The organism is Methylobacterium sp. 174MFSha1.1 (assembly GCF_900116815.1).
Lineage (GTDB): Bacteria > Pseudomonadota > Alphaproteobacteria > Rhizobiales > Beijerinckiaceae > Methylobacterium.
Genome location: NZ_FPCB01000008.1, coordinates 1 through 57,671 on the forward strand (window position 1 = coordinate 1; position 57,671 = coordinate 57,671).

Consider the following 57,671-nt stretch of genomic DNA (forward strand, 5'->3'; position numbering starts at 1 on the left):
CATCGCGCGGCCACGATCCCCTCCCGGGCCAGTTGCCGCCAGATCTTGCGTACACCGTAGACGCAGAAGTTCGCCTCGAACACGAGCTGGATCTCGATCATCAACGCGGCGTCGCTGCGAACACGAACCGGTTGCTTCTCAGGATCGGCACGCCGGGCGGCATGCGCGTAGTAGGTCGACGGGGCAATCGGCAGCACCCTGCAGATCGGCTCGACCCCGTAGACTGCCCGATGATCGTCGATGAAGCTGATCATGGCCGCGACCGGCGGTCGAGCTCCGCCATGGCGAAATACGCCGACGCCTTGCGCAGAATCTCGTTGGCCTGGCGCAGCTCGCGAACCTATCGCTCGAGCGCCTTGATCCGCTCGCGCTCGTCCGTCGTCTGGCCGGGTCGCATACCTTGATCCCATTCAGACTGGCGCACCCAGTTCCGTAGCGTCTCGACCGAGCAGCCGATCTTGGCGGCTATCGACTGGATCGCCGACCACTGCGAGCCGTGCTCGCCCTCATGGTCGCGCACCATCCGCACCGCGCGCTCGCGCACCTCGGACGAAAAAGGGGCTGTTCGTTTCGTCATGGCTCCATCCTCTCAGAAGTTGGAGCCTCCGGGAAACCCGGGGCGGTTCAGATCGGTCTCCGGGACCAAGCTGGCTCTCACCCGTCCTGCCCGTCCTCCAGCAGGATCTCGCGCTTGCCGGCGTGGTTGGCGGAGCCGACGATGCCCTCGCGCTCCATCCGCTCCATCAGCGAGGCCGCCCGGTTGTAGCCGATCTGCAGCCGACGCTGGATGTAGCTGGTCGAGGCCTTCTTGTCGCGCAACACCACCGCCACCGCCTGGTCGTAGAGGTCGGCCGACGGGTCGCCGAAGCCGCCCTGGTCCATGACGGGCGCGTCCGCTTCCTCCTCGCCCTCCTCGGCGGTGACCGCCTCGAGGTAGGAGGGGCGGCCCTGGCGCTTGAGATGGGCCACCACCTGCTCGACCTCGTCGTCCGAGCAGAACGGCCCGTGCACCCGGGTCGTCCGCCCGCCGCCCGCCATGAACAGCATGTCGCCCTGGCCCAGCAGCTGCTCGGCGCCCATCTCGCCCAGGATCGTGCGCGAATCGATCTTCGATGTCACCTGGAACGAGATCCGGGTCGGGAAATTCGCCTTGATCGTTCCGGTGATCACGTCCACCGACGGGCGCTGCGTCGCCATGATCAGGTGCAGCCCGGCGGCCCGCGCCATCTGGGCGAGACGCTGGATCGCCCCCTCGATGTCCTTGCCCGCCACCATCATCAGGTCGGCCATCTCATCGACCACGATCACGATGTAGGGCAGGGGCGCGAGGTCCATCACCTCGTCCTCGTAGATCGCCTCGCCGGTCTCGCGGTCGAAGCCGGTCTGGACCGTGCGGGTGATCACCTCGCCCCGCGCGCGGGCCTCCGCCACCCGGGCGTTGAAGCCGTCGATGTTGCGGACCCCGAGCTTCGACATCTTCTTGTAGCGCTCCTCCATCTCGCGCACCGCCCATTTGAGGGCGACGACCGCCTTCTTCGGGTCGGTGACGACGGGGGAGAGCAGGTGCGGGATGCCGTCATAGACGGAGAGTTCCAGCATCTTGGGATCGACCATGATCAGGCGGCACTCTTCCGGGGTCATCCGGTAGAGCAGCGACAGGATCATGGTGTTGATGGCGACCGACTTGCCCGAGCCGGTGGTACCGGCGACGAGCAGGTGGGGCATGCGGGCGAGGTCGGCGATGATCGCCTCGCCGCCGATGTTCTTGCCGAGGCAGAGCGCGAGCTTCTGCTTGGTCTCGGCGAAGGCCGGCGAGGCCAGCAATTCGCGAAGGTAGACCGTCTCGCGCTTGGCGTTCGGCAACTCGATGCCGATGGCGTTGCGGCCCTGGACGACGGCGACGCGGGCGGAGATGGCGGACATCGAGCGGGCGATGTCGTCGGCGAGCGAGATGACGCGGCTCGACTTCGTGCCGGGCGCCGGCTCCAGCTCGTAGAGCGTCACCACCGGGCCCGGCCGCACCGCCAGGATCTCGCCGCGCACCCCGAAGTCCTCCAGCGTCGATTCGAGCAGGGTGGCGTTCTGCTCCAGGGCGTCGGTCGAGACCGCGGCGCTCGGGGCCGGGTGGCGCGGCTCGGCGAGCAGCGTCAGCGCGGGCATCTCGTAGGAGTCGGGCGCGGCCGGCGCGGGCGCGGGCGCGCGGCGGGTCTGGATCGGCGGGGGAGGGGGCGCGACGCGGCCGCGCGGGGCCTCCGCTTCGTCCTCGTCCGCGGAGTCGTCCTCGAACACCGGCTCGGCCCGGCGCGAACCCGCCTCGGCCCGGCGCGGCGGAGCCTCCGCGAAGACCGGCTCGCGGCGGCCGGCCTTCGCCGGACGCTCGGCGGCCCGCTCGGCCGCGGGCTCGTCCCAGGCCTCGTCCTCGCCGGGTTCGGCGAAGGCGCGGCGGGCGGCAAGCGCCGGCGAGTTGCCCGCATAGGGGTCGGCGGCGCCGTGACGCCAGGAGCCGTCGCGGATCGCGTCGATCTTCTGCGCCACGGCGCTCTTCGCGCTGATCGCCAGGTGGGCGAGTGCCCCGAGGGAGGCGAGGCCGAGCCCGGGCGATTCGTCGTCATGGGCCGGGCCCGCGCCGCGGCGGGGCTGCCGGTCGTCGTAGCGGCTCACCACGGGGGCGTAGGATTCGGCCTCGTCGTCGCCCTCCTCGTCCTCGATCAGGCCGAAGCCGCAGGCGCCGGTCAGGCTGACCACCGCGACCGCCGCGTAGAGGAAGCCCGCGAAGGCGCCGGCCGGGCCGGCGATCGCCTTGGCGGCGCCGAGCAGCGCATCGCCCGCGACCCCGCCGAGGCCGGTCGGCAGCGGCCAGCGCGCGGTCGGCGGCAGCGCGCTCGCCATGCCGCTCGCCGCGCCGAAGCCGATGATCCAGAGCACCAGCCGCAATTGCAGCCGCGCCAGCCGGTGGGTGCGCAACAGCCGCATGCCCCACACCGCCGGCGGCAGCGCGAAGGCGAGCGCGCCCAGGCCGAGGAGCTGCATGCCGAGATCCGACACCACCGCCCCGCCGAAGCCGAGCAGGTTGCGGGCGGAGCGCGAGGTGGCGTGGTTGAGGCTCGGGTCGTCGATCGACCAGGTCGCCAGGGCCACGGTGAAGCACGCCGCCCCGACGAGCAGGGCGAGGCCGGTGACTTCTGTCGCCCGCCGCGTCAGGAACGCGCGGAACGTGTCGATGAGGCCATCGTAGGGCGAGGCCGAGCGACGAAGCGAACGCATGCGGGGCTGGACCGGGTACGCGGAACTGGACCGTGAGGATGGGGCGATGCGGTTAATGGTGGTTTAAGGCTAACCGCGTCTTGCGGCATTGCGGGAGAGCGGCGGGACGGCGCTGGATCTGCTAAGGATTTTTGGTGGATGGCGGGTTCGGCCCGCCTGCTATGCGCGAGGCATGGATGTCCTCTCCCGTCCTACACCGTCCTGACTTATCCGGTCCCGACTTGCCGGATTCCGAGACCGTGCATGCGGCCCGGACCTTCCTGCGCCACATCGCTGGGCGCTATCCGGTGAAGGAGACCGTGCTGTTCGGAAGCCGCGCCCGCGGGACGCACGACGCCGATAGCGATGTCGACTTGGCGGTGATCCTGAACGGTCCGGCTGGCTGGCGCTATCCGATCGCGGGCGAGATGGCGGAGATCGCCTTCACGGTGATGCTGGAGACGGGGATTCTGGTTCAGGCGGTGCCGCTGTGGGAGGACGAGTTCGACCGGCCGGAGACGTTCAGTAATCCGGGATTGATCGCGGCGATCAAGCGGGACGGGGTTCGCCTGTGAGCAGATCTGCTACACCTGAACGGTATCTGGAGAAAGCCGAACAGGCGGCGCGTTCAGCCAGGATGCTCTTAATTGCAGGGGATCTGGATGGCGCTTGCAATCGTGCGTACTACGCGATGTTTGATGCTGCGCAGGCAGCTTTGATAGCGTGGAGCCAGTCTTCTGCCGGATCGGCCAGCAAAACACATCGCAGTCTGATTGCCGCTTTTGGGAGGGATCTTGTTCAGACTGGGCGTATCGATGCTGACTCCGGGCGCGCACTCAACCGCGTTCATGAGATAAGGCTGCTCGCGGACTACACTGATGAGCCTCCTGGTTTGGTCGAGGCAGAGTGGGCTGTCGCTCAAGCGGAGTTGTTGCTGACAGTACTGCGGATAAAGATAAGAATTTAGCGATAGCGAAAATTCTGACAATATGATCGAGCGGCCTATCCATCAAAAAGCCCCGGCGCAACCGCACCGGGGCTCTTCCACACGCTCTCCGATGAGAACCGGGACGTTTCCGCCCCGGCCCCAAAGTCTCAGTAGTTGTAAGCCCGCTCGCCGTGATCGGCGAGATCGAGGCCCTCGCGCTCCTCGTCCTGCGTCACGCGCAGGCCGACCACCACGTCGACGATCTTGTAGAGGATCGCCGAGCCGACGCCCGACCACAGGATGGTGAAGCCGACCGCCTTGGCCTGGGACAGGAAGGCCGGGCCGAACTCGTAGGCCGCGGCGACCAACTCGCCGGGCTTCGTCGCGTAGTCGGGGGCGCCGACGCCGCCCAAAGCCGGGTTGACCAGGATGCCGGTGGCGAGCGCGCCCAGGATGCCGCCGACGCAGTGCACGCCGAAGACGTCGAGCGAGTCGTCGTAGCCGAGCGCGTTCTTGACGGTCGAGCACATCACGAAGCAGACGGCGCCGGCGACGAGGCCGAGCACGATCGAGCCCATCGGGCCGGCGAAGCCGCAGGCCGGGGTGACGGCGACGAGGCCGGCGACCGCGCCAGACAGCATGCCGAGCAGCGAGGGCTTGCCCTTGGCGGCCCACTCGACGAGGAGCCAGGACAGGCCGGCCGCCGCCGTGGCCACGAAGGTGTTGATCATCGCGAGCGCCGCCGAGCCGTTGGCCTCGAGGTTGGAGCCGGCGTTGAAGCCGAACCAGCCGACCCAGAGCAGCGAGGCGCCGATCATCGTCATGGTGAGCGAGTGCGGGGCGAGCAGGTCGCGGCCGTAGCCGATGCGCTTGCCGATCATCAGGCAGCCGACGATGCCGGCGATGCCCGCGTTGATGTGCACCACGGTGCCGCCGGCGAAGTCGAGGGCGCCCCACTTGAACAGCAGGCCGGCATCGGCGTTGACGGCGTCGAGCGCGTCCTGGGCCGCCTTCTTCGAGGCCTCGTCGGTGGCCGCGGCCAACGCCTTGGCGGCGTTGCCGACCGCGTCGGGGCCGCCCCAGTACCAGACCATGTGCGCCATCGGGAAGTAGATGAAGATCAGCCACAGCAGGCAGAACAGCATCAGGGCCGAGAACTTCATGCGCTCGGCGAAGGCGCCGACGATCAGCGCCGGGGTGATCATCGCGAACGTCATCTGGAAGCAGATGTAGACGTATTCGGGGATGACGACGCCGTTCGAGAAGGTCGCCACGACCGAGTTGGCGTCGACGCCGCGCAGGAACGCCTTCGAGAAGCCGCCGACGAAGTCGTTGAGGCCGCCACCGTTGGTGAAGGCGAGGCTGTAGCCGAAGAACACCCAGACGATGCAGGCGAGGCTGACGATGGCGAAGACCTGGGTCAGCAGCGACAGCATGTTCTTGGTGCGGACCAGGCCGCCGTAGAACAGCGCCAGCCCGGGGATCGACATCATCAGCACCAGCGCCGACGAGATCAGCATCCAGGCGGTGTCGCCCTTGTTGGGCACCGGCGCCGCCGCCGCGGCCGGGGCGGCCTCGACGGTCGGCGTCTGCGCCAGGGACGGCTCCACCAGGACCAGCGCCAGCGCGGCGCCTCCCAGGCCGAGAGCCAGGACGTTGCGAAGCTTCATGGAAGAGGAACTCCCGATGGAATAAGGCAATGACGGGAATGAAGGGCGGCGGGGCACTGAATGAGGCCCCGCGCGGGTGGCGCCGTCAGAGGGCGTCGACGTCGGTCTCGCCGGTGCGGATGCGCACGGCCTTCTCGAGCGGCATCACGAAGATCTTGCCGTCGCCGATCTGGCCGGTGCGGGCGGCGGCCGCGATGGTGTCGACGACGTTCGAGACGAGGTCGACCGCCACCGCCACCTCGATCTTGAGCTTGGGCAGGAAGCTGACGGCGTACTCGGCCCCGCGATAGATCTCGGTATGCCCCTTCTGCCGGCCGTAGCCCTTCACTTCGGTCACGGTCAGGCCGTGCACGCCGATGCTGGTGAGGGCGTCGCGGACCTCCTCCAGCTTGAACGGCTTGATGATGGCCATGACGATCTTCATGGGACGAGCCCCCTTTCGATTTCGGCGACCCCGTGCCGGCTCTGAGCCGGGGCGAGGCGTGATCCGGCGCCGCGGCGAACCCATGGGCCCCGATGCCGGTCTCGAAAGGACATCAATCAAGGAACGTGCCAGAGCGCGGCAGCGGACCTACGGACAAGCTGCCCGGTTCCTGGGCCGATTGCGGATAATGAAGCCGCTCATGGCGGCAATGACGGTGAAAAAACCGCCATATGCCCAATCGGTAGGCGGGGAGGGCTCAGGCCTCAGGCTCCGGCGCCACCCGCTTCTCGCGGATCATGCCCTCCTGGGCGACCGAGGCCACGAGGGTGCCGTCCCGGGTGAAGATCAGCCCGCGGGAGACGCCGCAGCCGCCGGACGCGCTCGGGCTGTCCTGGGCGTAGAGCAGCCACTCGTCGGCCCGGAACGGCCGGTGGAACCACAGGGCGTGGTCGAGGCTCGCCGGCTGGATCTCGCTCTCGAACACCGTGCGGCCGTGCGGGATGAGCGAGGTGTCGAGCAGCGTCATGTCGGAGGCGTAGGCCAGCACCGCCTGGTGGATCGCCGGATCGTCCGGCAGGGGCGAGGTCGCCCGGATCCAGACGTGGAAGCGCGGCGGCCCGGGCGTGCGGGAGGCGTAGCGCTCGATCTCGACCGGGCGCAGCTCGATCGGCCGCTCGCTCTGGAAATAGGCCCGGACCGGCTCGGGCATCCGCGGCAGCATGGCGGCCTTGAGCGTGCCCTCGCCGGGCAGGTCCTCCGGCATCGGCACCGCCGGCATCTCGGCCTGATGGTCGAAGCCCGGCTCCTCGGCATGGTAGGAGGCCGACATCGAGAAGATCGGCCGGCCGTGCTGGATCGCCACCACCCGGCGGGTGGTGAAGCTGCGGCCGTCGCGGATGCGGTCGACCTCGTAGACGATCGGCACCTTCGGGTCGCCGCCGAGCAGGAAATAGGCGTGGAGCGAGTGCGGCCGGCGCTCCGGCGGCACGGTGCGGGTCGCCGCGACCAGGGCCTGGCCGATCACCTGGCCGCCATAGACCCGCTGCCAGCGGTCCTTGGGCGAGCGGCCCCGGAAGAGGTTCTCCTCCAGCTTTTCCAGGTCGAGGATGTCGAGGAGGTCGGCGACCGCGCGCACGGGACGGATTCCGGATCGAGGGAGGGGCGCGTAGCTGACGCAGGCCGAGGCGCGCCGTCAAGCGACGCCAACGGCCCGTACTCATGCTATGAGCCGTGCCGTTCGGACGAGCAGCGGGCGATGGTGGCATGGCGCAGGGTGGCGGCGTGAGCGGACGACGGGGGGCGGCGCGGGAGATCGTCGTCGCGGGCGGCGGGCTGCCGGGGCTGGCGCTGGCACTCGCCCTGCGGCAGGCGTTGGGCGAGAGCGTGCAGGTCACGGTCTGCGACCCGGCCTTCGGCCGGCCGGACGCCCCGCGGGACCTGCGCGCCTACGCGGTCGCGGCCGCGGCCCGGCGGATGCTGGAGCGCCTCGGCGTGTGGGACGCGGTGAGCCCGGGTGCCCAGCCGATCCGCGAGATGGTCGTCACCGACAGCCGCCTCGCCGACCCGGTGCGGCCGACCTTCCTGACCTTCGAGGGCGAGGTGGCCGAAGGCGAGCCCTTCGCCCACATGATCGAGGGCGGCGGCCTGCTCACGGCGTTGCGCGATGCCGCCGCGGCGGCGGGCGTGGTGCTGGAGGCGAGCCCCGTCCTCACCGCCGTGCCGGAGACCGACAGGATCACCGCGCGCCTGCCGGACGGACGCCGGATCCGCGCCGACCTCGTCGTGGCGGCGGACGGCGCCCGCTCGCGCCTGCGCGAGGCCGCCGGCATCGGCTGGGTCGGCTGGTCCTATCCCCAGTCGGGCATCGTCGCGACCGTGGCGCACGAGCGCGACCACGAGGGCCGGGCGATCGAGCACTTCCTGCCGTCCGGCCCCTTCGCGGTGCTGCCGCTGCCCCCCGGCGGGTCGCTCGGCCACCGCTCCTCGATCGTCTGGACCGAGCGGCAAGCCGAGGTGCCGGCCCTTCTCGGCGGCGGGCCCGAGGAGGCCCTGATCGAGGTCGAGCGCCGCTTCGGTCTCACCCTCGGCCGCATCGCGCTGGAATCACCCCTCAAGGCCTATCCGCTCTCCTTCGGCATCGCCCGGCGCTTCGGCGCGAAGCGGCTGATGCTGCTGGGGGATGCCGCCCACGTCATCCACCCGATCGCCGGCCAGGGCCTGAACCTGGGGCTGCGCAGCGCCGCCGCCCTGGCCGAGGCGCTGGCCGACACGATGCGCCTCGGCCTCGATCCGGGCGGGCCGGAGGCGCTGGAGACCTACGAGCGCAGCCGGCGCTTCGACACGCTGGCGATGGGAGCGGCCACCGACGGCCTCAACCGCCTGTTCTCGAACGACGCCCTGCCGGTCCGCCTCGCCCGCGACCTCGGCCTCGGCCTCGTCGACCGGCTGCCCGGCTTGAAGCGGCTGTTCATCCGCGAGGCGGCGGGGTTGCGGGGGCGCCAGCCGCGGTTGATGCGCGGCGAGGCGCTGTAGGCGGGACCGGCTGTCCCCCCTCGCCTCACGTGGCGACCATCGCGGGTTCCGCTTCGCGGGCTCGCGATCACGGGGCGCGTCAAGCCATGTTGCCCCACGTGCCGCCCGCGTTCGTCTTGAGCAGCGGCGACGCGCTTCCGATGAGCGCGAGTTCGTTCGCCATTCTCAGCAGGCTGGGGCCGACGCCGAGCATGCGCTCCTCCGTGAAGCGGGAGGACGGACCGGCGACGATCAGGGCGCCGGCCGCGGGCTCGCCCTTGCGCCGGACGACCGCGGCCATCGAGCTCATTCCGGGAGCGTACACGTCCCTGATCATGCTGAAGCCCCGCTTCCGGTGCTCGTGCAGCATCGCCAGGAGAGCGTCCACGGTGGTGGGCGCGTTCGGCCCGTAGCTCGCGGGATCGCCCAGGCCCTGATGCACCACGGCCTCGGTCGCCTGCTGGTCGCTCAGGGTCGCCAGCCAGGCATGGCCCGCCGCGCTGCAGGAGAGCGTCAGGTCGATGCCCATGTCGGGATCGTAGAGCAGCCCGACCTTCGACCCCACCGCCTTCGCGACGAGGGTCAGCCTGTTCCCGTCGAGGATGGCAAGACGGACGAGCTCCTCCGTCTCCCTCGCCAATCGGTTCATGACCGGCTGCGCGATGTCGATGATGCCGGACTTGCTCAGGAAGCTCATTCCCATCGAGGAGAGCTTCGTGGTCAGCGCGTACTCGCCGCGCTGCACGAGCCGCACGTAACCGTACTTCATCAGCTCGTTCAGCGTGCGATGGCACCCGCTCCGGATCTGGTTGAGGTCGGTCGCGATCGACACGAGCGGTGCGCCGTGCGGGCGGGCCGCCAGGTATTCCAGGATGGCGAGCGCCTTCTCCATCGATCCACTCATCCCGGCATCCCGTTTTTCACGCAGTCTTTCAAAATTTGAAAGATAGTCAAAAAACGTTGCGGCGTCGATCCGTGGCGATACGACAGGAGTGCTCAGATCGCGGGCAGCGACGGCTCGATACGGGAGGAGGACGACGATGGGGACCACCCTCATTCGGCGCAGGCAGGCGCTGGCCATGATCGCGGCCGTACCGCTGGTCACCGCACCCTTCGTCCGCCGCGCCGCCGCGGCCGAGTTCAGCCTCAAGATCGCGCATCCGCTGGCCGCGGCGCATCCGACGAACATCCGTCTCCTGGAGGCCGCCGACACGATCCAGAAGGACACCGACGGACGGGTCGAGCTGCGCATCTTTCCGAACGGCCAGCTCGGCGGCGAGGCGGACACGCTCAGCCAGCTCCGGTCGGGCGCCGTCGAGGGCTACGTCATCGGCGGCCTCGTCGTCTCGACGGTCGTGCCCGCGGCGGCCCTGGACGGAACCGGCTTCGCCTTCTCCGACGCCTCGAAGGTCTGGCCGGCCATGGACGGCAAGCTCGGCGCCTACATCCGGGACGCTTTCGCGAAGAGCAACCTGTATGCCGCCCGCACGTCGTGGGATCTCGGCTTCCGGGAGATCACCACATCGGTGAAGCCGATCAGGACGGTGGCCGATCTGAGCGGGCTGAAGATCCGCGTTCCCAGCGCGGCGGCCTATACCAGCCTGTTCCGGGCGCTGGACGCGGCGCCGACCAGCGTGCAGTTCACCGACGTCTACCCCGCCTTGCAGACCCGGATCGTCGATGCCCAGGAAAACCCTCTCAGCCTGATTGTGACCTCGCGCTTCCACGAGGTTCAGAAATTCTGCTCGTTGAGCAATCACATCTGGCAGGGCAACTGGGTCCTGTTCAACGGCCGGGTCTGGAAGAGCATCCCGGAGAAACTGCAGGACATCGTCGAAGATCGGTTGAACCAGGCGGGGCGGGCTCAGCGCGCCGATCTCGCCGGCCTGGAGCAGAGCTATCGCGACACGATGATGAAAAGCGGAATCGCGTTCAACGATGTCGATGCCGACTCGTTCAGGGCGAAGCTGAGATCGTCCGGCTACTACACGGAGGTGCGTCGCAAGTTCGGCGACCAGGCCTTTCAGATCCTGGAGGAGGCAGCGGGTGCGTCCTTCGGGTGAGCCGTGATCCTGGCGGTGCCGTGATCTGGCGGCTCGGCGACCGCGTGCCGCGCTGCCATCCGATATCCCGCGAAGATGAGAGGCAAGCATGTCTTTACTGGGCCGAGCCGCCGTCGCGATGTGGTGGAGCATCAAGTCGGAGAGGCGCGCCGAGTTCGGCGACTGGCACTCTCACGAGCACTTCCCGGAGCGGCTGAGCATTCCCGGCTTCCTGCGCGGGTCGCGCTGGACGAGCACGCTCGAGGCAGACGATTTCTTCGTGCTCTACGAACTCGACGCGTACGAGACGCTCACCTCGACGGGATACCTGGACCGGCTCAACGCGCCCACACCCTGGTCGACGACGATGATGCCCCATCATCTCGGCATGGTGCGCAGCCAGTGCCGCGTCGAGGCGAGCTTCGGCGGCGGCGTGGCCACCTCGCTCGCCACGGTGCGGCTGTCGCCCGGTCGCGAGGACCGGTCGGCGTTGCGGGACCGGATCGTCGGCACCCTCGCGGAGCTGGCTGCCGAGCCGGGCCTGACCGGCGCGCATCTGCTGGTGACGGACACGCCCCGGACCAGCGCGCCGACGCGGGAGCAGGAAATCCGCGGTTCCGACGGCACGGCCGACTGGGTCGTGATCCTCTCGGGCTACGATCCGGAGATCGTGCAGGCCCGCGTGCGACAGCACCTTTCGGCGGATGCCCTTCCGGGCCTGCACGAGGACGGCGCGATCGTCATCGGGCACCACAGGTTGTCGTTTTGCATGACGCCCGCGGATCTCGGCAAGCCATAGATCGCGGTGCGCGCCCGAGCGGGCTTCCCCGCCCCCGTCGCGAAGCACCGGTGAGGATCAGGCTTCGCACGGCGGCGATCGTCTCACCGCAGATCCGCCACGTGCCGCACGGCGAAATGCGTCAGCTCCGTCAAGGTCGCCACCCCGAGCCGCTGCCGCAGGGCCGCGCAGGCATTCGTCACCGTCTTGTAGCTGACCGACAGGTCCTCGGCGATCGCCGCGTAGCCCCGGCCCTCCGCCAGCAGGGCCAGGATGCGGCGCTCGCGCGGGCTCAAGGTCCCGAGCAGGGAGCGGCGCGGATCGGCCTGGAGCAGGGCGACCTCGGTAGCGAGGCGCCCGTCGAGATAGGGCCGCCCGGCCCGGACCTGCTCGTAGGCCCGCACCAGGTCGCCGGCCGGCGCGTCCTTGAGGACGTAGCCGACGGCGCCGGCGGCCAGCGCCCGGGCGACGATCGCCGGGTCGGCGTGCATGCTGAACACCAGCACCCGGGTGGCGGGCGCGCGCCTGCGCACCCGGCCGATCAGCGCGAGGCCGGCCAGATCCCGGCCCGGCAAGTCCCGGCCGGGAAAGGCGAGGTCGATCACCGCCACCTCGGGCCGGTGGCGCAGGATGGCGCGGTAGCCCTCCGGCAGGCCGGCGGCGCCGCGCACCTCGGCGCCCGCATCCTCCAGCAGGCGCCGGGCGCCCTGGAGCACGATCGGGTGATCGTCGACGACGACGACGCGGGTCACGGGGCCTCCTCCTCTGGCGTCCCGGTCGGGAGCACGATCCGCAGCGACGTGCCCGGCTCGCGCGGCACCAGGGCGAGCCGGCCGCCCAGGCCCTCGACCCGCTCGCGCATCCCGGCTAACCCCCGTCCCTCGCCCCGGTCACCGGTCAGGCCGGTCCCGTCGTCGTCGACGGCGAGGTGCAGGCTGCCCTCCCGCTCGGCGACCTCCACCATCACCCGCGATGCGCCGGCATGGCGGAGCGCGTTGGTCAGCCCCTCCTGCACGCAGCGATAGACGGTGAGGTCGACGAGGTCGCCGTAGCCGGCTCTCAGGCCCGCGACGTGCCCCTCGACCGCGGTCTCGGGATGGTGCCGGGCCGCTTCGCGCACCAGGAGTTCGAGGCAGCGGCTCAGGGGCACCTGGCCGAGGCCGGCCGGGCGCAGGCGGTTGAGCAGGGCCCGGTTGATCGTCTGCACCCGCGTGACGATCGCCGCGATGTCGTCGGTGCGCTGGGTCAGGCGGGTGCGGGCGGGCTCGTCGAGGGTCGCGGCGATGCGGGCGATCGAGGAGGAATTGGCCTCCAGCCCGAACAGGCACGGGCCGAACTCGTCGTGGAGCTCGAGCGCCGTGCGCCGGCGCTCGTCCTCCTCGGCGGTGAGAAGGCGGCGGGTGAGCCGCAGGTTGGCGGCGCGCGCGCTGCCCAGCGCCTCGGCGAGGCGGTTGAACCGGGTCGCGATCACCGCGAGCTCGCGGGTGTCGGGCCGGTCCACGCGCGCGTCGTAATCCTGCTGCTCCAGCCGGGTCAGCCCGGCGGCGAGCTGGGCGAGCGGGCTCAGGATCCGCCCGAAGGCGAGGAACAGGATCGCCAGCATGGCGAGGCTTAAGGAAAGGCCGGTGAGGCCGAGCGCCAGGGCGTAGCCCCAGACCTCGTCGATCTCGTCCGAGGGTTCGGCGGTGACGAGCGCCGTGCCGATGCGCTCACCCCGCAGCACCAGCGGCACCTCGTGGCGATGCGCCGGCGGCGCGATCACCTGAGCGAACCAGCGGGGCGCCCGCCGCGTGCCCTCCCGCGGCGTCCCTCCCTCGGTCGGCCGGCTGGCGGCGTCGATGAGCGTCACCCGGACGTGGCGCAGGCCCTGGAAGCGGAGGGCGAGGGTGCGGAACAGGCCGGACAGGGGTGCGTCCTGCAGCGCCTGCAGGGTCTCGGCCACCAGCGGCTCGACCACCGCCATCGAGGCCGCGGTCTCGACCTCGGTAGCGGTGCGCGCCTTATGGATGATGACCGCGCCCGAGATCGCCGCCGCCACGAGGTTGATGAGGACGACGACCACCATCAGCCGCGCCCGCATCGGGCGGCCGGACCAGAGCGCGGGCAGGAGGCGGGGCGGGGGGGCGGGGGACGGTGGAGGGGTCGGGCGCAACGGGGTCTCGGGGGAATTCCGCGATGGGCAGGCTGCGCGGTAAGGAGAAGGCGCGTCTCCCCTCTCCCGTGTGGGAGAGGGGCCGGGGGTGAGGGTGGCTCGGCTGCCGGATATGTCGCTACGCGTCGAGCTGCGCAGCTCGACGGGTCAGGATCATTGCGGAAGCCGAGCCACCCTGCGCGATCTTCGATCGCCCCTACCCCTCTCCCAAACGGGAGAGGGGATCCCGAGCTCTTCCGATCACGTCGATGATCCGGACAGCCGCCTCATGACACGAGCCCCGCGGCAGCCCCTGTGTCAATCAAGCTGCCTACCACGTCATCCGCACGCCGCCATAGACCGAGAGCGGCTGCACCAGGGTGGTGGTGCGGGGATCGTTCAGCACGTAGCGGCCGGCGAAGTTGTCGTCGCGCTCCAGGAAGGTGCCGAAATTGGCGTAGCGGTTGTTGAACAGGTTGGTCACCAGGCCGAAGATCTGCACGGTCGGCGTCAGCTGGAAACTGGTGTTGAGGTTGGCGGTGAAGTAGGCCGGCAGCTTGCGGTTGAGGTTCGACTCGTCGCCGCGGAAATAGGACGACGAGAACGCCTGCATGTTCATGCCGAAGCGCCATTGCGGGGTGATGGCGTAGTCGAAGCCGGCCTTGATCTGGTGGTCGGGGACCAGCGGCACCTTGTTGCCCGGGCGCACGCTGATGAGCCCGTCATCGGCGAGCGGGTTGTTGGGCGAGGACAGGTCGCCGCGGAACTGGAAGGTGGCGTCGATCAGCGCGTAGTTGGCGTAGAGGCTCAGGCGCCCGGTCGTGTACGCGGCCGCGACCTCGATGCCCTGGCGCTGCGTCGCCGGCACGTTGATGAAGTAGCCGCGCGCGGCGTTGCCCGGCACCGCGACCTGGAGGATGTCGTTGGTGAGGTCGGTGCGGAAGGCGCCGAGCTTGTAGGTGAGGAGGCCGCCCTCGTAGAAGTTCGGCACCGAACCGCGGATGCCGACCTCGTAGGTGCGGGCCTCGACCTGGCGCAGCGGCGGATCGGCGACCAGCGAGTTCGGCAGCAGGCAGGGCCGGTCCGGGTTGGCGCAGGCGAGTTCGAGCGGCGTCGGCGCCCGGTTCGACTCGGAATAGCCGCCATAGACGCTCAGCCAGTCGGTGACCCGGTAGGTCAGGCCGGCGACCGGGTTGATCCGGCTGAAGTAATGCGTGCCGGTGACGTCGGGCGAGAAGCCGGTGAGGTCCTGGGTACTGATCCGGGCGAAGTTCAGCCGCGCCCCGGCGGTGAGCGAGAGCCGGTCGGTGACGTCGAAGGTATCGAGGGCGTAGAGGCCCATATAGAGGTTCGAGCCCGTGACCTGGCTCGGTGCGATGCCGAGTGCCGCCGCCGTGCGGATCGGTCCGGTGCCGAGGCCCGGGATGTTGCCGTGGGTCGGGTTGAGCGGATCCGTCGTGACGCTCAGGTCGGGGTTGATCACGCCGAGCGTGCTCGACGACTTGAAGCCGTAATTCGCGACGTCGATGCTGCCGCCGACGATGAAGGTGTTCGGCCGGTCGAAGATCCGGTCGCGGTTGGTGGCCTGGAGCGTGCCGCCGTAGCCGGTCGCCTCGGTCCGCACGGTGTCGATCGTGCCGTAGGGCACGCCGGCCCGGAACGGGATCTGCTGGTTCTGGGGCCCCAGGATCAGGAACTGGTTGCGGAACTGCGCCTGGGTCTGGCCGGGCGCGGCCGAGAACCCGTCATCCTCGAAGCACAGGAAGCCGCGGAAGTTCGAGCGGGTCGAGCAATTCTCGAAATTGCCGTCGTTGCCGTCGATCACGTACTGGCTGAGGCGGCGGACATAGGCGTTGCCCGACAAGTCCCAGGTCGGGGAGATGTTGACCTTGCCGGTGACCTGGATCTGGCCGACCGCGGTGTCGATCGATTGCGGGTAGGTGAAGATCGCCCGCTGGTCGGTGCGGGTGAAGTCCACCGGCGAGGCGGCGGCGGCGCCGAAATAGGTCTTGGCGCCGGACGCGATGATGTGGAACTCAGAATCGAGGGTGCGGTGGCCGAGGTCGGCGTAGACCCGGCCGATCTCCGAGGGCGACTGGTAGCGCCAGCCGGCATCGCGCAGGCCCTCGCCGGCGAAGTAGAAGCTCCAGGGGCCGATCACCTCGCCGTATTGCAAGGTGCCCAGGATGCGGCCGTCCGAGCCGCCCATCACCGAGACTTCCTTGCCCTGCCAGGTGAAGCCGTTCTTCATCTCGATGTTGACCGCGCCGCCGAGCGCGTTGAGGCCGAAGATCGGGTTGCCGGTGACGATGTCGATGCGGTTGATCGCGACCTGGGGGATCAGGTCCCAGTTCACCACGTCGCCGAAGGCCTCGTTGATGCGGGTGCCGTTCTGGTAGACGGCGAGGCCCTGCGGCGCGCCGAGCAGCGGCGAGGCGTCGAAGCCGCGATAGGTCAGGGTCTGGCGGAAGCTGCTGCCCTGGCCGTCGGACAGGTTCACGCCCGGGGTGGTGCGGGCCAGCGTGAAGGTCGGGTCGAGGGTGGCGCGGTCCTGCTCGAATTGCCGCGCCGTCACGGTCTCGACGGTGAACGGCACCTTGGCGAGCGGCAGGGCGCCGCCGCCCTCGATCCGCTCGCCGGTCGCGGGCCCGCTGCGCGTGCCGGCCGCGCCGCCGACCGGCGTCACCGGCACGACGTCGATCGTCTCGAGGGCGATGGTGCCCTGCGCCACTGCCGGCGCGATCAGCGCGGCCGAGACGAGAGCAGTCGTGACCAGAAATCCCCAGCGCGACGCCGTCATGCCCGACACACTCCCCCACTCGACTCTTCTTGGCGCTGCGTGGCGCCGCCCTCGGGAGCAGAGATAGCGAGCTTCACCGTTCTGCCGCAATCCCGCCGGACGGGGCATTGCACGTTCCGGTAGTTATGGGGCAGAGTCGGTGCCGAAACCCCGCGCGCCGTGACCTCAGCGCAACAATCCGAAGCGCTGGTGAGATATGGATCAGGAAGATCCGGCAATCAGATTTGCTTGATATTCCCGGAATTGTTCGGAATATCGATTGATCGACCCGATGCGCACCCTCTGGGTCATCCCGGGGCCGCGCAGCGGAACCCGGGATCCATAACCGCCGAGGGTCGAGGATGAATCGGAACGCGAGCCGCTTCGTTCAGCGCCGTCAGCGGTTATGGATCCCGGGTTCTCGGCAAGCCTCGCCCCGGGATGACGTTAGGGTCGTTCGGCCCGGCGCCGGATTGGCCGACGCGACCGAGCGGCACTCTCTCAGGGATCGCCGAGGGCCGCGACCGCCTCCGCGCCGGTGAGCGGCGCGCTGTCCCACTGCGCCGGCCGGTCGATCGCGCCGCGCAGCATCGCCTTGTAGACGTGGCGCGGCACCTCCTCGGCGCCGAACTGGGCGAGGTGGCTGGTGACGAACTGGGCATCGAGCAGGGTGTAGCCGCCGCGCTTGAGCCGGGCGGCGAGGTGCACCAGCGCCACCTTCGAGGCGTCCCGGGCGGTGTGGAACATGCTCTCGCCGAAGAAGGCCGCGCCGAGGGAGACGCCGTAGAGCCCGCCGACCAGGACCCGGGGCTCGCCGGCATAGACCTCGACGGTGTGGCAATGGCCGATGTCGAACAATTCGCCGTAGAGGGCGCGGATGCGGGCGTTGATCCAGGTCCGGTCGCTGTCCCGCCGCGGCGCGGCGCAGCCCTCGATCACCGCGTCGAAGTCGCGGTCGGTCACCACCTCGAAGCCGCCGTTGCGCACCGTGCGGGCGAGGCGCTGGCCGAGATGAAAGCGGTCGAGGGGCAGGATTCCCCGCTCCTTGGGCTCGACCCAGTACAGGGTCGGGTCGTCCGCATCCTCCGCCATCGGGAAGATGCCGGCCGCATAGGCCTTGAGCAGGATCTCGGCGGTGATCTCGACGTTCAGGCTGCCGTGCATCGGCGGGGGGTTCCGGGCGCAGGGAGCGCGGGGAAGCCATTCTCCCCCATGGCCGAGCCCTGGCAAAGATAGGGCGCGCGGAGCCGGCAGACGAAAAATGACCCGCGGCTGGGGGCCGCGGGTCATGCGGGGCGCGGACCGCCCCGGCTCGACCGCGATCAGCGCAGGAGCGGGCCGCCCGTGGTGTTGCCGAGGTTCGGGTTCATGCGGCTCGGCATCTCGGCGTTGCCGCCGGTGGCCGAGTCGACGTCGGTCGGCAGGGTGTTCTTGCCGACGCCGCCGACGCGGGACGGACGATAGGGGTTCGCCACGGTGCCGGTGGTGAGCGGGTCGATCACCGGGGCGACCGGGTTCGGCAGCACCGGGCCCTGGTAGACGGGCGCCTGAGCCAGGGCGGGGGTGGCCAGGAGGGCGGCCACGGCGGCGAGCTTGATCACGCGCATCGTCAGTGTCTCCAAGATGTGAGAAGTGCCGTCACGGTCCAGACCGGGCCTGTCCGCTGCCTGACGCAGGGTTGGATCGGATCGTGGTGTCCGTTGTTGGCGGGAAAACTGACGAAACGTCACCGTGTTCCGCGGCGGCCGCAAAAATCTCGCGCGCCATCGATTGCTGCGATGCCGCATCCGGATCGGGGACCCGGACACGAAAAAGGGGCGCCTCCCGGCGCCCCTTCCCCCATGAGAGACCCTCGCTCGCGCGGCGCTCAGCCGATCTCGAGACCGCCGGTCTTGAGGAACTCCTCGAGCCAATGGATGTCGTAGGCGCCGTTCTGGATGTCGGCGTTGCGCACCAGGGTGCGGAACAGCGGCAGCGTCGTGTCGACGCCCGCGACGACGAACTCGTCGAGGGCCCGGCGCAGCCGCATCAGGCACTCGTTGCGGGTGCGGCCGTGGACGATGAGCTTGCCCATCAGCGAATCGTAGTGCGGCGGGATGCGGTAGCCCTGGAAGGCCGCCGAGTCGACCCGCACGCCGAGGCCCCCTGGCGGGTGGAAGTAGGTGATGGTGCCGGGCGAGGGCCGGAAGGTCGCCGGGTGCTCGGCGTTGATGCGGCACTCGATGGCGTGACCCTCGACCCGCACGTCCTCCTGTCGCACCGACAGGGGCGCGCCCGCCGCCACCCGGATCTGCTCGTTGACGAGGTCGATCCCGGTGATCATCTCGGTGACGGGGTGCTCCACCTGAATCCGGGTGTTCATCTCGATGAAGTAGAACTGCCCGTCCTCGTAGAGGAACTCGATCGTGCCGGCGCCGGTATAGCCGAGCTCCTGCATCGCCCGGGCGACCGTGCCGCCGATCTGCTCGCGCATCTCGGCGTTGAGCGCCGGGGAGGGGCCCTCCTCCCAGACCTTCTGGTGCCGGCGCTGGAGCGAGCAGTCGCGCTCGGCGAGGTGGATGGCGTTGCCGCGGCCGTCGCCGAGCACCTGCACCTCGATGTGGCGCGGCTTCTCGAGATACTTCTCGATGTAGACCGCGTCGTCGCCGAAGGCGGCCTTGGCCTCGGTGCGGGCGGTCATCAGGGCGTTCTCGAGGTCGGCCTCGCTGCGGGCGACCTTCATGCCGCGGCCGCCGCCGCCGGACGCCGCCTTGATCAGCACCGGGTAACCGATCTCGGCCGCGACGCGCTTGGCCTCGTCGGTATCGGTGACCCCGCCCTCGGAGCCCGGCACGCAGGGGATGCCGAGGCGCTTGGCGGTGCGCTTGGCCTCGATCTTGTCGCCCATCACCCGGATGTGCTCGGCCTTCGGGCCGATGAAGCCGATGCCGTGGTGGTTCAGCACCTCGGCGAAGCGGGCATTCTCGGACAGGAAGCCGTAGCCCGGATGCACCGCGTCGGCGCCGGTGATCTCGCAGGCGGCGATGATCGACGGGATGTTGAGGTAGCTGTCGCGGGCCGGCGGCGGGCCGATGCAGACGCTCTCGTCGGCGAGCCGCACGTGCATGGCGTCGGCGTCGGCGGTGGAATGCACCGCCACCGTCGCGATGCCGAGCTCCTTGGCGGCCCGCAGGATCCGGAGCGCGATCTCGCCCCGGTTCGCGATCAGGATCTTGTCGAACATGAGGGCCTTGAGTTTATTCGATCAGCAGGAGGGGCTCGCCGAACTCGACCGGCTGACCGTCCTCGATGAAGATCGCCGTCACGGTGCCGGCGCGCGGCGCCACGATGTCGTTGAAGGTCTTCATCGCCTCGACGAGCAGCACCCGGGCGCCACTCTCGACCCGCGAGCCGACCTCGACGAAGGTCTTCGCGTCCGGCGAGGGCTTGCGGTAGGCGGTGCCGACCATCGGCGAGAGCACCGCGCCCGGATGGGCGGCGAGCGCCTTCGGGTCGGTCTCGGCGGATGCGGCGGGCGCGGCGGTCGGGACCGCGGCGGCCGGCAGGGGCGGGGCGAGCGCGGCCGCCACCGGGACCTGCACCTGCTGCACCGCGCGCTCGCGGGCGACGCGGATGCGCAGGTCGCCCTTCTCGACCTCGATCTCGCTGAGATCGGTCTCGGCGATCAGGGTCGCGAGCTCGCGCACGAGCTCCGGGTCGAAGGGATCATGCTTGTTGTTGGAGGGCACGGCAGGTCTTCGGCAATCGTGATGGGGGCGGGGGTTGGCCCGCCGGGACCCGGTCCCGGACGACGCGGGGGCGTCGTTTTGTCCGGCGGGCGATCGGCGGGCCTCATAGACCATGCGGCAGGCGCGCGATAGGGGCGCCGGCCCGCACGGGCGGAGCGTCGAGCTCAGCAGGTGGCGTGGCCGCACTGGCGCACGCCGGCCACCGTCTTGCGGATCGGCTCGACGCCGACGGCGCCCGGGATGATCTCGTCGCCGATGATGAAGGCCGGGGTGCCCGACAGGCCGAGCTTGTCGCCGAGGCCCACATTCTCCTGCAAGGCCGCCTGGATGTCGGCGGCCTGCATGTCCTTCTGGAGCTTGGCGATGTCGAGGCCCATCTCCTTGGCCACCGCGATCGCCCGCTCGCCGTTCACCCGGCCGCGGCTCTCGAGCAGGCGGGTGTGGTAGTCGAACAGCTTGTCGCCCTTGAGCTGCTGCTTGGCCGCGAGCGCTACCTTGCTGGCCTCCAGCGAATCGGGGCCGAGCACGGGGAAGTCGCGCAGGACCACCTTCAGCTTGGGGTCGCCCTTGATCAGGGTCTGCAGGTCGGTGAGCGCGCGCTTGCAGTAGCCGCAATTGTAATCGAAGAACTCGACCACGGTGACGTCGCCGTTCGGGTTGCCGGCGACGAAGCCGTGCGGCGAGTTGTGCAGGATGTCGCGGGTTTCCTTTAGGGCGCTGGCCTGGGCGACCTTCTGGGCGTCCTGCTGGCGCTTCTCCAACTCGGCCATCGCCTCCTGCAGCACCTCCGGGTTCTTCAGCAGGTACTCGCGCACCACGGTCTCGATCGCCTGGCGCTGGACGTCGCTCATCGGGCCCGAGGTTGCGAGAGCTTGCGCCGCCGTACCGGGCGCCGCCGGCGTGGTCGTCGGTGCCTGCGCGCGGGTCGGGGCGGCGGTGGCGACGAGGCCCGCGAGCGCGAGGGCGGGCAGGAGGCGGGGCAGGGGCAGCATCGTCGTCCTCATCGGGGTCGTCCACGGTCGGTGGCGCACAATCCTGGCGCGCTCCTTGAGCCGCCGGTTAGGCGGTTTCGCGGCAGGCTTGTCAAATCACGCCTGCGCCGGCCGCGGGGCGCAATCTCCGGCAAATCCCGCTATGTGCGGGGGCGCACCCGCGCATCCGCTTCAAGAGCTCGTCATGTCCGATCCCGCCTCGCTCGTCTCCCGCCGCGCCGCCCGCGTCGCGCCCTTCCTGGCGATGGACGTGCTCGCCGCCGCGGCCCGGCGGGAGCGGCGGGGCGACAGCGTGGTGCACATGGAGGTCGGCCAGCCCTCGGCGCCGGCCCCCCGCTCGGCCATCGCGGCGGCGCAGGCCGCGCTGGCCTCGGGCCGCATCCCCTATACCGAGGCCCTCGGCATCGCGCCCTTGCGCGAGCGCATCGCCCGCCACTACGCCGAGGCCTACGGCGTCTCGGTCGCGCCCGAGCGGGTCGTCGTCACCACCGGCTCCTCGGCGGGCTTCGTCCTCGCTTTCCTGAGCCTGTTCGATGCCGGCGGGCGCGTCGCGATCTCGGCTCCCGGCTATCCGGCCTACCGCTCGGTGCTCCAGGCCGTCGATCTCGAGCCCGTCGGGCTGACCCTGCGGGCCGAGGACGGCTTCGTGCCGACGGCCGCCGCCCTGCGCGCCGCCCACGAGGCCGCGCCGCTCGAAGGCCTCCTGGTCATGAGCCCGGCGAACCCTTCCGGCACGATGATCGACGAAGCGGGTCTCGCAGCCCTGGCGCAGGCCTGCCGCGCCATGAACCTGCGCTTCATCTCGGACGAGATCTATCACGGCCTGACCTACGGCGTGCCGGCCGCCACCGCGCTCGCGGTCGATCCGGACGCGGTCGTGATCAACTCGTTCTCGAAATACTACTGCATGACCGGCTGGCGCATCGGCTGGATGGTGGTGCCCGAGGGCCTGGTGCGGCCGATCGAGCGCCTGGCGCAGAACCTCTACATCTCGGCGCCCTACCTGTCGCAGGTGGCGGCGCTCGCCGCCTTCGACGCCACCGAGGAGCTGGAGGCGGTGAAGGCCGACTACGCCCGGGCCCGCGCGCTCCTCCTCAACGAGCTGCCGGCCCTCGGCCTCGGCGACGTGCATCCGGCCGACGGCGCCTTCTACCTCTACGCCGACGTCGCCCGGCTCACCAACGACTCGATCGGCTTCTGCCGCCGCATGCTCGACGAGGCCGGCGTCGCGGCGACCCCGGGCCTCGATTTCGACCCGGACGCCGGCGCCCACCACCTGCGCCTGTCCTTCGCCGGCGGCGAGGCCGAGGCACACGAGGCGGTGCGGCGGCTGAAAGGCTGGCTGCGCTGACCGGAGGACACGCATGAGCGACCTGCACCCTGGGAACGACTTGCATCCCGCCGCCGCGGGCGGCTTCTCCGCTGGGGCGGAGACCTATGCGCGCGGCCGGCCCGACTACCCGGCGGCGCTCGCCACCTGGCTGCGCGACGGCTTGCGCCTCGGGCCCGGCCGGAGCGTCGCCGATCTCGGCGCCGGCACCGGCAAGTTCACCCGCCTGCTCGCCGCCACCGGCGCCGCCGTCACGGCGATCGAGCCCGTCGACGCCATGCGGGCGCGGCTCGCCGCCTCGCTCCCCGGCGTGACGGCCCTGGCCGGTTCCGCCGAGGCGATGCCGCTGGCGGCGGGAAGCCTCGACGCGCTCGTCTGCGCCCAGGCCTTCCACTGGTTCTCGACGCCGGCGGCGCTCGCCGAGATCCGCCGGGTGTTGAGAGTGGGTGGGCGCTTCGGCCTCGTCTGGAACGTCCGCGACGAGGCGACGCCCTGGGTGGCGGCGCTCACGGCGATCATGAACGCCCACGAGGGCGACGCGCCGCGCTTCCACACCGGTGCGTGGCGGAAGGTGTTTCCGGCCGAAGGGTTCGGGCCGCTGCACGAGGAGGCCTTCGCGCACGGCCATGAAGGCACCCCGGAGCAGGTGATCATCGACCGCACCCTGTCGGTGAGCTTCATCGCGGCGCTGCCGGAGGCCGAGCGGGCGGGGGTGGCGCAGGCCGTGCGCGACCTGATCGCCCGCACGCCGGAGCTCGCCGGGCGGGCCGCGGTGACGTTTCCGTACCGGACGCAGGTGTATTGGTGCGAGCGGGTGAGCTGAGGCCTGCAGAGACGGAATCGACACCCGCGAGGTCATCCCGGGGCCCGGCGCAGCCGGGAACCCGGGATCCATAACCGCTGACAACGCCGAATGAAGCGGGGTGCGTCCCGATCAGTTCTGAACCGTCAGCGGTTATGGATCCCGGGTTCCGCTGCGCGGCCCCGGGATGACGTGGGGCCAACAGGACAGGACTACGTCGACAGCAGTCGAGGCCGCCGCCGAGCCCTACTTCCCCGCCGGCGCCCCGACCCCGAAGTGGTCCGCCAGCTGCGCCCCCGTATAGGTCTCCGAGAAGCTGTCTCCCCGCTCCGGCAGCATGGTGGCATTCCAGGCATGCCACGCCGCCTGGAGCCGCGAAAACTCCTCCGGGCGCCGGGCCTTGAGGTTTCCCCGCTCCAGCGGGTCGGCGACGACGTCGAACAGGAAGGTCTGGTCGCGGATCTTGAGGTACTTGAGGTCGCCGTCGCGCATCGCGGCTTGCGCGTTGGCGCGGTAGCGCCAGTGGAAGGTGCGCGGGTGCTCCGGCGCCGCTCCGCTCAGGATCGGCAGGAGGTCGATCCCGTCCGACGGGTAGGCGGGGTCCGGCGCCGCGCCGGCGGCGGAGAGCAGCGTCGGCAGCCAGTCCATGGTGATCATCGGCTGGTCCGAGACCGCCCCCGCCTTGAGCCGCCGCGGCCACGACACGATCGCCGGGATGCGCAGGCCGCCCTCCAGCAATTCGGTCTTGCGGCCGGTGAAGGGCCAGGTGTCGGAGAAGCGCTCGCCGCCATTGTCGCTGGTGAACACCACGATCGTGTCCTCGGCGACCCCGTTCGCCTCCAGCGCGTCAAGGACGCGGCCGATCTGGGTATCCATCTCGGCGACGATGCGCCGGTAGGTGGCTTGAGTGCCGCCGTCGAAGTGGCGCAGGTTGCTGCCGGCGATCCGGCGCGACTCCGCCTCGTCGTCGGGCGTCTCCCACGGCCAGTGCGGCGCGTTGAAGTGCAGGCTGAGGAAGAACGGGCGCCCGGCCTTCGCCGATGCCGCGATCGTCTCGACCGCGCGCCTGCCGAGGAGGTGGGTGGCGTAGCCGACCTCCTCGATCCGCACGTCGCCGTCCCACAGGTCCGGCTTGTCGTCGGTGCCGCGGTGGCTGAAATAATCGATGGTGCCGCCGCGAAAGCCCCAGAACGCGTCGTAGCCGCGCTGCAACGGCCCGTAATCCTGCACGCTGCCGAGATGCCACTTGCCGACCAGCGCCGTGCGGTAGCCGGCCTGGCGCAGCAGCCCCGGCAGGGTCGGGTGGTCGGCCGGCAGGCCGCCGGCGAAGCGGGTCGTCACCGGCTCCTCCAGCCCGACCGGCAGCCGGTACTGGTAACGCCCGGTGATCAGCGCCGTGCGGGTGGCCGAGCACACCGCCGAGTTGGCGTAACCTTGCGTGAAGCGCACGCCCCGCGCGGCGATCCGGTCGATATGCGGGGTGGCGAGGTCGGGCCGGCCGTAACAGGCGACATCGGCATAGCCGAGGTCGTCGGCCATGATGAAGACGATGTTCGGGCGGTCCGCCGCCCGGGCCGCCCGCGGCCCGGCGAACGCCGCCGCTCCGGCGGCCGCGCTCCCCAGCACGCGCCTGCGCGTGATGCCCGCCATGCCGCTCCTCCCCTGTATGAGCGCGATGCTACGGGGCGGGGGACCGGCGGGCAACCGGGTGCGATCAGCCGGCGGCCGCCCGCTCCAGCGCCGCGGCATCGATCCGGATCATCTCCTGCATCGCGGAAAAGACGCGGGCGGCGACGGCCGGGTCCGGGTCGGCGAGGAGCCGCGGCAGGATCTCGGGAAAAATCTGCCAGGGCACCCCCCAGCGGTCGCGCAGCCAGCCGCACTGGATCTCGCTGCCGCCCCCGGCGATCAGGGCGTCCCAGATCCGGTCGACCTCGGCCTGATCGCGGCAGGCGACCGCGATCGAGGCGGCGGTGCCGTACTCGGCCTTCATGCCGCCGTTCAGCGCCTGGAAGCTCTGCCCGCCGAGGGTGAAGCTCACCAGGATCGCGTCGCCGGGCGCGCCGCCGGGCCAGGGCCCGGGTGCGCGGACGATCGGCCCGATCTGCGAATCCGGGACGAGGGACACGTAGGTGCGCACGGCCTCCTCGCCGTCGCGCTCGAACCACAGGCAGGTGGCGACCTTGGCCATGATGTGTCCTCCGTCGTGTCAGAGTCGGGCGGCGAGGTCGGCGAGCTGGTCGGCGCAGCGGCCCCAGCCGTCGTGGAACCCCATCGCCTCGTGGGCGGCGCGGTCCTCCGCGGTCCAATGCCGGGCGAGCGCCGTGTAGCGGGTGGCGTCCCCTTCCGGCGCGAAGGTGATGACGCCGGTGAAGAAGGGTTTTGCCGCCGGTTCCCAGGCGCGCGTATAGGCGTCGGTGAAGACGATGCGGGCGTTCTCGACCAGTTCGAGATAGACGCCGTTGCTGGCGAACTCGGTCCCGTCCGGGCCGCGCATGACGATGCGGGTGGAACCACCGGGGCGGAGCTCGGTCTCGGCCTCCGCGACCGTGTAGGGTTTGGGGGCGAACCACTGCTTGATCAGTGCCGGCTCGGTCCAGGCCCGGTAGAGCGCGGCCGGCGGGGCGGGGATGAGGCGGGTGAGGACGAGGTCGCGTCCGCTCTGATCGGTCATCGGGTGGGGCTCCGCGCGAGAAGGGGAGGGGGACCGGCCTGCCCGGTCCCGGCGTCACGGTCAGCGCTTCTGCTGGTTCATCGCCCAGACGACGCCGAAGGGGTCGCGCAGCTGGCCGTAGCGGTCGCCCCAGAACATCTCGGCCGGCGGCATCACGGCGGTGGCCCCGGCCTCGACGGCGTGGGCGTAGCGGGCGTCGATGTCCTCGACCATCAGCGTCAGGGTGAAGGCCTGGGGGCCTACGAGCGCGCAGCCGTGCTCGGGGAAGGCGTCGCTCAGCATCAGCGACGAGCCGTTGACGTGGAGGTGCACGTGCGGCGTCCGGCCCTGCGGGTCGGCCGGCATCGCCGCGACGATCTCGGCGCCGAAGGCGCGGGCGTAGAACTCCGCCGCCTTCAGGGCGCCGTCGAGCATCAGGTAGGTGACGAGGCCGCCCTTCACGGGGGCGATGGCCGGGGTGTCGTTGCTCATGTGGTCCTCTCCTCGGTCCGGTTCTCTCGGGATGGGCCGGTTTTCCCGCGGCCTCGCTTCAAGGACGGGCATTCCCCGCCCGTTCCGACAGGCGCTCTCAGATTTTTTCGGGCTGGTCCTGCGTCAGCCGGTCGAGCTGGCGGCGGATATGCGTGGCCTCGGCCGGGGTGCCGGCGAGCGCGATCGCCCGGCCCATCGCCTCCCGGGCGTCGGCAGCCCGGCCGAGCTGCATCAGCAGGGCGCCGCGCAGGCCGTGGAAGTGGAAGTAGCCGTCGAGCGGCCCGGCCAGGGGCTCGACGAGGGCCAGCCCGGCCGCCGGACCGCCGACCTTGGCGGTCGCGACCGCCCGGTTGAGCGTCACGACCGGCGAGGGCTGCATCCGCTCCAGCGCGGCGTAGAGCGCGTCGATTCCCGCCCAGTCGGTGTCGGCGGGCCGGCCGGCGCGGGCGTGCAACGCGGCGATCGCGGCCTGGACCTGGTAGGGGCCGGGGGAGCGGTGGCGCATCGCCTTGTCGACGAGGGCCAGCCCCTCGGCGATCATGGGCTTGCGCCAGAGCCCGCGATCCTGGTCCTCCAGGAGGACGATCTCGCCGTCGGGATCGAAGCGCGCCGGGGAGCGGGCGTGCTGGAGCAGCATCAGGGCGAGGAGCCCCATCACCTCCGGATCGGTGGAGAACAGCCGCAGGAGCAGGCGGGCGAGGCGGATCGCCTCGTCGCACAGGGCGGCCCGCTCCGAGCCGGTCGCCGCCGAGTAGCCGGCATTGAAGACGAGGTAGAGCATCGCCGCGACGGCGGAGAGCCGCCCCGCCCGCTCGGCCGGGCCCGGTGCCCCGTAGGGGACCGGGCTGCGAGCGATGCGGGCCTTGGCGCGGGTGAGGCGCTGCTCCATCGCCGCCTCCGAGACCAGGAAGGCGCGGGCGATGCGCGCGAGCGGCAGCCCCGAGACGATGCGCAAAGCCAGGGCGACCTGCTGCGTCGCCGGCAGCTCCGGATGGCAGCAGATGAACAGGAGTCGCAGGATGTCGTCCCGGTAAGCCTGCGCGTCGATCGCCTCGGCGAGCGGCGTCTCGGCATCCTCCAAGTCGGACACGGCATGCTCCGAGAGCGCGCCGTCCTCGGGCAGGGGCGCCTCGCGGGCGACGCGGCGGCGGCCGTCGAGGGCGGCGTTGCGCCCGACCAGGATCAGCCAGGCCGCCACGTCCCGCGGCGGGCCGGTGCGGGGCCAGATGCGCAGGGCCCGCAGGCTCGCCTCCTGAAAGGCCTCCTCGGCGGTGTCGAGGTCGCGGAACACCCGCAGCAGGGCGGCGACTACCCGCGGCCTCGCCGCCGCGAGGGCGCAGGCCAGCCAGGCCGCATCGGGCGAGGCCTCGCTCACCGGGTGCCCGCCGCGGCGGTCGGGCGCGGGTCCGGATTGTAGAGCAGGACCGGGCGCAGCTCGTAGGCGCCGCCCGGATTGGCGCCCGCGAGGTCGCGGGCGACCGCCAGCGCCTCGTCGAGGCCGGCGACGTCGACGACGTAGAAGCCGAGCAGCTGCTCCTTGGTCTCGGCGAAGGGTCCGTCGATCACCAGCGGCGGCTCGCTCGCCTTGCGCAGGGTGGTGGCGGCGGTGGTCGGCAGGAGCCGCAGCGAGGGCCCGAGCTGGCCCCGCCGCTCCAGCCGCTCGTGCACCTGCCCGAGCCGCTCCATCACGGCCTCGTCCTCCGCCGCGCTCCAGGCGGCGACGACGTCCTCGTCCTTGTAGCACAGGATGGCGTAGAGCATGGTCGATCCTCCCTCGAGCCCAGGACGCGCGGCGCGGCGCGAATCCGACGAGGATCGCCGAAAAACCTCACATGGGCGACCACCTCACGTGGGCGGCCACCTCACACGGGCGACCGCCTCACATGGGCGACCATAGGGGCGACGTCTCCGTCAGGGCCGCGCCATCCCGTCCGCCGCGGCCACCATCGCCTTGGCGGCGGCCTCGAAGGCCTGGAAGGCGGGGATCGCCCGGTCCCAGGCACCCTGACCCAGCGCGTCGGCCAGGGCGGCGGCGTGGCGATGCGCCTCGGCGCCGGCCGCGATGAGCCGGGCGGCGGCGGGGTCGGCGGCATCCACCCCGAGATCCGCCGCGGCGTCGCGGAAGGGCGGCAAAGCCGCACCGACGGGCCCAAGCCCGACCAGGGCCGCGGCGAGGCGGCGCTTCCACACGCCCATGTCGGCCGGCAGGCGCACCAGCGCGTAGGCCGGCAAGCCGCGGGCGGCCCCGGCCGCGAGCGCGTCCTGCGCCGCCGTCTCGGCCCGCACCAGGACCGCCATCAGCCCGTCGATCTCGGTGCGGGTCTTCTGCGCCTTGCCGGCGACCTGCTGCACGCCCGCCGAGATCTCGGCGGTGGCGGCCTCCTGCTGGCCCAGGACCTCGGCGAGCGCCCGGATCCCTTCCGCCGAGCGGGCCACGGCCTGGCCCTCCTGCGCCACCCGGGCCTCGACCCGGCCGACCGCGGCGGTGCCGCTCGCCACGGCGTGGCGGCTCTCGGCCACGGCGGCCTGGATGGCGGCCAGCTCCTGGAGCAGCACCGCCAGACGGCCGCGGATCTGCTCGGTGGCCCGCGCGGTCTGGCCGGAGAGCTGCTTGACCTCCGCCGCGACGACCGCGAAGCCGCGGCCCGCCTCGCCGGCCCGCGCCGCCTCGATCGTGGCGTTCAGCGCGAGCAGGTTGGTCTGGCTCGAGATCGCCTCGATCGTGCCCGCCATCTCCTGGATCTGGAGCGCCGCGCCCTCGAAGCCGGTCAGGCGCTGCTCGATCTGCCCGGCATGGGTCTCGATCGCCGCCATGGTGCGGCTCGCCTCGCGCATGTCGGCGGCGCAGGCCGCGATGCCGCCGCTCGCCTGCTCGGCGACGTCGGCGCTGGATTGCGAGCGGCCGGCGAGCTCCCGGGTCGAGGCCGCGACCTGCTCGACCGCCGCCGCCATGGCGCGGGTCTGCCCGGCGATCTCGCTGGCGTCGTGGGTCATCCAGCCGAGCACCGTGGCCGCCTCGGAGGCCTCCGCGGCGACGCGGGCCGTGCTGCCGAGATCGGAGGCCGCCGCCCCGCGCATCTGGCGAACGAGGCGGGCGAGCGCACTCGCCAGCCGGCCGGTCCCCAGCTCGGTGCCGGCGCCGGCCCTGTCGACCAGGCCGGAAAGCCGTTCCTCGACCATCTCGGGTGTCTCGACGGGCGCGGGCGCGGGGGCTGGGCTGAAGCGGAACATGGTGACGACTCGCGAGGCAACACGATGATTTCGTGCGAGTCCCGTATCGGTTCGGTTAACAGCACGCCGGCACTTCGCATTTAGCGCGCTATTTGACCCAGCGTCATTGTACACGATCTGACGCAAGGACCCGCCGCGGCGATTCACAGCGCACTCTTACTATGCTCGTCGGTCCAGGCGCCGGATTGAGCGTGCCGGACAACGGCCGGCGGCCGAAACGGAGCGGGCCGCGCCCCTGTTCGGAGCACGGCCCGCCGTGAATCGCCATGGTGTGGGCGGGACGGGCCGGATGCCCGTCCCGCGACCGGTCACTCGCCGCCGATCGCCGCCTTGGTGCGGGACCACCAGCCGGCCCGCTTCGGACGGTCCGGATCGGGCGGGGTCAGCACGACCGCCACCGGCTCCGGCTCGGGCTCCGGCGCGGGGGCAGGAGCCGCCTCGGGGGCCGGCGGGGCGTCCGCCGCCCGGGCGGGCTCGAAGCCGCCGGTCGGGGCCTCGATCGCCTCGGCGGTCAGGGCCTCGCGCTCCACTGCGGGGAGATCCGGTGCGGCGACCGGGCTGCCGACCGCCTCGGGTGCTGGCCCGGCGATCTCGTCGAGGGCGACGATCTCCTCGGCGAGGGCATCCTGCACCAGGCTGCCGCCGGTCTCGCCCGGCTCGGCCCCGGCCACGACCTCGTCGCCGATCGTGCCGACGCTCTCCTCGAAGCGGTCGCGCCCGCGGCCGCCGCGGCGTCCGCGCCGGCGGCGCCGGCTCAGGGCCTCCTCGCGGCTCTCGCGCTCGGGCGCCGCGCCGTCCTCGGTGATCGGGATCGACACCGCTCCGGATGCTTGCCCGGATCCCTGCCCAGACCCTTGCTCGACGCCCGCCTCGGAGGCCTGGACAGCCTCGCCGGCGGCCTCGTCAGCCTCGTCATGGCCCTCGGCCTCGTCGGCACCGCGCTCGCCCCGGCCCCCGCGCCGGCGGCGCCGGCGGCGGCGGCGCTTGCCCGCGCCCTCGTCGTCGCCGGGCGCGCCCTCGGCGGACTCCGCCTCGCCTTCGCCTTCGGCATCCGCCTCGGCGTCGCCCTCGGTCTCGCCCTCGGCCTCCTCGACGATCTCCTCCTCGTCCTCGTCATCCTCCTCCAGCTCGGGCGGCAGCACCGCCTCGGCCCGGATGCTGGTGACGGGGCGCGGCTCGGGTCGCTGGGCGATGTCGCCGCGCTCGAGGTGGAAGGCCGAGGTGGCGGGCAGCCGCTCGTCGGCCGCGATGATGATCGCGACGCCGAACCGCGCCTCGAGCTCGGAGAGGTGGGCGCGCTTCTGGTTGAGGATGTAGAGCGCCACCTCGGTCCGGGTGCGCAGGATCAGGTTGTGGCTGCTCGACTTGATCAGCGCTTCCTCGATCGCCCGCAGGATCAGCAGGGCCACCGAGGCGGTCGCCCGCACGAAGCCCGAGCCGCCGCAATGCGGGCAGGGCACCGAGGAGGATTCGAGCACGCCGGTGCGGATGCGCTGGCGCGACATCTCGAGCAGGCCGAAGGGCGAGATCCGGCCGACCTGGATGCGGGCGCGGTCGTTCTTCAGGCACTCGTTCAGCTTCTTCTCGACGGCGCGGTTGTTCCGCTTCTCCTCCATGTCGATGAAGTCGATGACGATGAGGCCGGCGAGGTCGCGCAGGCGCAGCTGGCGCGCCACCTCCTCGGCGGCCTCCAGGTTCGTCTTGTACGCGGTGTCCTCGATGTCGTGCTCGCGGGTCGCCCGCCCGGAGTTCACGTCGATCGAGACCAGCGCCTCGGTCGGGTTGATGACGAGGTAGCCGCCCGAGCGCAGCGAGACGTGGTTGGAGAACATCGCGTCGAGCTGCTGCTCGATCCCGAAGCGGGCGAAGACCGGCGTCGGGTCGCGGTAGGGCTTCACTACCTTCGACTGCGTCGGCATCAGCATCCGCATGAAGTCCTTGGCCTCGCGGTAGGCGTCCTCGCCCGCGACCAGAACCTCGTCGATGTCCTTGTTGTAGAGGTCGCGGATGGCGCGCTTGATCAACGAGCCCTCCTCGTAGACGAGCGCCGGCGCGGCGGAGGACAGGGTGAGCTCGCGCACGCTCTCCCACAGCCGCATCAGGTACTCGAAGTCGCGCTTGATCTCCGGCTTGGTGCGCGAGGCACCGGCCGTGCGCAGGATGACGCCCATCCCCTCGGGCACTTCGAGGTCGGTGGCGATCTCCTTCAGGCGCTTGCGGTCGGCCGCGCTGGTGATCTTGCGCGAGATGCCGCCGCCCCGCCCGGTATTGGGCATCAGCACCGAGTAGCGGCCCGCCAGCGACAGGTAGGTGGTGAGCGCCGCGCCCTTGGTGCCGCGCTCCTCCTTGACGACCTGGACCAGGATGACCTGCCGGCGCTTGATCACCTCCTGGATCTTGTAGTGCCGGCGCGGGGTGCGGGGGCGTTCGGGGATCTCGGCCAGCGCGTCGCCGCGGCCGCCGACCTGCTCGACGACCGGCTCCTCGTGATCCTCGTCGTCTTCCTCGTCTTCCCCGTCGTCCTCGTCCTCGTCCTCATCGTCGGACTCGTCGGCGTCGTCGTCCGAGTCCTCGTCCGAATCGTCGTCCTCGTCGGACTCGTCCTCATCCTCGGCGGCCTCCGCCTCCGCGGCATCGACCGGCTGCGAGGCGGCGACGGGCTGGGGCAGGATGCCCTCGTCGGACGCCGCGGGTGCGGGCTCGGCGGCCTGGGACGCGGGCGCCTCGTCGGCGGCGACCGCGACGGGCGCGGGCTCCGCCGAGACGGCCGCGGCGATCGCCGCCGGAGGCTCGGGCGCGAGGTCGGCCACGCTGCCGCTCACATTGTCCTGGGCCGGGGCGGCCTCGCGAGCCGGCGTCGCGTCGGCCTGCCCGTGAGCCTCGGCGGCCGGGGCGTCCTGCGGGGACGCCGCCTCGGCCGAAATCTCCTCAGCCGGGTGCTCCTGAGCCGGCTGCTCGTGGACCGGGGTTTCCTGGGCGGGAACGTCCCCGGCCGGCGCCTCGGCGCGGTCCTGCGACTCGCCCGCCGAGGCGGTCTCCTGCGCCGGATGCTCGCCGGTCCCGGGCTCGAAGCCCTCCGGCCGCGGGGCCTCTCCACCAGAGGCCTCCTGCGCGGGGGCCTCCTGCGCGAACGTCTCCTCCCCGACCATCGCCTGGGGATGCGCGTCCTGCCAGCCGGTCGACTCGGTCCCGGAATCCTGGGTGCCGGAATCCTGGGTGCCGGAATCCTGGGTGCCGGATTCATGGATGCCGGATTCCTGGCCGGTCTCCTGCGCCACCCCGGCGGGAGCGGTCACCACGGCGTCGGCCGGGCGCGACGAGGCCTCGGCCCGGCGGCCGCGGCGGCGCCGGCGGCGCGGCTGGTCGCTGCGCTCCCCGCGCTCCGGACGCTCGCTGCGCTCCTGGCGCTCGGGGCGCTCCTCGTGCTCGCGCTCGGCCCGCGCCTCCTCCTCGAGGAGCGCCATCCGGTCGGCGATCGGGATCTGGTAATAGTCGGGATGGATCTCGCTGAAGGCGAGGAAGCCGTGGCGGTTGCCCCCGTACTCGACGAAGGCGGCCTGCAGCGACGGCTCGACCCGCGTGACCTTGGCGAGGTAGATGTTGCCGCGCAGCTGGCGGCGACTAGCCGATTCGAAGTCGAATTCCTCGACCTTCGAACCCTTGACCGTCACCACCCGGGTCTCTTCCGGGTGGGCGGCATCGATGAGCATCTTGTTGGCCATGACGAACTTTCGGCATGGCGATCAACGGCAGCGCCGCTGGACGGGGGCATCCGGGAGCGGACCCCGAGGCTGTGAGCCCCGGGGATCCTGGCCGTGCGCGGGAGGACGAGCCTCCGTAGTCCGGTGCCGCCCCGGGCGCGGAATCCTGCGCCGGGAGGGCTGTCCCGTGCCGGGCCCGGTCGGGCGCGGCGGATGATGTCGTGCGGGGGGTGCCGTCAATCGCCGCTGCGCGCATCCACGCGCGCGAGGGGTTGACGAGGGCCGGGGGCAGGGGGCGCGGACGGGCGCGACGCCGGACGCGTGCGCCGGGGACGGCAGCTTCGAGACCGAAGGCTGTGCGTCCACGCATACTCCCACCGACCTTTCGAATCGAGGCGCCGGGACGCGAAGGTCCGGCCGCCGGTAAAAACGGGCGACGACGTTCACGAACGCCGTCGCGGATCAGCGACACCTGCCCGGCTCGCGAGATCGTCGGACGATCCGCCGGCGGCCGGCCAGCGCCGAAGCCGCTCCGGGAGCGCCCGGGCGAGCCCGAGGTCCGCGGCGAAAAGCCGGCGGCAACGGGCAGGGGTCACCATCATTACAGAGTGTCCGCCGGAATTTGCAAGCATCATCACCGGGTCGCAGGCGGGCGACCCCGCCATCCCCTGTGTACCCGCGCGGCCACAGCGCGGCGCCGGCGATCCGAACGCCTTTGCGATGCGTTAACCATGGCGCGGTTATCGCGTAACCGGGATGCCGCCTGAGGTCGCCGCGAGACCATGCCGACACGCGCACGTCCGATCCGCCTTCTCGTCCGCGCCGCTCTTCTGGCCGCGGGCCTCGTCCTGCCGGCAACTGCGGGCGCCACCCCGTCGGTGCCGGGCGCCGCCGCGGACCGCCCCGCGGCGGAGCGGCCGGCGGTGGCCATCGCCGCCGAGACGGCCGCCTCGCCGGAGGGCGGCACCCGCCTGACGGTCGTGCTGTCGCGCCCCGTCGAGGCGCGGGCCTTCGTGATGGAGCGGCCGGACCGGGCGATCGTCGACCTGCCCGAGGTCAATTTCCAGCTGCCCCCCGAGGCGGGGCGCAAGCGCGACGGCCTCGTCGCCTCCTACCGCTACGGCCTGTTCGCCCCCGGGCGCTCGCGCATCGTCATCGACCTCGCCCAGGCCGCGACCGTGGCGCGGGTCGCCACGACCACGCGCCCGCGGGACGGGGCGACCCTGCTCACCATCGATCTCACCCGCAGCGACCGCGACGCCTTCCGCCGCGCCGCGCAAGCCCCCGAGCCCGCCCGCGCGGCGGAGGCGCCCGCCCGCGACGGTGTCGATCCCCGCCCCCTCGTCATCGTCGATGCCGGCCATGGCGGGATCGATCCCGGCGCCATCGCGGGCCCCGGCGTCTACGAGAAGGACATCGTGTTCGGGGTCGCGCAGGGGCTGGTCCAGCGCCTGGAGGCCGGCGGCCGGATCCGGGTCCAGATGACCCGCGACCGCGACGTGTTCGTGCCGCTCAACGAGCGGGTGCGCATCGCCCGCGACGCCCGCGCCGACCTGTTCGTGTCGATCCACGCCGATTCGATCTCGGCCGCGCCGCAGGTGCGCGGCGCCACCATCTATACCGGCTCGGAGAAGGCGACCGACGCCGAATCGGCCCGTCTCGCCGACCGCGAGAACAAGGCCGACGCGACGGCCGGCGCCGACCAGGGCGACGGCCCGGCCGACGTCGCCGACATCCTCCAGGAACTCACCCTGCGCGAGACTCGCGGCTTCTCGGCCCGCTTCGCCAAGGGCCTGCTGACGCGTCTCTCCGGCGTGATGGAGATGAGCGTGAAGCCCCACCGCGAGGCGGGGTTCCGGGTGCTGCGCTCGCCCGACGTGCCCTCGGTGCTGGTCGAGCTCGGCTACCTGTCGAGCAAGCGCGACCTCGATCTCCTGCTCTCCGACGAGTGGCGCGCCAACGTCACCGGCCAGATGGCGGGGGCGATCGAGGCTTTCTTCGCCGGCCGCCTGCCGGCCGCCGTGACCGCCCGCGGGGCGGACGTTCCCCGGATCGGGCGCGCCGCCCAGATCGGACCCGCCCCAGTTTCACCATAGATCCCGTGTCGATAGGGCCTCGTCGGCCCCTCGCTGTCCTGGCTTTCGCACGCCTCTTCCGCTAAGCGCGGGAACGGCGTCCCGCGTCGCCATGGCTGTCGCGTTTCCGTGAGGAGCCGTGCCCGGGCGTTGCCTCGGGCTTGAGTTTCGGGCCCTGTTGGGCCGCGCGGCATCATCGACGGATCGGGTTTCGATGCGCTTCATCCTCCGCTTCTTCGGCTTCCTGTTCAGCATCGCGGCGATGGCGGTCGTCGTCGGTGCCGCGGCGGGTGGCTACTTCTTCTGGAAGTACTCGCGCGACCTGCCCGACCACGCGGCGCTCGCCAATTACGAGCCGCCGGTGATGACCCGCGTCCACGCCGCGGACGGCAGCCTGCTCGCCGAGTACGCCCGCGAGCGCCGGCTCTACCTGCCGATCCAGGCGATGCCGAAGATCGTCATCGCGGCCTTCCTGTCGGCCGAGGACAAGAACTTCTACAAGCACGGCGGCATCGACCCCGAGGGCATCGTCCGGGCGATCCTGACCAACGCCTCGAGCGGCAAGAAGCAGGGCGCCTCGACCATCACCCAGCAGGTCGCCAAGAACTTCCTGCTCTCCTCCGAGCAGACCCTCGACCGCAAGGTCCGCGAGGCGCTGATCGCCCTGCGCATCGAATCGACCTACTCGAAGGACAAGATCCTCGAGCTCTACCTCAACGAGATCTTCCTCGGCACGATCGTGCCGGGCCGCAACCTGCACGGCATCGCGGCCGCCGCCCTCGACTATTTCGGCAAGTCGGTCCACGAGCTGACGATCCACGAGGCGGCCTACCTCGCGGCGCTGCCGAAGGGCCCGAACAACTATCACCCCTATCGCCGCACCCAGCAGGCGCTCGCGCGCCGCAACGAGATCATCGGCCTGATGGCCCAGAACGGGTACATCACGAAGGAGGAGGCCGAATCGGAGCGCAAGCTCCCGCTCGGCGTCAACCCGCGCAGCGTCTCGCCGAACACCGCCAACGCGAACTACTTCGCCGAGGAGGTCCGCCGCGAGATCTCCGAGCGCTACGGCGAGAAGAAGCTCTACGAGGGCGGCCTGTCGGTGCGCACCACCCTCGACCCGAAGATGCAGGCGATGGCCCGCCGCGCCCTCGTCGACGGCCTCGTCCGCTACGACCAGGCCCGCGGCTGGCGCGGGCCGAAGAGCCGTGTCGAGCTCGCCGGCCGCGACTGGGGCATGGCGGTGGCCGAGGTGCCGGCGCTCGGCGACGTGCAGCCCTGGCGCCTGGCGGTGGTGCTCGACACCTCGGGCGGCCGCGCCACGATCGGCCTGCAGCCGAAGCGCGAGAGCTCGGGCCAGGTCTCGAAGGACCGCGAGACCGGGATCATCGGCGCGGAGGGCGTCCGCTGGACCGGCCGCAGCGTCGCGGCGGCGCTCAATTCCGGCGACGTGGTCTATGTCGAGCGCATGGAGGGGGCCGGCAACGCCTACCGCCTGCGCCAGATCCCGGAGGTCTCCGGCGCCATCGTCGCCATGGATCCGTATACCGGCCGCGTCCACGCGATGGTCGGCGGCTTCTCCTACGACGAGAGCGAGTTCAACCGCGCCACCCAGGCGATGCGGCAGCCCGGCTCGTCGTTCAAGCCGATCGTCTACTCGGCGGCGCTCGACAACGGCTACACTCCGTCCTCGATGGTGCTCGACACCCCGATCACCATCGAGGCGGGCCCCGGCCAGGAGGCCTGGACCCCGACGAACTACGGCGGCAAGGCCGGCGGCGGCCCCCACACCCTGCGCTACGGCATCGAGCACTCGAAGAACCTGATGACGGTGCGGCTCGCCAAGGATGTCGGCATGCCGCTGATCGCCGAGTATGCCCGCCGCTTCGGCGTCTACGACGACATGCTGCCCGTCCTGCCGATGTCGCTCGGGGCCGGCGAGACCACCGTCATGCGGATGGTCACCGCCTACTCGATGCTCGACAACGGCGGCCGGCGCATCCGCCCGACCCTGATCGACCGGATCCAGGACCGCAACGGCGAGACCATCTACCGCCACGACACCCGCAAGTGCATCGGCTGCGACGCCGAGAAGTGGTCGGGCCAGGACGAGCCGAAGCTGGTCGACGATTCCGAGCAGGTCCTCGACCCGCTCACCGCCTACCAGATCGTCTCGATCATGGAGGGCGTGGTCCAGCGCGGCACCGCCACCATCCTGAAGGAGATCGGCAAGCCGCTCGCCGGCAAGACCGGCACCACCAACGACTCGAAGGACGCCTGGTTCGTCGGCTTCTCGCCCGACCTCGCGGTGGGCATCTATATCGGCTACGACAAGCCCCGCTCGCTCGGCGACAGCGCCACCGGCGGCGGGCTCGCCGCCCCGATCGCCCGCGACTTCCTGAAGGCCGCCCTGAAGGACAAGCCGCCGACGCCGTTCCGCGTGCCCCCGGGCATCAAGCTGATCCGCGTCAACGCCGCCTCCGGCACCCGCGCCGGCGGCTCGGAGGGCGGGCTGCTCGAGGCGTTCAAGCCCGGCACCGCCCCGCCCGACAGCTACTCGGCCCCGGCGAGCTCCCAGCCGGCCGCCCCGGCCGCGGTGCCGGCGGATGCCGACCGGGCGGCGCAGGCCGGCGGGCTGTACTGACGGACTCGAAACGGCGAGGCGGCGCGCACCGGCGCGCCGCCCGTCCCATTCGGACACGCATGCCGGCGTGAGGGCCATCGTGCGGCGATCGGCACGGGAGCCCCGCCGCGAGACGGACGACCTCCCGCGATGCTGAATCTTGGCAAAAGCCTCCCGACCCAGAAGCTCGTGACGACCCGGTGGGCCTTCGCGACCGTAGACGGTCACCCGCTCTCGGCGAACGTCTACTTCGCCCCCGACGGCGCGATCACCGGCGACAGCCCGCTCGGCGGCGACCGCTGGTCGATCGAGGCCGAGGAGTTCCGCCTCTCCTCGGCCAAGGGACAGGAATCCTGGCGCGCCGACCACCTCTACGTCCGCGACGGCAGCCTGCACGTCGCGCTCCGCGGGGTCGAGGATCCGGGCCGGGAGGCACTGCTCTACGAGTGCACGCCCGACGGGCATCTCGGCTTCGGCGGCCAGGCCGGGCTGCCGGCGGGCGAGTTCCTGTTTCCCCGCGACCTCCAGGTCACGCCGACCGGCCTCACGCGGGTGCTCCTCGTCGGCTCGTGCCTGACCGAGCTCTACCACCGCACCTATGCCCAGGCGATTCCCGAGGTCGCCTTCGACTACGTGCTGTTCAACAGCGCCAGCGACCTGCCGGCGAACCCGCCCCATCCGGTCGGGTCGTACGACTTCCAGTACCTGCAGATCCCGCTGCGCACGGTGCTGACCGACCGCATTATCACCGGCGGGCGCATCTTCGATCCGGCCTTCCTCGATGAGACCTATCGGGACGGCTGCGTGATGATCGACGCGATGCTGGAGGCCGGGCTCGCCTATAACCGGGCGCACGGGCTCCTGACCTTCGTGGCGACCTTCGTCGTGCCGCAGCTCGACATCGCGGCGAGCCTCGACCGCCGCTCGGCCGACGGCGACCTCGCCTACCTGATCCGGCGGCTGAACCACTACATCGCGCAGGCCATCAAGCCGTACCAGAACGTCTTCCTGTGCGACGTCGACGCCGTCGCAGCGAGCCTCGGCAAGCGCTACTTCCTCGATGACATCACCGGCTTCTACGCCCACGGCTCCAACGTCCAGCAGGACGGGGTCGACCTGGTGCCCGCGGCCCGGATCGAGCCGGTGCCGCTCATCAACACCTTCTACGAGTCGCGCCAGCGCGAATTCCTGCTCGCGGTCTACGAGCAGGCGGTGGCGACCTACCGCACGGTCCGGCAGATCGACCAGGTCAAGGCGGTGATCTTCGACCTCGACAACACGCTCTGGCGCGGCCTGATCGCCGAGGACTTCCACCCCGACCGCTTCCCCTGGCCGCGCGGCGGCTGGCAGAACGGGATCTGGGAGGCGATCCAGCACCTGCGCGCCCGCGGCATCCTGGTCGCAATCTGCTCCAAGAACGACCACCACATCGTCGAGGCGCACTGGGACAACGTCGTCGACCCGCCGTTCCTGAAGCTGTCCGATTTCGCGCTGACCCGGATCAACTGGCAGCCGAAGGCCGAGAACGTCGCCGAGATCTGCCGCGCCTTCAACCTGACGCCGAAGAGCGTCGTGTTCGTCGACGACAACCCGGTCGAGCGGGAGGCGGTGCGCCACGCCCTGCCGGAGATCCGCACCATCGGCTCGAATCCCTACCTCACCCGGCGCATCCTGCTCTGGGCGCCCGAGCTGCAGCTGCCCCGGCTCTCGGCCGAGGCCGCCTTGCGCGAGACCTCGATCCGCAACCAGGTCGCCCGCGAGGAGACCCGGGCGAAGCTCAGCCGCGAGGAATTCCTCGCCGGCCTCGGCTGCGCGGTCGCCTTCACCCGCGTCACCGAGCCCGACCAGCCGGAATTCCCCCGGGTGCTGGAGCTCACCAACAAGACCAACCAGTTCAATACGACGGGCCGGCGCTGGACCCATCCCGAGATCCTGGCCTTCCTGGCCGAGGGCGGCGAGATCCACGCCTTCACGGTCAAGGACAAGTTTTCGGAATACGGCCTCGTCGGCATCCTCTACGCCAAGGCCGGCGAGGGCGGTGCCGAGGTGGTGCAGTTCGTGATGAGCTGCCGGGTGCTCGGCATGGAGGTCGAGAAGGCGGCGCTCGCCTATCTCTGCGCCCGGCTCCGCGAGACCCGGCCGGCCGCCGCCATCACCGGCCGCCTGATCGAGACGTCGGCGAACGGGCCCTGCCGCGAGGTGTTCGCGCGCGCCGGCTTCGCCCGGATGGAGGAGAGCGACGGCCCCGCCTTCCGGCTCGCGCCGGACCAGGACGTCGTCGCGCCCGCCCACGTCGCGGTGACGCCGGAGATCGGGTTGAAGCGGGCGGCGAACGATGCCTCGGGCCCGGCCGCACCCCCGGCCCGCGCCGGGGGCCTGGGATGGACCAAGCGGCTGTTCGGGCTGGGGCGGCGGTGAGGTTTTCTATCGGGTAAGAGCTTGGGACATTCCGCTTCGAACTCCCCCCCTTTCCCGGACGAGTGCAGCGTCAGCGAGAGGAGATCCGGGATCCCCATGTGGGCGGCCCGTTCTCGCAAGCGGAAGATCCCGGTGCGCGCCGTGCTCGTCTTCGTGCTTGCGGACCATCCGCACCGCAAGCTCGCCCACCTCGAGGGAAAACGGGGTCGTTCGCTTCGTCACGGCTCCATCCTCTCGGAAGTTGGAGCCTCCGCGAAACCCGGGGCGATTCCGAGAAGATCCAGGATCGTGCGCCGGTCGGCGACCACGCCCGGGTCCTCGCGGTGGCGCGGATAGGGCCGGTCGCAGGAAATGTCGGCCCGGATGCGGGCCGGCCGGTCCGAGAAGACCAGGATGCGCTGGGCCAGCATCAGCGCCTCCTCGACGTCGTGGGTCACCAGGAGCGCGGTGAAGCCCTTGTTCTGCCACAGCCGCACCAGCTCGGCCTGCATCGTCAGGCGGGTCAGCGAGTCGAGCTTGCCGAGAGGCTCGTCGAGCAGCAGCAGCGGCGGAGCGTTGACGAGGGCCCGGGCCAGCGCCACCCGCTGCGCCATGCCGCCCGAGAGCTGGTGCGGGAAGGCGTCGGCGAAGCCCGACAGCCCGACGAGGGCCAGCGCCTCCTCCACCCGGCTGCGTTCCGCCCGGGCCCGCCCGCGGGCCTCCGGCCCGATCGCGACGTTGCCGAGGACGCTGCGCCAGGGATAGAGCGTCGGATCCTGGAACACGAGGCCGCGGGACGGGTGGGGGCCGCGCAAGGCCGAGCCGTCGACGGCGATCCGCCCCTCGTTCGGCGGCTCGAGCCCGGCGACGAGGCGCAGGAGCGTCGACTTCCCGCAGCCGGACGGCCCGAGCAGGGCCACGAAGGCGCCGGGCTCGACGTCGAACGACACGCCGTCGAGGACCGGGAGGGGCGCCTTCTTCAGCGCGAAGGCGTGGCGCACGTCGCGCAGCGAGAGGGCGGCGCCGCGGGCGAGAGGCTTCGCAGGGACGAAAGCGGGCGCTTCGGATCGTGCGATCAGGCCGGCTACCATTGGACGAGGCCCTTCTGCCAGGACAGGAGACGGTCGCGCAGGCGGAACAGCAGGGTGATCAGGCCCGAGCAGGCGAGTGCCATCACGGCGAGCGCCGCGTACATGTTGGCGTAGGCGGCCCAGCCTTGCGCCCATTGCAGGTACCAGCCGAGACCCGCCTTCACGCCGAGCATCTCGGCGACCACCAGCACCGCGAAGGAGCTGCCGAGCCCCATGAACAGCCCGACGAAGACGTGCGGCAGGGCCGCCGGGATCGCCACGCGGAGGATCAGGAACCCCTCGCGGGCCCCCAGCGTCCGGGCGACGTCGTAATACGCCTTGTTGACCCCCGCGATGCCCGACCAGGTCAGCACCGTGACGGGAAAGCCGGTGGCGAGCGCGACGAGGAAGGTCGAGGCCGAGCCGCTCGACGGGAAGACGAAGAAGGCGAGGGGCAGCCAGGCGGTGGCCGGGAGCGGGCCGACGAAGCGCAATACCGGATGCACCCAGTAGCCGACGCCCCGCGACCAGCCGACCGCGACGCCGAGGGTGAAGCCGGCGAGCGCCCCGAGGGCGTAGCCCCCGGCCAGCAGCCGCAGGGAATGCCAGACGCTGTCGGCGAGCCGCGCGTAATCCTCGACGAAGACCTCCAGGATCGCCTGGGGCGGCGGGAAGAACGGCATCGGCAGCCAGGCACGCTTGGCGGTCGCCACCTCCCATAGACCTAGCAGGGCGGCGAGCACGATCAGCCAGGGCGACCAGCCCTGGATCCGCCGGGCGAGGCCGGCCTCGCCGGGGCGCAGGAAGCCCGCCGCCAGGATCACGGCCCCGAACCCGGCGAGGCCGATGGCGAGTTCGCGGGTGAGGCCGAAATCCCCGAGGTCGGGCGGCAGCGCGACGAGGGCGGAGAGCCCGATCCAGGCGGCGGAGGCCGCGACCGAGGCGGGCGCCGGCAGGAAGGCGGGGCGCCGGACGGCGCCGTCCGTCCGGGGAAGCGCGATGTCGCTCATGGAAGCCGCCTCAGCTCAGGACGTCGGCGTAGACGCGCTCGGCGAATTGCTTCGCGTCGGTGCGGGCGCGGATCACCTTCACGGTCTTCAGCTCGTCGATATAGGCGGCGATCTGCTGCTTGAGCTCCGCCCCGAGGGGGTGGTGATGGTGGGTGTGGCTGCGCAGCATCGCGGCGAGCTCGTCCACCGAGCCCTTGCCGCCGTAGCCGGCATAGACCTTGGCGGCGTAGTCGGGATCGTGCGCGACCCGGGTGCCGGCCTCGAGCAACGCCCGGGTGAGGGACGCCGCCACCGGGCGCTCGTCGCGCACCAGCGAGCCGCGCAGCGCCAGGATGCAGCAGGTGCGGTCGTGGTACTCGGCCGAGAGATTGTTGGCGATTTCGGTCAGGCGGGTGTCCTTCGCCCACAGGAAGGTGCGCGGGTCGCCGTCGGCGAGCGCCTGGGCCTCGCCCTTCTCGACCGCGAGGTTGAGGAGATCGAGGGGATAGACCCGCCACTCGACCTCGCGCTCGGGATCGATGCCGCGCTTGGCGAGAAGCAGGCTGAAGAAGTTCTTGGCCGGCGAGGCCTGGTCGCTCACCGCGATCACCTTGCCCTTCAGCGAGTCCAGGCTGGTCGCCCCGGCCGACCTGGCACCCAAGAGCCGCATGCAGCCGCCGTGGATGCCCGCCGTGACCTTGACGTCGAAGCCCTGCTCCAGGGGCTTCAGCCAGCGGAGCGCCATGCCGATGCCGGCATCCGCCTTGCCGGTCGCGATCGCCTCCAGCAGCTGCTCGGTCGAGCCGCCGAAATTGACGAACTCGACGTCGAGCCCGTGCCGGGCGAACACCCCGCTCTCCTTGGCGACGGGGGCGGCGGCGGTGCAGATCGCCGAGGCGTTCCAGGCGAGCTTGATCGGGCGCGGGGCGCCGCCGGCGGCCGGCCCCTCGGCCGCGACCCGGCAGATCGGCGCGCCGGCGAGGTCCGGCACTGGCAGGAGCCCGGCCGAGGAGGGCGAGCCGACGAGGCCGAGCGGCGCGGCCAGGCCAAGGGTGCCGGCGCGGGCGAGGAAGCGGCGGCGGGTGTGGGAGAGGGGAGGGAGCGTCATCGTCCGGGGCTTGTCGGGGAGGCTTCGGCGGGGGTGAGAGCGTCAGGCGGCTTGCGCGGATGCGTCGGGCGCGCGGTGATCGAGCGTGCCGCGCAATGTCTGCGGCGAGCGCAGGAGGTTGAGGATCGGGCAGGCGCGATCGACCTCGGCCTCGAGACGGGCGACCGCCTCGCGGGGGGCCGCCGAGACGATCCTCACCGTGTAGGCGAGGTCGTGCGGGTTCACCGGCACCGCCTCGAAGCCGGGCCGGCCGGCGCGGGCATCGAGCTGCCCGCTCACCGTGACGTCCACCGCGTCGAGGGGCACGCCGAGGCGCGCGGCCTGGATCAGGTAGGAATGGGCGAGGCAGCTGCCGAGGATGCCGAGCTGCAGCTCCGGCGAACCGGGGCCGAGGTCGTAGCCGGCGAAGTCCGGCGGGGAGTCGGTGACGACCTGGTGGTCGCGGATCCGGATCCGGCGCACGCCGCTGCGGCCCTCGACGCTGACCTGCGCGGCGAGCGGAATCGCGCCCAGGCTCCCGGCCTCGATCCGCCTCTCCCGCGCCGCCACCGCGGCGCGCTTCTCCACTAAATATTCGTCGAGCGACGTCATGCCGACCTCATGCGTGCAGCCCGCGGCTGCCGTTCGCGCTAGATCTGTTGCGAGGCGGTAATTGTGTCGTTGCTGATGGCGGTCGTCAACGAAACGAGATTATTTTATATTTGCAATTATAGGAACGGGCGTTCGAGGAGCGGCGGAAAGGCAGGTGATTTCTTCTCTCCGGGTCGCATCCGCCCTGTGATACGATTTCCGGACGATCAGTTCGGACGTCGTATGAATGAGCAGGCCTTCGCCCCAGGGCCTGTGCGAGGCCGAAGCCGAGGCGGTGGTGCGCCCTCGTGCGGCCGCTCCGGGACGGACAGTCTTGGACGGTAGACGCCCGTCCTGCTGCCGGAGGCGGCGTACGGGCTCGGTGGGGCGATTCCGATCGCCTTCGTCGGATCCCCGATCGAGACGCCGTCGTCGCCGTGGCGGCAGAACAGCCGTATCGCGGTGTCGATCGCGGCGTTCGTCGACACTCCACGGCCGTCCGTCGCGCCCTGGCGCATCCCGTTTCATAGCGATCACTAAACGCAGCTTGACGCAGTCAGTCGCGGCGGTAGAGTATTGATCACTAAACAATCGGATATGCGCCATGGACCAGACCCGCCGCCGCCTCGTCACCACCCTCGCCGCCCTCGGCGCGGCGGCCCTGCCGCCTCGGATGGCCCGGGCCGGCGCACCGGCGCGGGCCACGACCGGCGATACGTCCCGGACGACGGACCGCGAGGCGTTCGTCGCCCGCTCGGCCGACGGGACGGCACTCGCGGGCGAGGCCGCAGGCGATCCGGGTGCGCCCGAGATCCTCTTCGTCCACGGCCTGCGGCAGAGCCGCCTGAGCTGGGACAAGCAATTCGCCGATCCGGCGCTGGGGGCGTTTCGCCTCGTGCGCTTCGACCTGCGCGGGCACGGCGATTCCGGCAAGCCGGACGCGCCCGCTTCCTATGCCGACCCCGACCTCTGGGCCGAGGACGTCGCCGCGGTGATCGCCGCGGCCAGGCTGCGCCGTCCCGTCCTCGTCGGCTGGTCGCTCGGCGGCTACGTCGCCGGAGCGTATCTTCGCAAGTACGATCCCGCGGGGATCGCCGGCGTCAACCTCGTCGATGCCGTGACCAAGCTGTCGCCGGACCTCCTCACGCCGCTCGCCGGTTCCTTCACCACGACGGCGACCTCGCCCGACCTGGCGACGCGTGTCGCCGCGACGGCCGACTTCCTCGCCGCCTGCTTCCACCGCCCGCCCTCCGACCGCGACTTTCAGCGGATGCTCGTCGTCAACGGCATGACGGCGCGTGCGGCGAACGAGGGCTTCGTGAGGACCCCGATCCCCGATCTCGAACCCGTCTTCGCGGCCTACGATGGCCCCGTCCTGCTGACGCACGGCGCCCATGACCGCCTCGTCCGCCCGGCGATGGCGGAGCGGATCCGGGCTCTCAAGCCCGGGCGCCGTCTTTCCGTCTTCGAGGAGAGCGGGCACAGCCCGTTCTACGAGGAGCCGGAGCGCTTCGGGCGCGAACTCGCCGCCTTCGTGGCCGCCGCCGGCAAAGCCTGACGAGCGCGGCCCGAAGGGTCGGGGCCACCGCGGCGTCTCGCATCGCCGCCGATGGGGCGGCCCTGTGCATCGCGGGTGCGGCGCCGACGCGAGGACCCGTGCCCGCGAGGGCCGCTTCCGCCCCCCGATGCCGACGGACGAGCACCGGGACGAGCCTTCGGCGGCGTGATCCGGGGAGACAGCGCCTACGGCCGTTCGACTGCCGATTCGATCGCGTCCGCCCGGTCCTGGGACAGGTAGCGCTCGCCGCCATCGGCGAAGATCGCGACGATCGTTCGCCCGGCATGCTCCCGGCGTCCGGCGAGCATGGTGGCCGCGTGCAGGACCGCGCCGGAGGAGGGCCCCGCGGACAGGCCCTCCTCGCGGGCGAGCGCTCGTGCCGCCGCCCGTGCCTCGCGGGTCTCGCACGGGATGAACGCGTCGACGACGCCCGCGTCGAAGTTCGCCGGCAGCAGACCCGCCTCGACCCCGGTCACGCGGTGCACGCCCTCGACGGTGTCGACATGCGGCTGCTCGCGCGTCGGGACCGACCCGGGTGCCGGCTCGACCGCCGCCACCGTCACGCCCGGCTTGCGCGCCTTGAGGAACCGGCCGGTGCCCGAGATCGTGCCGCCGGTCCCGATCGCCGCGACCAGGATGTCGACGGCACCGTCCGTATCGCGCCAGATCTCGGGGCCGGTGGTGTCGTGGTGGATCCGGGGATTGGCCGGGTTGGCGCGCTGGTTCGTGTAGAAGGCGTCGGGATTGTCGCGCCGCACGCGGTCGATGATCGCGTCGACCCCGCCGGGCGCCAGGAACTCCGCGTCGTCGATGAGCACGGTCTCGGCGCCGTAGCGGTGGATGAGCGCGACCTTCTCGCGGCTTGTCGAGGCGCGCAGGTAGAACTTCGCCCGGTAGCCCCGGGCCGCGGCGAGCGCCGCGAGGCCGATTCCCGTATTGCCGCTGGTGAGGTCGACGAGGAGCTGCCCCGGCGCGAGCCGGCCCTCGGCCTCGGCGGCGCGGACGATGCCCCAGGCGGTGCGGTCCTTGATGCTGCCCGCCGGATTCAGCGCCTCGACCTTGGCCAGGATGCGGGCCCGAAGGCTCCGCCGCTCGCAAAAGCGCCGGAGCTCGAGGAGCGGCGTGTCGCCGATGAGGGCGCCGAAATGAGGGTGCGGATCGTCCATGTCCTCTGCTTTCTTCCCCCTCCCGGCCTGTCCGAGTCGGCCGGTACGCGGACATCCGGATCGCGGGACGCCATCGCGTCAGTATTTCGGCAGGCCGGGCGGGTTGGTCTCGGAGTGCGGCAGCGCCTCCTCCTCCAGGCCCCACCGCGCCAGGGCCTGACGATATTTCCCGTTCGCGATCAGGCCGTTGGTGGCCTGCGTCAGCGCATCGACGAGGCCGCTGCCCTTTCGGGTCGCGATCGCCACGTCGGATGTGAGCGGCCAGCCGGCGCTGAGCGTGCCGACCCGCCGGATGTCCCGGTCGCGGGCCGCCACGAAGACGAGTTGGGCGTGCGGCTGCACGACCGCGTCGGCCCGGCGCGAGCGCAAGGCGACGAGGCGCGCGGCCTCGTCGTCGAAGAGCTGCAGGTCGATGGGCTTCAAGCCCGCCGCCACGTTCTGCCGGCTCCACTCGACCAGGATGCGCTCCTGGTTGGTGCCGCCGCCGACGCTGATCGTCAGCCCCGCCGCGTCCTTCGGCTCGCGGATAGGCTCGATCCTGCTGTCGGCGCGCACGAAGAAACCGTGCAGGCCCTGCCGGTAGGTCGAGAAGTCGAACTTCTCCTTGCGCTGCTCGGTGACGCCGACATTCGAGATCACCGCGTCGTAGCGGCCCGAGGCAAGGCCGAGCGGCCAGTCGGCCCAGGCCACCGGGACGAGGGCGAGCTTCAGGCCGAGGCTGTCGGCGACGAGCTGGGCGAAGTCGGGATCCGCGCCGATGACGGTCTTCGCATCGGTCGCGTAGGTGCCGAGCGGGGGGCCGCCCGGGGTGATCGCCACCGTGAGGGTTCCGGGTGCGACGAACCGGTATCCCCTGGGGATCCGGGCGATCGCCGCCGGGTCGGCCTCGGCGCGGACCCGGCCGGGCTGCTCGGGCCCGAGGTCGAAGGGGGTGCCCTGCGCCGCAGCCGGCAGGATCGCGCCGGCGCAGGCCACGCCGAGGAGGAGCGACAGGAGTCGGCGCCGCAAACTCGGGAAGAGACTCACGGGGGATCTCCGGTTCTCAGGCCCGCGGCAGGCCGGGCGGGTTGGTGCGCGATTCCTCGATCGCCTCGGCCGACAGGTTCCAGCGCGCCAGCGCCTTGGCGTAATGGCCGTTGCGGATCTGGGTGTTGATCGCGTGCGTGATGCCCTCCGCGAGGCCCGCCCCCTTCCGGGTCGTCACGGCGATCTCGGCCGCCACCGGCCAGCCGCCGCTGAAGTTGCCGGCGAGGCGCGTCTTGCCCTCTCGGGCTGCCTTGAAGCTCAGGAGTGCGTTGGGGCCGAGATAGGCGTCGGCACGGCCCGATTCGAGGGCGAGGTAGAGCACAACGTCGTCGTCATGATACTGCGCCTCGACGGGCTTGAGGCCGGCCTTCACGTTCTGGTCGTTCCAGCGCAGCAGGATCTGCTCCTGGTTGGTGCCCGATCCGACGATGACCTTGAGCCCGGCGACGTCCTTCGGCTCGCGGATGACGAGAGGGTTGCCCGCCTTGACGTAGAAGCCGAGCAGGTCCTTGCGGTAGGTCGAGAAGTCGAACTTCTCCTTGCGCTGCTCGGTGACGGTGACGTTCGAGATCACCGCGTCGAACCGGCCCGAGGCGAGACCCAGCGGCCAGTCGGCCCAGGAGGTCGGGACGATCTCGAGCCGGCGGCCGAGCGCGTCGGCGACGAGCTGGGCGAGGTCGATCTCGGCGCCGATCACCGTCCTGGTGTCGCTGGCATAACCGGCGAAGGGGAGGCGCCCGGTGTTGTTGCCGACCGTGAACACGCCGTCACGGGCGAATCTCGCGTCCTTGGCGATCAGACGGATCGCCTCCTCGTCGCGCAGGGCGCGGACGCGGCCGGGCTGCTCGGGGGAAAGGTCGATCGCCTGCGCGAGGGCACGGCCGGAGAGGAGGGCGGTCGAGGCGGCGGCGAGAAGGGCGAGCGAGTCGCGACGGGTCGGCACGGGACGAGGTCCTTCGGGGGAGGCTGAGGGGCAGGGAGGGGAAGGTCAGAGCACCTTGGCGAGGAATTCGCGGGTGCGGGGATGGTCCGGCGCGGTCAGCACGCGGGAGGGCGGGCCCTGTTCGAGGATCCGGCCGCCCTCCATGAACACCACCTGGTCGGCGACCTCGCGGGCAAAGCCGATCTCGTGGGTGACGATCACCAGGGTGGTGCCGGAGAGGCTGAGCTCCTTGATCACGTCGAGCACCTCGCCGACGAGCTCGGGGTCGAGGGCGGAGGTCGGCTCGTCGAACAGCAGCACCTTGGGCCGCAGCGCCAGCGCCCGGGCGATGGCGACGCGCTGCTGCTGGCCGCCGGAGAGCTGGCGCGGGAAGGCGTCGGCCTTGTCGGCGAGGCCGACCCGGGCCAGCAGCTCGCGCGCCTCGGCGAGCGCCTGCACCCGGGGTACCCTGCGCACCGCGACCGGCGCCTCGACGATGTTCTCGACCGCGGTGAGATGCGGGAACAGGTTGAAGCTCTGGAACACCATGCCGACGTCGACTCGGCGGGCCAGGATATCCCTCTCCTTGAGCTCGTAGAGCGTGTCGCCGTCCTGGCGGTAGCCGATCAGCTCGCCGTCGATGGCGATGAAGCCGGCATCGACCCGCTCGAGATGGTTGATCGCCCGCAGGAGCGTCGACTTGCCGGAGCCGGACTGGCCGATGATCGCCGTCACGCTCCCCGGCCGTAAGCTCAGGCTGACCTCGTCGAGCACCTTGAGGGCTCCGAAGCTCTTCGACACGTTCGTGATGCGGATCTCGCCGCCTTGGCGGGCAGGCACGACCGAGGGAGGAGAGACGGCCGGGACCGAGGAACGAACGGGGGGACCCACCCGGCCCAGGCGCTTGAGCGCGGTGCCGATCAGCGAGGGCGGCGGGTTCCGGAGTGCGCCGCGCGCGTAGTAGCGCTCGACGTGGCGCTGGACGAAGGACAGGACACTGAGGATCACCAGGTACCAGACGGTCGCCACCATCAGGAGCGGGATGACTTCGAGGTTCCGCCGGTAGATGACCTGGATCGTGTAGAACAGCTCAGGCAGGGCCAGGATGTAGACTTGCGAGGTGCCCTTGGCGATGCTGATGACCTCGTTGAAGGCGGTCGGCAGGATGGTCCGCATCGCCTGCGGCAGGACGATGCGCGAGACCTGCCGGCGGCGCGGCAGCCCGAGCGCTGCGGCCGCCTCGTGCTGGCCCTGGTCGACCGCCAGGATGCCGCCGCGCACGATCTCGCAGGAGAAGGCGGAGGCGTTGAGGGTCAGCCCGATCACCGCGGCGAGGAACGGCGTGATCGCTTGCGTCGTCTGCCAGGAGGCGAGCGTGATCCCGGTGAACGGCACGCCGAGCCAGATCGTGTCGTAGAGGTAGCCGAGGTTGTTGAGGATCAGGAGCAGCACGATCAAGGGGATCGAGCGAAACAGCCAGACATAGCCCCAGGCCAGCCCCGAGAGCAGCGGCGAGCCCGAGACCCGGGCGAGCGCCAGAAGCGTCCCGAACAGGAAGCCGAGGACCGTGCCGAGTGCCGTCAAGAGCAGGGTGCGCCCGAGCCCGACCAGCACCGGCTCGGCGAAGAACCACTCGGCGAACACGTCCCAGCCCCAGCGCGGGTTGGAGAGGACCGAGTACAGGACGCCCGCGATGACGAGCCCGGCGAAGACCGTGCCGGCTCTGCGGGCCGGGTATCGGGCCGGGACGATGCGAAAGCCGCTGAAGTCGCGACCGGGGGAGGCGGCGCGGGCCTGCGCGGGCAGGTCCGCCACGTTGCTGGCGAGGGACATGGCGGGTGTCGGGCTCCGCTCTCGGGAATGGGGCTTGAGTCAGGCGTCGTTGCGCGGTGGAGCGTAGGCCGTCAGCGCGCCGCCACCCGCCGCGCGGGCGCCGCGTCCCCGGCGGCGTAGCGGCTCTCGCGGCGGGGGAGGCCGAGATGGTCGCGCAGCGTCTGCCCCGGCAGCGTCCGGTCGTAGACGCCGCGCGCCTCCAGCACGGGGATCACGAGGTCGACGAAGTCGTCGAGGCCCTGGCCGATCACCGGAAAGCCCAGCACGAAGCCGTCCGCCGCCCCCTGCTCGACGCGGGCGATCAATTCGCCGGCGACCTCCTCGGCCGAGCCGATCAGGTCGGTGCGCGGGGTCGCCGCCTCGAGCGCCGCCTCGCGCAGGGTCTGGCCCTTCTCGACGGCATTGCGCTTGATGCGGTCGGTGGTGGAGCGGAAGCTGTTGCGGCCGATCTCGCCGAGGTCGGGGAAGGGCGCGTCGAGCGGGTAGGCGGAAAAGTCGTGGTGGTCGAAGAAGCGGCCGAGATAGGCGAGCGCGTCGTCGATCGAGATCAGGTCACGGATCGCCCGGTACTTCTCCTCGGCCTCGGCCCTGGTCCGTCCGACGATCGGGCCGGCGCCGGGGAAGACCTTCAGGTCGTCGGCCCGGCGGCCATGGGCGACCGCGCTCGCCTTGAGGCTGCGGTAGAGGCTCTGCGCCTCGGGGAGCGGCACGTGGTTGGAAAAGACCGCGTCGGCGTGGCGCCCGGCGAGCCCGATGCCGGCCTCCGACGAGCCGGCCTGGAACACCACCGGCTGGCCCTGGCGTGAGCGCTGAATGTTGAGCGGGCCCTCGACCTGGAAGAAGCGCCCCTTGTGGTCGAGGCGGTGCAGCTTGTCGGGATCGAAGAACCGGCCGGTCTCGCGGTCGCGCGGGAAGGCGTCGTCGTCCCAGGAATCCCACAGGCCCTTCACGACGTCGAGGTGTTCGCCCGCGATCTCGTAGCGCAGGCCGTGCTCGGGATGCGGCCGGCTGTAGTTCCGCCCCGAGCCTTCGAGCGGCGACGTCACGGCGTTCCACCCGGCCCGGCCGCCGCTGATCAGGTCGAGGGAGGCGAATTGCCGGGCGATGGTGAAGGGGTCGCTGTAGGAGGTCGAGACCGTGCCGACGAGGCCGAGCTTCTCGGTGCTCGCCGCCAGCGCCGACAGGATGGTCAGCGGCTCGAAGCGGTTGAGGAAGTGCGGAATCGACTTCTCGTTGATGTAGAGCCCGTCGGCCACGAACGCGAAGGCGATGCCGTTCGCTTCCGCCTTGCGGGCGTTGCGGACGAAGAAGTCGAGGTTGACGCTGGCATCCGTTGGGTTGCTCGGGTGGCGCCACGCATTCATGTGGCTGCCGCCGCCCTGGAGCATCAGGCCGAAGGTCAGACGGGTCTGGGTCATCGTGGGGCTCTCGAAGGTCAGGCCGCCAGCGCCGGGGCGCCGCCGGCGAGCAGGGTCACGGAGGCGAGGCGTCGGACCGTCGCGGAGGGCGGCGTGTCGATCACGAACTCCTCGATGCCGAAGCGGGCGTGGAGCCGGTCGAGCTCGGCCCGGACGTCGCCGGCGGTGCCCGACAGCACGTGCGGCCGGCGGGCCTCGGTCCGGTAGGAGGCGGCGCCGGCCTGCCGGGCGAATTCCGCGGCTTGCGCCTCGCTGCCGAGATTGACGCTCTGGCCGTCGGGCAGCGTCACCCGCACCACCTGGAGCGGGTCGGTCAACGCCCGCGCTTCCTCGGCGGTCGCGGCCGCGAGCGCGGTGACGGCGAGGAGAGGCGGGGCCGCAACGCCCGCCTGCGCGTAGGCGTCAAGGCTCGCCTCGGTCGCCCGCGGATCGCCGTTGAGCTGGCCGGCAAAGACGAAGCGCCAGCCGAGGGAGGCGGCCGTGCGCGCGCTGTCGGGGCTGGCCCCGAGGAGGAAGCGCTCCGGGGCCGCGGGCGGCGTCGGCAGGGCGCGCAAGGACCCCGTCTCCGGGGGGACGAGGTAGCGGTCGAGTTCCGCGAGGAGGTCGTCGAAGGCGGCAAGCTCGCCCGGATCGTGCCGCCGCCGCAGGGCGCGGGTCGCGTCGGGCAGGCCGCCCGGGGCCTTGCCGATGCCGAGGTCGATCCGGTTCGGCGCCAGGGTGGCGAGCAGGTTGAAGGTCTCGGCGACCTTGTAGGGGCTGTAATGCGGCAGGAGCACGCCGCCGGAGCCGAGCCGGATGCGCCGGGTGCGGGCGGCGAGATGCGCGATCAGGATCTCGGGCGCTGTGCCGGCGAGCCCCGGATTGGCGTGGTGCTCCGCCACCCAGAAGCGCGCGTAGCCGAGGCGCTCGGCCGCCTGCGCCAGCACGACCGTGCGCTGCAATGCGGCGGCGGCCGGCTCGCCCGGGAGCAGCGGGCTCTTGTCGAGGAGACTCAGGCGGTAGCTCATCGGGAACCCGGGCGGTCGAGACGGCGCGGTGCCGGGAGGGTCCCGCACGGGCTGCTGTGGTCGGGTGCGGCCGCCCCGGGCTCGGTCGCGTGCAGCCGGTGCGCGTCCGGATCGGTCGCCGATGTCTCGGCGCGTCCACGCCGCGGCCCGGCGATCGAGGTCAGGAGAGTGATCAGGATCATGGCAGGTTGTTCCTGTCTCCCGAGCCGCAGCCGGGTCGTTACGCTTCAAGAACTTGTTGCGACCGGCGAGCATTGTGAAAGCCGATCGGCGCAGTCACGAAGCATGTGTCGTGAATTTATGCGATTATCTTTCTTGTCGTTGCCTGCCGTCAACGAAAGCCGCTTCCAAAGATCGGCGACGACAGGGCAGGGCACTTCGCCGGCCGGAGCGAAACCGGGAGGATCTTCTCCTAGGCCGCGCTGACGCGATCCGCGCCGGCGAGCGGTGGCAATTCGAGGTTCTGGCGGAAATCGTCGCCGACGTAGTCGGTATCGATCAGCGCGCGCCGCCGCAGCTCGGGCAGGAGACCGTTGACGAGCAGATCCTCCTGATCCGGGTTGCCGAGTCCGTGCAAGGTGACGACGTCGAGGATCCCGGCGCGGTAGCGCTCCTCGATGGCGTCGGCCAGCTGCTCGGGCGTGCCGGCGACCGACCAGTGACCGGTCTCCTGGGCCTCGATGATGAGTTGGCGCGGCGGCAAGCCCTGCTCGGCGTAGCGGCGGAAGATCTCGACCCGGCCGCGCCGGCGGTTGATGCGCGTCACCTCCGGCAGCAGCGACCGGGGTAGGGGTGCGTCGAGGGGCAGACCCGACAGGTCGATCTCCCCGCCCAGCATGTCGGCGAGCTTGAGCCGGCCCTGCTCGTAGTCGATCCGGGCGTGTTTCTCGGCGAGCCGCCGGGCGACGTCGGCCTCGGACTCGCCGATGAGGCAGTGGAAGGAGTTCATCACGAAGGGCAGCCCGCTCCGGCGCCCGAAGGCGGCGGCGCGCCGGCGCAGCTCGGCCGCGAAGGCGACCGCGCCCGCAAGGCTCGGCTGCGAGGTGTAGACCACCTCGGCAAGGGCGGCGCCGACGGACACGCCCGCCTCCGACTGCCCGGCCTGGAACTGGACCGGGCGCCCCTGCGGCAGCGGCGGCACGTTGAGCGGACCGGCGACCGTGAAGTGCCGGCCGCGATGGTCGATGCGGTGAAACTTCGCCGGATCGACCGCGATCGCGCCCGACGCCTTCCGGGCGACCGCGTCGCGCGCGTTGGCGTCGAACAGGGCGTTGACGACCGCGATGAACTCGGCGGCCCGGTCGTAGCGCGTCTCGGGGTTCGGCAGCGACTCGCCGAAATTCTCCTCGCCGACCGAGGAGGTCACGGCGTTCCAGGCAGCGCGGCCACCGCTGACGTGGTCGAGGGTGGCGAGCTGGCGGGCGAGGTTGAAGGGGTGGTGGAAGGTGGTCGAGACCGTCGCCACCAGGCCGATCCGGGACGTCGCCTGGCTGAGCGCGGCGAGCGCGATCAGCGGCTCCTGCACCCCCGCCGTTCCGGCGAGGCCCGCGGGGTCGATCTGCAGCAGGTCGGCGGTGAACAGGCCGGTGATCCGCTCGGCCTCGGCCTTGCGGGCGAGCGCGACCGCGCGGCGCGGGCCGTGGCCGGGATCCGCGTCGTTTCCCGCCGCGACGAGAGTGGGCGCGCCGACGAGAGTCTTGAGCCGGCGGGGACGGGTCAGGGCCATGAGGGGGTCCGGGGAGGGGTTCCTGGCGAGGTCCGCCGGCGACGCGGCGGGTGGGCGTGCGGGTGGGCGTGACGGCGGAGTCAGGCGGCCTGCGCCCGATGCGCCGCGATGCGGGCGAGGAGCCGTTGCTCCTGCTCCGCCTTCAGGGCGTTCACCCGGGCGGTCGCCGCCTCGAACGACGCGGCGGGCGGCGTGACCGGCGCGGCGAGGCCGACGGATGACCCCAAGGCTTTCTCGAACGGCAGGGAGCGGTACAGCAGCGGGTCGGCGGCGCCGTCGAAGAGCGGCCGGTAGCCGAGGGACGCGTAGAGCGCCGTCGCTTCCGGCTGGCGAAAGCCCGTCGTCAGGTAGGCCCGCGCGTAGCCGAGCCGGACGGCACTGTCCTCGAGCGCCCGGACCACGCGCTTCGCGAGCCCCTGGCGGCGCAGGTCGGGCCGGGTCCAGATGCGCTTGAGCTCGACCGTCGCGTCGTCGTGGCTCATGAACGCGCCGCCGGCGATCGTCTCGCCGTCGCGCACGATCAGCAGGAAGTCGCCGAGCGGCGGCCGGTAGGCCTCGGCGGGGTAGCGCAGGATCTCGGCCCGGGCGCCGCCCGGCCGGTCCACAGCGCCGTAGCGGCCGTCATACTCGGCCACCAGTCCGTCGAGGAGGGGTTGGGCGGCAGGCTCCAGGGGGGACGAGCGGACGATGACGTCGGTCATGGCGGGCTCCGGGATCGGGGAATCCGGCACAGGGTCGCGCGCCGGCGCACAGGCATCGGACGACGTCGACCGGAGCGGTCCGCCGCGCCACGTCCGTGTTGATCATGGTCATCGTAGATCTGGCAGGACATATCTCCCGCTTGGCGGGAGCTTTCCTGCATCAGATCTGCGGTCTTGCTTTTCAGCGATCGATATACTCGACCAGGACCATGGATCGCGTCAATGAAAGCGATCTCTCTTTTTGCTTGGGTTCGAAGGACGAATAGGCCGCCGGTACGGCAGCAGGTGGGAGATCCGCCATGCATCCACCGCCGCCGTGCGGTTCAGACGAAGGGCGAGGCGCGTCCGCAGCGCATCACCGGATCTTCCGGCGGAAGCCGGCGCCGGGATGGCCGTCGGCCAGCCGGGCACCGCGTCCTGGAAACAGCTTCTCCCGCAAGGTCCCTTCGCGATAGGCGGTCTTGAACACGCCGCGGGCCTGCAACTCGGGCACGAGCAGGTTCACCACCGCGTCGAGCGATTCCGGCATCACCGTGCGCACGAGGTTGAAGCCGTCCACGTCCGTCTCGTCCACCCAGGCCAGGAGTTCGTCGGCGACCTCGGCGGGCGAGCCGACCACCAAAGCCGCCCGCGCGCCGGCCGGCGTGAAGTCGAGGAGGTCGCGCACCAGGGTCGGGCGCTCGGCGCGGGTGAGGTTCTCCACCGTCGAGCGGATCGCGTTGGTGCGCCGGAAGGCGAGGGGATCGTCGAGGGACAGGCCCGAGAGATCGATCCCGGTCCAGCCCGAGACGAGCGCGAGCTGACCCGCCGCGTCGATGAAGCTCCGATACTCGTCGCGCAGGTCGCGGGCCTCGGCCGAGGTTGCTGCGACGATCACCGTGGCGCCGAGGAAGGTCAGGACGTCGTAAGGGTCGCGCCCCGCCTCCCGGGCGGCCTCGCGCACGCTGCGGACCGCCTTCGCGGCGGCGGGCTTCGTCGGACCGTTGAGGAAGACGCTCTCGGCATGGCGCCCGGCGAAGCGCACGCCCCGCTCCGACGTGCCGGCCTGATAGAGAACCGGCGTGCGCTGCGGCGAGGGCTCGGCGAGATGGCGCGCATCGACCTTGTAGTACGGGCCGTCATGCACGACGCGGTGCACCTTGTCGGGCCGCGCGAACACGCCCGCCGCCCGGTCCCGCAGGACCGCGCCGTCCTCCCAGGACCCCTCCCACAGCTTGTAGACGGCCGTCATGAAGTCCTCGGCCGCCTCGTAGCGCTGGTCGTGGTCGCGCGAGACCGGCAGTCCCATGCCGCGGGCGCCGCTGTCGAGGTAGCCCGTCACGATGTTCCAGCCGAGCCGGCCCCCGGTGAGGTGGTCGAGGGTGGTGAAGCGGCGGGCGAACTGGAACGGGTGGTCGTAGGTCAGGTTCGAGGTGATGCCGAAGCCGAGATGGCGTGTGACGTGCGCCATCGCCGAGACCGCGAGGACCGGGTCGGCGTTGGGCGCCTGGGCGCCGGCGAGGAGCGCGGCGTCGCCGTTGCCCCCATAGACGTCGTAGAGGCCGAACACGTCGGCGACGAACAGCCCGTCGAGGAAGCCGCGCTCCGCCGTCCGCGCCAGCTCCGTCCACCAGGACAGGGTGTTGTAGTCGGCCTGGGTGTCGCGCGGATGGCGCCACAGGCCGGCCCAGTTGTGCGATGGGGCGGCCATCTGGAAGGCGTTGAGGCGAAGCTCGCGGCGTAGCGTCATGGTCTCGACCGGATCTCTGGCCGCGGCTCGCCGCGGCGGCTCCCGTCCCGTGTCGCGCACGGAGACCGCGATGTCAAATTAGTTGATAAAAACAATAGATTAATGCGCGGAGCAGAACCGATCCCGCTGGCGCGGGAAGGCTCGACGACCGGCTGGCCCCTGGAGCACGGCCCCCGATCGCGTCGCAATCGGGCGATGCTCCCGGTCTCCGATCGTGCGGCATTGTCTTCGGCGGGCCGGGACCCACTGCGCCGGAAAACGCTCTAATCGTCGTAATGCCAGCGGCATTGTGCGATCTCCAGCGCTTGTGCCGCGCCG

45 protein-coding genes, 1 pseudogene and 1 other annotated feature (1 of these 47 running past the window's edge) are annotated in these 57,671 nt (G+C 71.3%); of the genes and pseudogenes, 10 read left to right on the top strand and 36 right to left on the bottom strand.

Annotated features, from left to right (window positions below):
• Together BM430_RS06475 and BM430_RS06480 are read right to left on the bottom strand one after the other, a co-directional pair.
• Positions 1-577 (bottom strand): annotated as a pseudogene (locus tag BM430_RS06475) (transposase); the annotation flags it as partial.
• Positions 180-296, bottom strand: a sequence feature (AL1L pseudoknot). It overlaps the preceding pseudogene by 117 nt.
• A gap of 77 nt (positions 578-654) precedes the next feature.
• Positions 655-3,264 (bottom strand): DNA translocase FtsK, encoded by a 2,610-nt coding sequence (locus BM430_RS06480; protein WP_093566438.1) that lies wholly within the window; start codon positions 3,262-3,264, stop codon positions 655-657.
• Positions 3,265-3,440: 176 nt separating this feature from the next.
• Between BM430_RS06480 and BM430_RS06485 the strand changes: the two genes are divergently transcribed.
• Positions 3,441-3,818 carry a nucleotidyltransferase family protein gene (locus BM430_RS06485; RefSeq protein WP_093566654.1) on the top strand — a complete coding sequence of 126 codons (378 nt, stop codon included), beginning with the start codon at positions 3,441-3,443 and terminating at the stop codon, positions 3,816-3,818.
• Positions 3,819-4,338: 520 nt separating this feature from the next.
• Here the strand turns inward: BM430_RS06485 and BM430_RS06495 are convergent.
• The 3 genes from BM430_RS06495 to tesB all read right to left on the bottom strand — a co-directional run bounded on the left by BM430_RS06495 (position 4,339) and on the right by tesB (position 7,400).
• Entirely contained in the window at positions 4,339-5,841 is a 1,503-nt protein-coding gene (locus tag BM430_RS06495) for an ammonium transporter (RefSeq protein WP_093566440.1), read from the bottom strand.
• 85 nt (positions 5,842-5,926) lie between these two features.
• Positions 5,927-6,265 carry a P-II family nitrogen regulator gene (locus BM430_RS06500; RefSeq protein ID WP_048450383.1) on the bottom strand — a complete coding sequence of 113 codons (339 nt, stop codon included), beginning with the start codon at positions 6,263-6,265 and terminating at the stop codon, positions 5,927-5,929.
• 256 nt (positions 6,266-6,521) lie between these two features.
• Positions 6,522-7,400 carry an acyl-CoA thioesterase II gene (gene tesB / locus BM430_RS06505; protein ID WP_093566441.1) on the bottom strand — a complete coding sequence of 293 codons (879 nt, stop codon included), beginning with the start codon at positions 7,398-7,400 and terminating at the stop codon, positions 6,522-6,524.
• A gap of 128 nt (positions 7,401-7,528) precedes the next feature.
• Here tesB and BM430_RS06510 point away from each other — a divergent pair, with 128 nt between their 5' ends.
• Positions 7,529-8,797 carry an FAD-dependent monooxygenase gene (locus BM430_RS06510; protein WP_093566442.1) on the top strand — a complete coding sequence of 423 codons (1,269 nt, stop codon included), beginning with the start codon at positions 7,529-7,531 and terminating at the stop codon, positions 8,795-8,797.
• A 79-nt stretch (positions 8,798-8,876) separates the two neighbouring features.
• Here the strand turns inward: BM430_RS06510 and BM430_RS06515 are convergent, their stop codons facing one another.
• On the bottom strand, positions 8,877-9,668 hold the full coding sequence (locus BM430_RS06515) for an IclR family transcriptional regulator (protein ID WP_210188420.1): 792 nt from the start codon (positions 9,666-9,668) through the stop codon (positions 8,877-8,879).
• A 148-nt stretch (positions 9,669-9,816) separates the two neighbouring features.
• Between BM430_RS06515 and BM430_RS06520 the strand changes: the two genes are divergently transcribed.
• Positions 9,817-10,839: a TRAP transporter substrate-binding protein gene (locus BM430_RS06520; protein WP_093566444.1), complete on the top strand. Its 1,023-nt coding sequence runs from the start codon at positions 9,817-9,819 to the stop codon at positions 10,837-10,839.
• 88 nt (positions 10,840-10,927) lie between these two features.
• Positions 10,928-11,617: a hypothetical protein gene (locus tag BM430_RS06525; protein WP_093566445.1), complete on the top strand. Its 690-nt coding sequence runs from the start codon at positions 10,928-10,930 to the stop codon at positions 11,615-11,617.
• Positions 11,618-11,700: 83 nt separating this feature from the next.
• Here BM430_RS06525 and BM430_RS06530 read toward each other — a convergent pair whose 3' ends face one another.
• The 8 genes from BM430_RS06530 to BM430_RS06565 all read right to left on the bottom strand — a co-directional run bounded on the left by BM430_RS06530 (position 11,701) and on the right by BM430_RS06565 (position 21,226).
• Entirely contained in the window at positions 11,701-12,348 is a 648-nt protein-coding gene (locus BM430_RS06530) for a response regulator (RefSeq protein WP_093566446.1), read from the bottom strand.
• Positions 12,345-13,748 carry an ATP-binding protein gene (locus BM430_RS06535; RefSeq protein WP_244539351.1) on the bottom strand — a complete coding sequence of 468 codons (1,404 nt, stop codon included), beginning with the start codon at positions 13,746-13,748 and terminating at the stop codon, positions 12,345-12,347. The genes BM430_RS06530 and BM430_RS06535 overlap by 4 nt, the downstream gene beginning before the upstream one ends.
• A gap of 310 nt (positions 13,749-14,058) precedes the next feature.
• Positions 14,059-16,527, bottom strand: a complete 2,469-nt coding sequence (locus BM430_RS06540) for a TonB-dependent receptor (protein WP_093566448.1) — start codon at positions 16,525-16,527, stop codon at positions 14,059-14,061.
• A 480-nt stretch (positions 16,528-17,007) separates the two neighbouring features.
• A complete protein-coding gene (gene aat, locus BM430_RS06545) occupies positions 17,008-17,670 on the bottom strand; it encodes a leucyl/phenylalanyl-tRNA--protein transferase (RefSeq protein ID WP_093566449.1) in 663 nt (220 codons plus the stop codon).
• A 158-nt stretch (positions 17,671-17,828) separates the two neighbouring features.
• Positions 17,829-18,113 carry a hypothetical protein gene (locus BM430_RS06550; protein ID WP_093566450.1) on the bottom strand — a complete coding sequence of 95 codons (285 nt, stop codon included), beginning with the start codon at positions 18,111-18,113 and terminating at the stop codon, positions 17,829-17,831.
• 260 nt (positions 18,114-18,373) lie between these two features.
• Complete coding sequence (gene accC, locus BM430_RS06555) at positions 18,374-19,729, bottom strand: acetyl-CoA carboxylase biotin carboxylase subunit (protein ID WP_093566451.1); 1,356 nt, start codon at positions 19,727-19,729, stop codon at positions 18,374-18,376.
• Positions 19,730-19,742: 13 nt separating this feature from the next.
• Positions 19,743-20,234, bottom strand: a complete 492-nt coding sequence (gene accB, locus BM430_RS06560; RefSeq protein ID WP_244539352.1) for an acetyl-CoA carboxylase biotin carboxyl carrier protein — start codon at positions 20,232-20,234, stop codon at positions 19,743-19,745.
• Between the two features lie 164 nt (positions 20,235-20,398).
• Entirely contained in the window at positions 20,399-21,226 is an 828-nt protein-coding gene (locus BM430_RS06565; RefSeq protein ID WP_093566452.1) for a DsbA family protein, read from the bottom strand.
• Positions 21,227-21,410: 184 nt separating this feature from the next.
• On the opposite strand from BM430_RS06565, the gene BM430_RS06570 reads away from it, so the two are divergent.
• Both BM430_RS06570 and BM430_RS06575 read left to right on the top strand, forming a co-directional pair.
• Complete coding sequence (locus BM430_RS06570) at positions 21,411-22,577, top strand: aminotransferase class I/II-fold pyridoxal phosphate-dependent enzyme (protein ID WP_177302959.1); 1,167 nt, start codon at positions 21,411-21,413, stop codon at positions 22,575-22,577.
• 13 nt (positions 22,578-22,590) lie between these two features.
• Positions 22,591-23,379, top strand: coding sequence for a class I SAM-dependent methyltransferase (locus BM430_RS06575; RefSeq protein ID WP_093566454.1), 789 nt, complete (start codon positions 22,591-22,593; stop codon positions 23,377-23,379).
• A 225-nt stretch (positions 23,380-23,604) separates the two neighbouring features.
• On the opposite strand, the gene BM430_RS06580 is transcribed toward BM430_RS06575, so the two are convergent.
• The 8 genes from BM430_RS06580 to BM430_RS06615 form a co-directional block, all read right to left on the bottom strand.
• The gene (locus BM430_RS06580; protein WP_093566455.1) at positions 23,605-25,008 is read right to left on the bottom strand and encodes a sulfatase family protein; all 1,404 of its coding nucleotides are present in this window, start codon (positions 25,006-25,008) and stop codon (positions 23,605-23,607) included.
• Positions 25,009-25,072: 64 nt separating this feature from the next.
• The gene (locus BM430_RS06585) at positions 25,073-25,549 is read right to left on the bottom strand and encodes a VOC family protein (protein WP_093566456.1); all 477 of its coding nucleotides are present in this window, start codon (positions 25,547-25,549) and stop codon (positions 25,073-25,075) included.
• Between the two features lie 18 nt (positions 25,550-25,567).
• On the bottom strand, positions 25,568-26,032 hold the full coding sequence (locus tag BM430_RS06590) for an SRPBCC family protein (protein WP_093566457.1): 465 nt from the start codon (positions 26,030-26,032) through the stop codon (positions 25,568-25,570).
• 60 nt (positions 26,033-26,092) lie between these two features.
• Complete coding sequence (locus tag BM430_RS06595) at positions 26,093-26,503, bottom strand: VOC family protein (protein ID WP_093566458.1); 411 nt, start codon at positions 26,501-26,503, stop codon at positions 26,093-26,095.
• Between the two features lie 97 nt (positions 26,504-26,600).
• Complete coding sequence (locus BM430_RS06600) at positions 26,601-27,878, bottom strand: RNA polymerase sigma factor (protein WP_093566459.1); 1,278 nt, start codon at positions 27,876-27,878, stop codon at positions 26,601-26,603.
• Positions 27,875-28,264, bottom strand: coding sequence for a YciI family protein (locus BM430_RS06605; RefSeq protein ID WP_093566460.1), 390 nt, complete (start codon positions 28,262-28,264; stop codon positions 27,875-27,877). The genes BM430_RS06600 and BM430_RS06605 overlap by 4 nt, the downstream gene beginning before the upstream one ends.
• Before the next feature lie 150 nt (positions 28,265-28,414).
• Positions 28,415-29,734, bottom strand: a complete 1,320-nt coding sequence (locus tag BM430_RS06610) for a methyl-accepting chemotaxis protein (RefSeq protein ID WP_093566461.1) — start codon at positions 29,732-29,734, stop codon at positions 28,415-28,417.
• Between the two features lie 308 nt (positions 29,735-30,042).
• Positions 30,043-33,456: an Rne/Rng family ribonuclease gene (locus tag BM430_RS06615; protein WP_093566462.1), complete on the bottom strand. Its 3,414-nt coding sequence runs from the start codon at positions 33,454-33,456 to the stop codon at positions 30,043-30,045.
• 761 nt (positions 33,457-34,217) lie between these two features.
• Here BM430_RS06615 and BM430_RS06620 point away from each other — a divergent pair.
• The 3 genes from BM430_RS06620 to BM430_RS06630 all read left to right on the top strand — a co-directional run bounded on the left by BM430_RS06620 (position 34,218) and on the right by BM430_RS06630 (position 40,551).
• The gene (locus tag BM430_RS06620; RefSeq protein WP_093566463.1) at positions 34,218-35,531 is read left to right on the top strand and encodes an N-acetylmuramoyl-L-alanine amidase; all 1,314 of its coding nucleotides are present in this window, start codon (positions 34,218-34,220) and stop codon (positions 35,529-35,531) included.
• A 193-nt stretch (positions 35,532-35,724) separates the two neighbouring features.
• Positions 35,725-38,154 carry a penicillin-binding protein 1A gene (locus BM430_RS06625; RefSeq protein WP_093566464.1) on the top strand — a complete coding sequence of 810 codons (2,430 nt, stop codon included), beginning with the start codon at positions 35,725-35,727 and terminating at the stop codon, positions 38,152-38,154.
• A gap of 129 nt (positions 38,155-38,283) precedes the next feature.
• A complete protein-coding gene (locus tag BM430_RS06630; RefSeq protein WP_093566465.1) occupies positions 38,284-40,551 on the top strand; it encodes an HAD-IIIC family phosphatase in 2,268 nt (755 codons plus the stop codon).
• Between the two features lie 218 nt (positions 40,552-40,769).
• On the opposite strand, the gene BM430_RS06635 is transcribed toward BM430_RS06630, so the two are convergent.
• The 4 genes from BM430_RS06635 to BM430_RS06650 are packed head-to-tail and all read right to left on the bottom strand — an operon-like array spanning position 40,770 to position 44,288.
• Positions 40,770-41,621 (bottom strand): ABC transporter ATP-binding protein, encoded by an 852-nt coding sequence (locus BM430_RS06635; protein ID WP_093566466.1) that lies wholly within the window; start codon positions 41,619-41,621, stop codon positions 40,770-40,772.
• Positions 41,615-42,610 (bottom strand): ABC transporter permease, encoded by a 996-nt coding sequence (locus tag BM430_RS06640; RefSeq protein WP_093566467.1) that lies wholly within the window; start codon positions 42,608-42,610, stop codon positions 41,615-41,617. Before BM430_RS06640 ends, BM430_RS06635 begins: the two co-directional genes overlap by 7 nt.
• Positions 42,611-42,620: 10 nt before the next feature.
• The gene (locus BM430_RS06645; RefSeq protein ID WP_093566468.1) at positions 42,621-43,697 is read right to left on the bottom strand and encodes an ABC transporter substrate-binding protein; all 1,077 of its coding nucleotides are present in this window, start codon (positions 43,695-43,697) and stop codon (positions 42,621-42,623) included.
• A gap of 42 nt (positions 43,698-43,739) precedes the next feature.
• Positions 43,740-44,288 carry an OsmC family protein gene (locus BM430_RS06650; protein ID WP_093566469.1) on the bottom strand — a complete coding sequence of 183 codons (549 nt, stop codon included), beginning with the start codon at positions 44,286-44,288 and terminating at the stop codon, positions 43,740-43,742.
• A gap of 583 nt (positions 44,289-44,871) precedes the next feature.
• Between BM430_RS06650 and BM430_RS06660 the strand changes: the two genes are divergently transcribed.
• The gene (locus BM430_RS06660) at positions 44,872-45,825 is read left to right on the top strand and encodes an alpha/beta fold hydrolase (RefSeq protein WP_093566470.1); all 954 of its coding nucleotides are present in this window, start codon (positions 44,872-44,874) and stop codon (positions 45,823-45,825) included.
• Positions 45,826-46,010: 185 nt separating this feature from the next.
• On the opposite strand, the gene BM430_RS06665 is transcribed toward BM430_RS06660, so the two are convergent.
• The 10 genes from BM430_RS06665 to BM430_RS06710 all read right to left on the bottom strand — a co-directional run.
• On the bottom strand, positions 46,011-46,991 hold the full coding sequence (locus tag BM430_RS06665; protein WP_093566471.1) for a PLP-dependent cysteine synthase family protein: 981 nt from the start codon (positions 46,989-46,991) through the stop codon (positions 46,011-46,013).
• Positions 46,992-47,069: 78 nt separating this feature from the next.
• Entirely contained in the window at positions 47,070-47,966 is an 897-nt protein-coding gene (locus BM430_RS06670; protein ID WP_244539367.1) for an ABC transporter substrate-binding protein, read from the bottom strand.
• Positions 47,967-48,033: 67 nt separating this feature from the next.
• On the bottom strand, positions 48,034-48,960 hold the full coding sequence (locus BM430_RS06675; protein WP_093566473.1) for an ABC transporter substrate-binding protein: 927 nt from the start codon (positions 48,958-48,960) through the stop codon (positions 48,034-48,036).
• Between the two features lie 45 nt (positions 48,961-49,005).
• Positions 49,006-50,772, bottom strand: coding sequence for an amino acid ABC transporter permease/ATP-binding protein (locus BM430_RS35525; RefSeq protein ID WP_093566474.1), 1,767 nt, complete (start codon positions 50,770-50,772; stop codon positions 49,006-49,008).
• 71 nt (positions 50,773-50,843) lie between these two features.
• Positions 50,844-52,190, bottom strand: coding sequence for an LLM class flavin-dependent oxidoreductase (locus tag BM430_RS06685; protein ID WP_093566475.1), 1,347 nt, complete (start codon positions 52,188-52,190; stop codon positions 50,844-50,846).
• Positions 52,191-52,207: 17 nt separating this feature from the next.
• On the bottom strand, positions 52,208-53,197 hold the full coding sequence (locus tag BM430_RS06690) for an MsnO8 family LLM class oxidoreductase (RefSeq protein WP_093566476.1): 990 nt from the start codon (positions 53,195-53,197) through the stop codon (positions 52,208-52,210).
• 412 nt (positions 53,198-53,609) lie between these two features.
• Positions 53,610-54,923 carry an NtaA/DmoA family FMN-dependent monooxygenase gene (locus tag BM430_RS06695; RefSeq protein WP_093566477.1) on the bottom strand — a complete coding sequence of 438 codons (1,314 nt, stop codon included), beginning with the start codon at positions 54,921-54,923 and terminating at the stop codon, positions 53,610-53,612.
• Positions 54,924-55,003: 80 nt separating this feature from the next.
• Complete coding sequence (locus BM430_RS06700) at positions 55,004-55,624, bottom strand: GNAT family N-acetyltransferase (RefSeq protein WP_093566478.1); 621 nt, start codon at positions 55,622-55,624, stop codon at positions 55,004-55,006.
• A gap of 355 nt (positions 55,625-55,979) precedes the next feature.
• A complete protein-coding gene (locus tag BM430_RS06705) occupies positions 55,980-57,353 on the bottom strand; it encodes an LLM class flavin-dependent oxidoreductase (RefSeq protein WP_093566479.1) in 1,374 nt (457 codons plus the stop codon).
• 263 nt (positions 57,354-57,616) lie between these two features.
• Positions 57,617-57,671, bottom strand: partial view of a Txe/YoeB family addiction module toxin gene (locus BM430_RS06710; RefSeq protein ID WP_093566480.1) — the 3' end only. It continues 218 nt past the right edge of the window; 55 of the gene's 273 nt are visible here — the last part of the coding sequence; its start codon lies off the right edge, out of view; the stop codon is at positions 57,617-57,619.

Coding starts and splice junctions, on each gene's coding strand:
- BM430_RS06605 (WP_093566460.1), bottom strand. CDS start 28,264: ATGCTCTACGCCATCCTGTGCTACAAGGACGAGGACGTCGTCGCCGCC.
- BM430_RS06540 (WP_093566448.1), bottom strand. CDS start 16,527: ATGACGGCGTCGCGCTGGGGATTTCTGGTCACGACTGCTCTCGTCTCG.
- BM430_RS06575 (WP_093566454.1), top strand. CDS start 22,591: ATGAGCGACCTGCACCCTGGGAACGACTTGCATCCCGCCGCCGCGGGC.
- BM430_RS06480 (WP_093566438.1), bottom strand. CDS start 3,264: ATGCGTTCGCTTCGTCGCTCGGCCTCGCCCTACGATGGCCTCATCGAC.
- BM430_RS06570 (WP_177302959.1), top strand. CDS start 21,411: ATGTCCGATCCCGCCTCGCTCGTCTCCCGCCGCGCCGCCCGCGTCGCG.
- BM430_RS06685 (WP_093566475.1), bottom strand. CDS start 52,190: ATGACCCAGACCCGTCTGACCTTCGGCCTGATGCTCCAGGGCGGCGGC.
- BM430_RS06635 (WP_093566466.1), bottom strand. CDS start 41,621: ATGGTAGCCGGCCTGATCGCACGATCCGAAGCGCCCGCTTTCGTCCCT.
- accC (WP_093566451.1), bottom strand. CDS start 19,729: ATGTTCGACAAGATCCTGATCGCGAACCGGGGCGAGATCGCGCTCCGG.
- BM430_RS06500 (WP_048450383.1), bottom strand. CDS start 6,265: ATGAAGATCGTCATGGCCATCATCAAGCCGTTCAAGCTGGAGGAGGTC.
- BM430_RS06495 (WP_093566440.1), bottom strand. CDS start 5,841: ATGAAGCTTCGCAACGTCCTGGCTCTCGGCCTGGGAGGCGCCGCGCTG.
- BM430_RS06620 (WP_093566463.1), top strand. CDS start 34,218: ATGCCGACACGCGCACGTCCGATCCGCCTTCTCGTCCGCGCCGCTCTT.
- BM430_RS06510 (WP_093566442.1), top strand. CDS start 7,529: ATGGCGCAGGGTGGCGGCGTGAGCGGACGACGGGGGGCGGCGCGGGAG.
- BM430_RS06550 (WP_093566450.1), bottom strand. CDS start 18,113: ATGCGCGTGATCAAGCTCGCCGCCGTGGCCGCCCTCCTGGCCACCCCC.
- BM430_RS06690 (WP_093566476.1), bottom strand. CDS start 53,197: ATGAGCTACCGCCTGAGTCTCCTCGACAAGAGCCCGCTGCTCCCGGGC.
- BM430_RS06485 (WP_093566654.1), top strand. CDS start 3,441: ATGTCCTCTCCCGTCCTACACCGTCCTGACTTATCCGGTCCCGACTTG.
- BM430_RS06640 (WP_093566467.1), bottom strand. CDS start 42,610: ATGAGCGACATCGCGCTTCCCCGGACGGACGGCGCCGTCCGGCGCCCC.
- BM430_RS06705 (WP_093566479.1), bottom strand. CDS start 57,353: ATGACGCTACGCCGCGAGCTTCGCCTCAACGCCTTCCAGATGGCCGCC.
- BM430_RS06585 (WP_093566456.1), bottom strand. CDS start 25,549: ATGGCCAAGGTCGCCACCTGCCTGTGGTTCGAGCGCGACGGCGAGGAG.
- BM430_RS06580 (WP_093566455.1), bottom strand. CDS start 25,008: ATGGCGGGCATCACGCGCAGGCGCGTGCTGGGGAGCGCGGCCGCCGGA.
- BM430_RS06565 (WP_093566452.1), bottom strand. CDS start 21,226: ATGCTGCCCCTGCCCCGCCTCCTGCCCGCCCTCGCGCTCGCGGGCCTC.
- BM430_RS06590 (WP_093566457.1), bottom strand. CDS start 26,032: ATGACCGATCAGAGCGGACGCGACCTCGTCCTCACCCGCCTCATCCCC.
- BM430_RS06700 (WP_093566478.1), bottom strand. CDS start 55,624: ATGACCGACGTCATCGTCCGCTCGTCCCCCCTGGAGCCTGCCGCCCAA.
- BM430_RS06520 (WP_093566444.1), top strand. CDS start 9,817: ATGGGGACCACCCTCATTCGGCGCAGGCAGGCGCTGGCCATGATCGCG.
- BM430_RS06665 (WP_093566471.1), bottom strand. CDS start 46,991: ATGGACGATCCGCACCCTCATTTCGGCGCCCTCATCGGCGACACGCCG.
- BM430_RS06660 (WP_093566470.1), top strand. CDS start 44,872: ATGGACCAGACCCGCCGCCGCCTCGTCACCACCCTCGCCGCCCTCGGC.
- BM430_RS06610 (WP_093566461.1), bottom strand. CDS start 29,734: ATGTTCCGCTTCAGCCCAGCCCCCGCGCCCGCGCCCGTCGAGACACCC.
- BM430_RS06625 (WP_093566464.1), top strand. CDS start 35,725: ATGCGCTTCATCCTCCGCTTCTTCGGCTTCCTGTTCAGCATCGCGGCG.
- BM430_RS06630 (WP_093566465.1), top strand. CDS start 38,284: ATGCTGAATCTTGGCAAAAGCCTCCCGACCCAGAAGCTCGTGACGACC.
- BM430_RS06695 (WP_093566477.1), bottom strand. CDS start 54,923: ATGGCCCTGACCCGTCCCCGCCGGCTCAAGACTCTCGTCGGCGCGCCC.
- BM430_RS06615 (WP_093566462.1), bottom strand. CDS start 33,456: ATGGCCAACAAGATGCTCATCGATGCCGCCCACCCGGAAGAGACCCGG.
- BM430_RS06595 (WP_093566458.1), bottom strand. CDS start 26,503: ATGAGCAACGACACCCCGGCCATCGCCCCCGTGAAGGGCGGCCTCGTC.
- BM430_RS06650 (WP_093566469.1), bottom strand. CDS start 44,288: ATGACGTCGCTCGACGAATATTTAGTGGAGAAGCGCGCCGCGGTGGCG.
- BM430_RS06515 (WP_210188420.1), bottom strand. CDS start 9,668: ATGGAGAAGGCGCTCGCCATCCTGGAATACCTGGCGGCCCGCCCGCAC.
- BM430_RS06525 (WP_093566445.1), top strand. CDS start 10,928: ATGTCTTTACTGGGCCGAGCCGCCGTCGCGATGTGGTGGAGCATCAAG.
- BM430_RS06645 (WP_093566468.1), bottom strand. CDS start 43,697: ATGACGCTCCCTCCCCTCTCCCACACCCGCCGCCGCTTCCTCGCCCGC.
- BM430_RS35525 (WP_093566474.1), bottom strand. CDS start 50,772: ATGTCCCTCGCCAGCAACGTGGCGGACCTGCCCGCGCAGGCCCGCGCC.
- aat (WP_093566449.1), bottom strand. CDS start 17,670: ATGCACGGCAGCCTGAACGTCGAGATCACCGCCGAGATCCTGCTCAAG.